Consider the following 57671-nt stretch of genomic DNA (forward strand, 5'->3'; position numbering starts at 1 on the left):
GTTTGCCCCAGCAGGAATGCCTGTTCTTCATAAATTTTATCTGTGCCGAAACTTGAGCCGCAGAATACTGTGATGCTTTTCATTATTTTTTATGTTTTGGATGCTTCGACAAGCTCAGCATGGCATCTCTAATACTAACTTTTTTAAAGATGAATTTTTAGCTGTGTCATGCTGAGCCTGTCGAAGCATTTTATTTCAATTAAAATTAAAAATATCCAAAATCATAAGACTTTGGATATTCAATATAGTAATTTAATGTTCTATTTCTGAGGAATATTGGCTAAAATATCTTTCAGGAAGCTCCAGAATTTCTGTGCTGAAGGGATATTAGCTCTTTCATCAGGCGAGTGAGCACCTCTGATCGTTGGCCCGAAGCTCACCATTTCCATTTCAGGATAGTTGGCTCCGATGATTCCGCATTCAAGACCTGCGTGACAAGCTACTACATGAGGTTTTTCACTAAACTTCTCTGTGTAAAGCTTTTCCATCAGCTGTACAATTTCCGAACCTGGTTTTGGTTTCCATCCCGGGTATGAGCCACTGAATTCAACGTTCATTCCAGCTAATTCTGCTACAGATTTCAATTGTTCTGCCACTGAATATTTAGAAGAATCTACAGAAGATCTTGTAAGGTTTAAGATCTTAAGTTCTCCACCTTTCAATTCTACTCTTGCTACATTATTGGAAGCTTCTACAAGATCAGTCACGTCAGGGCTCATTCTGTATACCCCGTTGTGAAGAGCTTTTAGGGTAAGGATCACCTTTTTAGAATCTCCTTCTGAAATTGCTTTGTCAGAAGATGTAGAATTCTCAATATTGATTTGAATTCCCGGTTCTACAGTGGCAAACTCTTCTAAAATATCTTTTTTAAGAACAGTTACATTTTCAATAAACTCCTGAGCATTTCTCACAGAAATAATGGCTACACCTTCTCTTGGAATTGCATTTCTCAGACCTCCGCTGTCGATAGAAACCAATTCAATATTCTGATTTTCCAATCCGGTGTAAAGAAGTCTTCCCAGAATAATATTGGCGTTTCCAAAACCTTTATGGATATCCATTCCGGAATGTCCTCCCTGAAGACCTTTTACTTCAATTCTTACAATTTGTCCTTTTGGAGCTTCAGCAGCATAATTTTGAGTAATGGTTACATCAACACCTCCAGCGCAGCCGATATCAATCTCATCATCTTCTTCAGTATCAAGATTCAATAGAATTTGTCCTGTCAGTTGTCCTGGTTTTAATCCTAAAGCACCTGTCATTCCAGTCTCTTCATCAATGGTGAAAAGGGCTTCCAATGCAGGGTGTGGAATATCTGAGCTTTCAAGGATAGACATGATAGTTGCTACTCCTAAGCCGTTGTCAGCTCCTAAAGTAGTTCCTTTTGCCTTTACCCAGTCACCGTCAATCTCCATTTTGATTCCTTCCGTTTCAAAATCAAAATTAACATCATTATTTTTCTGGCAAACCATATCAAGGTGCGATTGAAGCACGATAGATTTACGGTTTTCCATGCCAGCAGTGGCAGGTTTCTTAATAATAACGTTTCCTACTTCATCTACCGTAGTTTCCAGCCCTAAATTTTCACCAAATCCCTTGATAAAAGCTATTACTTTTTCCTCCTTTTTTGAAGGTCTTGGAACAGCATTTAGTTTGGAGAAATTTTTCCAGATAATCTGCGGTTCTATATTAGATAATTCCATTGAATTTTATTTTTCTCAAATTTACAAAATAAAAAATGCTTCCGTGAGATACAGAAGCATTTTTGTTGTATGATTTCGCTTTTATTAACATCCACACTCACCATAGATCGGAGTCGTAAATGTAGTTCCGTCTGGTTTCTCAATAGTCAGAGTCCCTTCAAACAGTAAAGCTTCTTCTCCTTTTATTTTTTTACCTTTCACAGAAATTTTATAATTATCATTTTCTATTTCCTTAGTCAGTAATTCATCGACTTCCATATCACTTGATGAGATAAGATTCAGAGCCAGTCTTTTACCGTCCAGCATCATATAAGCTGTTTTCCCGGCATCATCAGCGTAGATGTATCTTTCATTTTCAAAATCAGCTTTGCTGATGGCAAAATAACAGGAGCATTCTTTGATTTCTTTGGGAAACGGAATGGTTCCCACCAGAATATTGCCTGAAGATGTACCTGTTGAAGCAGAATCTTTAGCAATATGTGAAGAATCGGCAGAAGCAGAAGCTGAAACCGTTTCTTTTTCCTTTTTGCAGGCCGTCAATAAAAGTGCGGAAAATAAAATGATTAAATATTTCATGTGTTTGTGGTTTTATTATTTGTTACCCTCTTGCTCTTTCAAGAAGTGTCATCATTAATAAAGAAAGGATTACTAAACTTTCTTCCTCATCATCAATATCGATCAGTCTGTCCAGCTGGAATCTTCTTCCGAAGAATGAAGGCATTTTTTTAAGCTTAAAATAAGCTTTCCCGTCAATACCTGTTACCGTATAAGATGGATTAAGGAAATAGCCGGTGAACATTCCGATGATAGGAAGTTCTCCTACAAAGCTGTCCCAGAATCTTACCCATGCGCTGTCTTCCTGAACTTTAAACTTAGGCTGATCTTGGGCATCCAGAATATCATAGCTTGCTTTCCAGATAGAACGCATTCCTTTTCTTGCCAGTCTACCGAAGTTTTTGTTGTCAATAAGATCATTCAAAGAATACGAAGCATTGAAATCTATCCATTTATTTGCCCGGATTCTGAAAAGTTCCTTAGACTTGCTCTCATCGTTGAAAACAATAACATCTTCTTTCAACTTGAACATTTTCTGACGCACATACGCTACATAATTTCCGTTTTTGTCAGTAATGTTGAAGTCACTTGCTAAAGTAGTGATTTTGAATTTGAAATCCAGAGGATAGTTAAGATTGTTAAGTACCATGTCAGTTTATTTTTTTCATATTTAATTTAAGCCGCAAATATAAAGGTTTTTTTAGAGTTCTCAGGTATGGGAGAAAATTTAAAATATCATATTGAGACATTATGTTGGCGGAAATTTATAAGGTGATTTTTGTGAAAAATAAAACTAAACGCTGAGTTCGCAAGGTCTGTTTGCTGTTTTATATGTTTTGTTCGCAAAGGCACTTCGTTCAGCTGAGATACAAGTGATCATTTTTTTTAACCTTTAGACATCTTAGCGCGCTCAGCATTACTGTGTAAAAATTCACAAGCGAAGTGAACAGACGATTTATTATTCACTATTAATTATCAACTTTAATCCTTATTTTTGTACCTATGGATTATCCAAGTAAAGTATTGGCAAAGGCGGTAGACGAGATTTCGGGATTGCCTGGGATTGGAAGAAAAACGGCTTTGAGATTAGCACTGCATTTATTGAAGCAGCCCAATTCCAGAGCTGTGAGTCTTGGAAATTCCCTGATTAACCTTGTCAACGAAATAAAATACTGTAAGGAATGTCATAATTTTTCGGATTTTGACATCTGTGAAATATGCAGCAATGAAAAGAGAAATGGCGAGCTTATCTGCATCGTTGAAGATGTACGCGATGTGATTGCCATTGAAAATACAGGAAAATACACGGGAAAGTATCTGATTCTTGGAGGGAAAATTTCTCCAATGGAAGGAGTAGGGCCTGGGCAATTGAATATTCCAAGCATTGAAAAGAAACTGAATGACGGAAAGGTGAAGGAATTTATTTTCGCATTGAGCGCTACGATGGAAGGAGATACAACGGCTTATTATATTTACAAGAAATTTAAGAGCTTCAATGTGAATTTTTCCAGCATTGCAAGGGGAATTTCAGTAGGTGATGAACTGGAATATGCTGATGAAATTTCATTAGGAAGATCTATTATCAACAGGTTGCCCTATAATGAAAAGGATTAATATGAAGCTGTCTGTTATTATTGTTAATTATAATGTTACCCAATTACTCAGAAGCTGTCTCCTGTCACTTCAGAAATATATACAAGAGATAGAATATGAAGTGATTGTCATTGATAATGCATCTACAGACAGTTCCTGGAGCGATCTTATTCCCGAATTTCCAAACGTACACTTTATATCTTCTGAAATCAACGGTGGTTTTTCAAAAGCGAATAATCGGGCGATTCAGACGGCAAAAGGCGAATATATTTTACTTTTAAATCCTGATACGGAATTTGAGGGCTTTTACATGAAAGAACTTCTGGATTTTGCCGATTCTCAGCCTTCTTTCGGATGTTTGGGAGTAAGAATGCATGATGCAGAAGGAAGTTTTCTTCCGGAAAGTAAACGTTCAGTACCGGATATGTTTAATTCTTTTGAAAAGCTGTTTACGAATTTTAAAAAGAATGGTTCCAAGTCTTATTACAGAAACGATATTGAAGAAAATGCAGTTGCTGAAGTAGAAGTGATGACAGGTGCATTTTTATTGATTAAAAAAGAGGTCTACGAAAAAATAGGAGGGCTGGATGAAGCTTATTTTATGTATGGAGAAGATATTGATCTTTGCTATACCTTCTTAAGAAACGGGTACAAAAACTTCTATTATGGTAAAGTTTCTATTCTTCATCATAAGGGGGAGAGCACAATCAGGAATGATGTATATCTCAGGAGATTTTATGGGGCTATGCAGATCTTCATTGATAAATATTATAAAGAGTCGAAGCCCGTACAATATTCATTTTTAAAAGCAGGATTGAAACTACGCTATCAGATTGAAAAGATCAGGTTAAAATAAAAAAGCAACTCAAATTGAGTTGCTTTTGTTTTATATAAGATGGTATTCTTCTTATTTTGCCGGTGCTACAGGAGTTTGTGCCGGAGTTGTTGTAGAAGCAGGAGCTGACTGTTTTGCAGGAGCTTCTTTCTTCACGGGTTGCTTCAGTGCAGGAGCTACCTGAGATGGCTTACCTGTGATAACAACGCTTATAAGGATAAGAACAATGATAGTTCCGCCTAGAGTCCATGTTGCTTTTTCCATGAAATCATTGGTTCTCTGTACTCCAAACTGTGCAGATGATGCACCTCCGAATGTACTGGAAAGGCCTCCTCCTTTTGGATTTTGTGCCATAACGATGATTACCAATAAAACGCTGGCAACCATAACAAGAACCATCAATAGTGTAAATATAGTATCCATTAATTCTGATATCTTTTTGAATGGGCAAATTTAATCTTTTTTTACTGAATGACAAAAAAAGAAGTCGCCAAATGTTGATAAAAATAAAAACGGCAACAATTGTTGCCGTTTTTTCTATAAAAAATGGATGTTGTTATTTAAAATCAGCATCTGTAGCCTTATTGATCTCATAAGACTTTACATTCATGGTCATATCCATTCCCATCTGGCTTACAGAGATGGTGTATGGCATTTTTACCCCTTCTACCTCTTTGTAATTAGAGAATGTTGTCGGAATTGTCATTTCCTGACCTTTAGCTTTTATTTTCTTGGTTTCTCCGGTTTTTAATCCCGTTGCAACACTATAGTAATAAGTGGTATCTCCACCTTTAATTGCATAAGAATCTTCACCTCCGATTTTTTCAATTCCTCCTAATTTATAATCAGCAGATTTTGCAAAACCTAATTCTTCGAAAAGCTCCGGGTTCTTTTGTTTTTCAGCAATTTCTTCCGGTGTGATGTCAACTTTTTGTCCCATTTGCATAGAATAACCAGTCTTCCCATCAAATACCTGCTTCTGAACAACCTGCCCCATTGCTGTTACAGTAGTCAGCTCTTTTCCACCTTGTGCCTTAATGATTTTAAAATCGATGTTTTGTCCTTGCATAGACATTGAAGCATTGGTAGTATATGAAGTAATTTTAGCCAGATTAGCTTTTCCTCCGATAGCGTTGATGTATTTATCTGCGATAGAAGCAACCGTTACACTTGCATCTACTTTTTGTACAGTTGGTTTTGCAACAGGGTTGGCGTCCTTATCAAAATATTTTACTGGGTACCCTAATTTTTCCAGTCCTTCAGAAATGTCAGATGCTTTACCTGCAATGAAAATTCTGCTCTGGTTAGGTAAAATGGTAGCTTTTACAGCATTGGTAACATCTGCAGCAGTTACTTTATCAATAGATTTCAGATAATTGGTGTAGAAGTCAGCCGGTAAATCCTGAACTTTTTGGTTTAATGCAAATCTGGCAATAGTAGCAGGCTGCTCTAAAGACATGATGAAAGATCCTTTCAGTTTTGCTTTTGCATTTGCCAATTCCTCCGGTTTTACAGTAGAAATTGCATTAAGTTCATTCATGAATTCCTTAACGGCCTTGTCTGTAACCTCATTTCTTACGCTTGCGCTTGCAGAGAACTGTGGAGAATACTTGCTGGCAACCATACTTGAATATGCACCGTAAGTAAATCCGTTCTTCTCTCTAAGGTTCATGAAAAGTCTTGCTTCACCACCACCTCCAAGGATGTAGTTCGCGATTGTTGCAGGGAAATAGTTGGCATCTTTCATTTTCAGCGTGTTCAGGTTGTTTAGGGAAACAACAGACTGTACAGCAGAAGGAACGTCTACTACATTAATTTCTGTTTTGGCAACATTAGAAGCAGGCTCCAATTGTGCAACAGGAGTGTTTGCTTTTTTCCAGCTGCTGAAAGACTTTTCGATCAATGGTTTTACCTGGTCAAATTTTACGTCTCCAACGATTACTAAGTAAGCATTATCCGGAGCGTAGTATTTTTTGTAAGTATTTTGTACGTCAGCTAACTGAATTTTGTTGATAGATTCAACGGTTTCAAATTCACCTCTTGAAGTATTTTTTCCATACATCAAAGCGTTAGAAACTTTTGATGCGATAGAAGAAGCATTTTTTTCCTCAGATTTTAATCCTTCAACAGCTCTTTCTTTAGAGTTCTGAATTTCTTCAGCAGAGAATTTAGGATTAATAATTGCATCAGCCATCAAGCCTAATACTTCAGGGAAATATTTTGAGAGTGAGTTGGCAGAAGCACCATTGGAAGAGAAATTAAGATTTGCTCCCAGATAGTCTACTTTTTTGTTGAAATCATCTTTGGAGATATTTGTAGTTCCGTTTTCGAACTGTTCAGCCATAATTTCGCTTACTCCGGTTACAGCTCCTTCATTGTATGGAGGTCTGTCCATAGAAAGGCTTGCACTTACTCTTGGCAGTTTGTTGTTCTCAACCACCATTACCGTAAGACCGTTGCTTAGCTGGAAAGTTTTTGGCTTGGCAATGTTAATCGCAGGAGTAGGTCCCGGTTTCGGCATTGCATTAAGATCTATTTTTTGTGCTGAAACCATTCCTGTAAAGAAAAACGCTGCAGCTATATATGTTAATTGCTTTTTCATTTGTAAAAATTTAATTTTTAATAATCATAATATCACCTTAAAAGTTGAAATGATTACTTTTTCTCAGGTACGTAATTAATGATTATTCTTTGGTTAGAATTAAGATACTTTTTAGCCGCATTTTGAAGATCCTGTTTTGTGATAGATCTGTAAATGTCGATTTCTTTGTTGATCAAATTCGTGTCACCCATCAATACGTGGTTGGTTGCCAATGAAGCAGCAATTCCCTGAATGCTTGAGTTAGCGTTTACAAACTGGTTTTCGTATTGGTTTTGAAGTTTTTGATAATCTTCTTCAGAGATTAAAGTAGTCTGAAGTTTTTTGATTTCAGCATCAATGTCAGCCTGTAAAGCCTGCTTTGTAGTCTGTCCCATCGGGATCGCGAAGAATGCGAAAATACTGTAATCTTCAAGACCCTGATTGAAAGCAGCTACCTGAAGTGCTTTTTTATCCTGGTCTACTAATTTTTTATATAAAACTGAAGACTTACCATTGCTTAAATAAGAAGAAAGCATATCTAAAACATAAGCATCTTTCTCTTTGTTAGCCGGAGTTCTGTACGCGAAAACATAAGCAGGAAGCTGGATGTTCGGGTCAGTTGCTGTTACTTCTTTTTCCTGAGTGATAGGAGCATCTTTAGGGAAATCTTTTGGATATAAAGTTCCTTTTGGAATTCCTCCATAGTAAGTTTCAATCCACTTTTTAGTCTGTTCAGGTTTGATATCTCCTGCAACTACCAAAGTAGCATTATTCGGAACGTAATACTTTTTGTAGAACGCCTGGAATTCTTCTAATTTAGCGGAGTTCAGATCTTCCATAGAACCGATTGTAGGCCAGTTGTACGGGTGGTTTGTAAATAAATTTTTCTGAATTGTAGTGAAAAGGTTTCCATAAGGCTGGTTATCCATTCTTAATCTTTTCTCTTCTTTTACAACCTCTCTCTGTGTATCTACCCCAATCTGGTTGATCACTGCATGACGCATTCTTTCAGCCTCCATCCAAAGTCCAAGCTGTTCGTTGTTGGAAGGGAATGTTTCATAGTAATACGTTCTGTCATTGGTGGTGTTGGCATTGTTCTGTCCTCCGTTGGAAGAAACAATTTTGAACCAGTCTCCTCTTTTGATATTAGGAGTTCCCTCAAATAAAAGGTGTTCAAAGAAGTGAGCAAAACCTGTTCTGCCTTTTACTTCATCCTTTGCACCTACGTGGTACATTACACCTGTTGTTACAACCGGCGCCGAATTATCCTGATGAAGAATTACGTGAAGACCATTGGGAAGATCATACTCTTCGAATTTGATTTGCTGTGCATTCAGCATTAGCCCGAAGAAAGCTACGGCAGCAGCAGAAAGAAGACGCTTTTTCATAAAATTTAGAAATTGTTTACCAATTAGTACGAAAAGTGAATTAAATGTTACAAAGTTTATAGAAAAATATGATCAGTTGGGGGAATTTCCAGAAATTAAAAGTGAATATATAGGAGATAGATATTGATAAATTATCAATTTATATTTTAACGTAAGGTTCGCTATGAAATTTTATAATTTTTAAGCACGATCGCAAAGGCGTTTCACTCAGCCATAGTTAAAATTTGATATCCTGGCTGAACGAAGTGCCTTTGCGAACAAAAGATATAGTATAAAATTAATCATTAGCCTTGCGAACATTTGCGTTTAATTTAAAATTACAGTTAATATAAAGTGTTTAGGATTCAAAGTTGAATACTTCAAATCCCTAACTTCTATATGAAAGTTTGAATTCTCCTTCGAATACCTTAATTTTGTGTTCCCAAAATTTTTTTGCTGTATGGACTATTTGAAAGGACTCAATGAATCACAATATGAAGCCGTTACCTCTCTACAGGGACCTTTGATGGTGCTTGCAGGAGCAGGTTCCGGGAAAACGCGTGTACTTACCATGCGTATTGCCCATTTAATACACAATGGAATAGACCCTTTCAATATCCTGGCGCTTACCTTTACCAATAAGGCGGCCCGTGAAATGAAAGACCGTATTGCAAAAGTAGTGGGAGACAGCAATGCAAGAAGTCTGTGGATGGGAACTTTCCACTCTGTTTTTGCAAGAATTTTAAGAATTGAGGCTCATTATCTTGGATATCCTTCCAATTTTACCATTTATGATCAGCAGGACGCCCTGAATGTGATCAAAAAAGTACTGAAGGATATGAATATAGATGCCGATCTTTATAAACCTAAAAAAGTTCAGGCAAGAATTTCAACCTATAAGAATAATCTGATTACGGTAAAAGCTTACTTCAACAATCCGGAACTGATGGAAGCGGATGAAAAGGCGAACATGAAATTCATCGGGCAGATTTATCAGAAATATGTGGACCAATGTTTCAGAAACGGTTCCATGGATTTCGATGACCTGTTGTTGAAAACCAATGAATTATTGACTCGTTTTCCGGAAGTATTGGCAAAATATCAGGACAGATTCAGGTATATTATGGTAGATGAGTACCAGGATACCAACCACTCTCAGTATCTTATCGTAAAAGCATTAGCTTCAAAATTTGAGAATATCTGTGTGGTAGGGGATGATGCACAATCTATTTACTCTTTCCGTGGAGCTAACATTTACAATATCTTAAACTTTAAAAAGGATTATACTGATGCTAAAACAGTCTCCTTGGAACAGAATTACCGCTCTACACAGAATATTGTAAATGCAGCTAATGTAGTTATTGCTAAAAACTTACAGCAGTTTAAGAAAAATGTATTCAGTGACAATGAAGAAGGAGATAAGATCAAAATATACCGGTCTCTTTCCGATGCTGATGAAGCGAACTTTGTTGCCGGAAATATCTGGGAACTTCGTAACCGTGACCAGAGAAAATACAGCGATTTTGCCATTTTATACAGAACCAACTCTCAGACGCGTGCTTTTGAAGATGCGCTGAGACGTAAAAATATTCCATATAAAGTCTATGGAGGACTTTCTTTCTATCAAAGAAAAGAAGTAAAAGACCTTATCGGTTATCTGCGACTTCTGATCAATGAAAATGATTCTGAAGCATTGATGAGGATTATCAACTATCCTGCAAGAGGAATTGGTGAAACCACTCAGAATAAACTGATCGTTTTTGCAGATGCTCACAATATTGCAGTATCAAAAGTGTTGGAAAATCTTCCGATGTATGCACCTCAATTAGGGCTGAACAACGGAGTTTTGAACAAGCTGAACGATTTCTGGTCTATGATCAAAGCTTTTCAGGTATTGCTGAAGACAGAAACGGCTTACAGCGTTGCTATGGAAGTGGCAAAACGAAGCGGGTTGATTAAGTTTTTAAAAGATGATCAGACTCCTGAAGGAATTTCCAGAGTAGAAAACGTGCAGGAATTGATGAACTCTATGCAAGGGTTTATTGAAGAGCAGATGCAGCTGGAAGACGGAGATCCGAGTCTTTCCAATTTCCTTGAAAATATCGCCCTTTCAGCAGATACTCAGGATAAGAACCTGGAAGATGATATGGTTTCGTTGATGACCATTCACCTTTCAAAAGGATTGGAATTCCCGGTTGTTCATTTGGTAGGATTGGAAGAAAACCTGTTCCCAAGCTTTATGAGCTCTGCCACCAGAGAAGACCTTGAGGAAGAGAGAAGACTATTTTATGTAGCTTTGACCAGAGCTGAGAAACAGGTGTTTTTCTCATATGCTGTTTCCCGTTTTCAATGGGGAAAAATTACTGATGCAGAACCTTCAAGATTTTTAAGTGAAATTGATGACGAATATATTGAATTCCTGAATCCGGCTCTTGAAAAAAGGTTTATCAATAATTCAGGGGTAAAATCCAATATTTTTGATGAACATCCTTCTGAAATGAAATCTTTCAAAAAGGTTGAAAAGAAGACTATCGAGAGAGGTGATGCTTCAAAACCCGCTCAGGAAGTAAGAAAACTGAAACCGGTGAGTACGGCTAAAATTATCAATCCAAGCGGAGCTTCTTCCCAGGATATTGAAGTAGGAGATAAGGTGAGACATGACCGTTTCGGAATTGGAGAAGTGAGCTTCCTTGATGGAACAGATCCTCAGAATATCAAAGCAAAAGTTATTTTCATCCATGAAGGAGAGAAAAACTTGATTTTGAAATATGCAAAACTGACTAAGATTTAGTTTCAAAATAATACAAGATAAAGTAAACGGATTCAAAATTTGGATCCGTTTTTTTATTTTTTAAACACGAAGTTCGCAATGTAAATATCATGTTGTTTTTATTTTTTCGGTCGCAATGGCGTTCCACTCAGCGAAGGAAATTTTCTCTGCTAAACGAAGTGCTTTTGCGATCATAACATTTTATCAAGTTTTTTAACGCGATGTTCGCAATGTTTTTAAAGAGAACTGCTTCATTTTAACGTTCGCAATGGCGTTCCACTCAGCGAAGGAAATTTTCTCTGCTGAACGAAGTGCCTTTGCGATCGAAGAATAATAGAGAGTAACATATTTCCTTGCGATCATAGCGTTCTCTATATTTATTTTGAATTTAATCATCTGTTTTGTTGAGATCTCTATAATTAATATTAACTTTAAATAGGGATAGAAAGAAACAATAACCATTTTTTATAAAAACAAAGTCTATTGATTTTGTGGACTAATAAATATATTTTACATTTGCACCTTGTAAAAAACATAAATGTTCAATCAAATTAAACTATATGAGAAATAAAAAAACTATTCTTTCGGCCTCTGTTTTATTTTTTCTTGGCGTATTTACTTACGGACAGGAAAAAGACAGCATCAAAACAAATAAAGACAGCATAAAAACCAATAATGTAGAAGAAGTAGTGGTGCTGGGGTCAAGAGCCGGAGCCAGATCTAAAACAGACAGCCCGGTTCCTGTAGATGTTTTCAATGTAAAAGAATCCTCAATAATCCTTCCACAAACTAATATCGGACAAATCCTGAATGCGGTAGCCCCTTCATTTACTTCTACTATTCAAACCAACTCAGATGGAACAGACCATTTGGATCCTGCTCAACTTAGAGGTTTGGGACCAGATCAGGTATTGGTTTTGGTGAATGGAAAAAGAAGACATACTTCAGCATTAGTGAATGTAAACGGAACACCCGGAAGAGGTACTGTAGGAACGGATTTAAATGCTATTCCGTCTTTTGCATTAAACAGAATAGAAGTATTAAGAGACGGAGCATCGGCACAATATGGATCTGATGCCATTGCCGGAGTAATCAATCTTGATCTGAAAAGAGATACAGGAAAACTGGCTGGACAAATCAGCTACGGAGGAAATTTAACGCCAACAGCTAATGACCATACCGGCGATTTTGACGGACAGAATATTCAGCTGGATCTGAACTATGGTAATAAAATCGGAACTAAAGGAGGTTTCTTTAATATTACATGGTCTTCACAGTTCAGAAATCCTACTTATCGAGCAGGAACAGAAAGCGGTACACTTTATAATGCTTATAATGCTATTGAACAAAGAGCACTGAATGATGGTGTAAACCTTTCCTCTTTGTTTACTAATATCAATAATACTCCAAATTCACAACAGATTGTAAACTACATTCATCAATATGCCCAGGGAGTAAATTATTTTAACAACAGTCAGCTGGCAGCCATTCAGGGAGCTTCTACCATTCAGGATATTAAAGATTCTCAGGGAAATGTACTCCAAAAGGGTCTTCAATCCTTATTGAATTTCGATGTTACTGATCAGGAACTGGCTTACAGAGGGCAGACCAGAAAAGACTTCAATATGCAGGTAGGGCAGTCTAAGCTTAACAATCACCAGCTTTTTGTGAATGCTGAGATCCCTGTCAGTGACAACTGGAAAGTGTATACTTTTGGAGGTTACAGTTTAAGACACGGAACTTCCGGAGGATTTTACAGAAGACCCAGAGAGAGCAGGACCTTTACAGGATTATATCCCAGCGGTTACCTTCCGCAGATTGGAACGGATATTCAGGATATTTCGCTGGCTGTAGGAATCAAAGGGAAATGGGAGGGCTGGAATATTGATTTCAGTAATACTTACGGACAGAATTCATTTACCTATAATATTCAAAATACCGGAAATACTTCTTTGCGTTTTGCTTCACCAAGAGAATTTGATGCAGGAGGGCTGAGATTTTCCCAAAACACAATCAATTTAGATTTCTCTAAAAAATATGACGTATGGGAAGGGATTAATGTCGCTTTTGGAGCCGAGCACCGCTATGAGAATTTTAAAATTACTCAGGGAGAAGAAGCTTCTTATGCAATATATGACGCTTCCGGAAATGTATGGAACGGAAATTCTGTAAGACCTACTGATTTCTTTGGAGCAGCGCTTCCGGGAGGCTCACAGGTATTCAACGGATTTAAGCCTGAGAATGCGGTGGATAAAAACAGACAGTCGGTGGCAGCCTATGCAGATGTAGAATTTAACTTTACCAACTGGCTATTGGTAGATGCGGCAGCGAGATATGAAAATTATTCTGATTTCGGATCAACATTCAATTATAAATTAGCTTCAAGAATCAAGGTTGCCCCTAATTTCAATGTGAGATTTGCAGGTTCTACAGGGTTCAGAGCGCCATCTATCCACCAGATTTATTATAATGTAACCTCTACATTATTTACGAATAATCAACTTTTGGAGGTGGGAACTTTCAGTAATGATTCACAGCTGGCAGGATTGCTGGGTATGCCAAAGCTGAAGCAGGAAACTTCCAAATCAGCAAGTGTAGGATTTACCTATAAGATTCCTTCAGCAGGCCTTAGCTTTACAGCAGACGGATATTTTACGAGAATTGATAACCGTATCATTCTTACGGATCAGTTCTTAAGAAAAGATGTGCCTGCAGATGCACAAAAAGAATATGATAAATTAAATGTGAATGGTGCCCAGTTCTTCACAAATGCCATCGATACGGAAACAAAAGGTTTAGATGTTGTGATTTCACATAATGTAAGATTTTCAGGAATAAAACTTGATAATAACTTTGCGATTAACCTTAATAAAACCAAACAGGTAGGAGATATTCATTCTGCAGGACTTTTACAGTCACCACAGCTTGAAAAAGTATATTTTTCTGAAAAATCAAGAGTGTATCTTGAAGAAGCAGTACCCAGAGTGAAAGCCAGCCTTTCGCACACTCTTTCATGGAAGGATGCTACATTCTATCTGAGAAATACTTATTTCGGAAAAGTAACAGGGGCTGATATTATTGATGTAAACGGAGACGGGATTATAGATTTCAATGAACATCAGCAGATCGGAGATAAAATCATTACCGATATATCTGCTGCTTACCAATTTACTAAAAACGTAGGATTGACTTTAGGAGTGAACAATTTATTTGATATTTATCCAACGAAAAACCTTACTGCCTCTACCAATAACGATCAGTTTATTTATTCACGTTCCACTTCACAGTTTGGACAAAATGGTAGATATGTCTTTGCAAGACTTAATTTTAATTTTTAAATAAAAGAATACCAATAATGCTTAAAAAAAAACAGTTCAGAAATTCTGAACTGTTTTTTCTTTATGTAATATGAATTAAACTTTTATTTTTGAAACATTAAGATAATATTAAGGTGATAAGAGTATTAAGATAAGCTTCGCTTTAAGCTTAAAAATCAGAATGATTCATCTTAAATATACTTTATTTCTTAAATCCTTCTTAATGGTTTTAAATTTATAGAATGTGAATGTTATCTTTCCACAAGTTCCTTCACAGGTTCTCCATAATGATCAATCACTGTTTTGTTGATCTGAAGCAGTTGATACCATTTTCTGAAAGCTCCTATAAATACAATAAGCATCAGAATCATTGCTGTTGCCGCTAATGCAGCCAGTAAGTACTGTCCTTTTGGAATATATATAGCGGTAACCTGGATATACCCGGCCCAGAATGTAATTCCGGCCATGAAAACTCCCGGAACAGCAGAGCATAAAGCATATTTTCCCCTGTTCATCCTTATCAGCATCGTGGTACAGACGATGAGTCCGCAGGCAGCCAGCAGCTGATTACTGATTCCGAATAACGGCCAGATGCTGTTTACGTTTCCGGTATATACCAGATATCCCCATGCAAAAGTAAAAATAAGACTGCTGATAATAATTCCCGGAATCCAGTTTTTATCATTGAATTTTGGAACTACAGAGCCCAGCATTTCCTGTAAGAAAAAACGACCTACTCTTGTTCCTGCATCAATGGCAGTAAGAATAAATACCGCTTCAAACATAATTGCAAAATTATACCAGTAAGCCGTCAGCTGATCCATATAAGGGATTTTGTTGAAGATATGGGCCATTCCCACAGCAAGAGACACCGCACCTCCGGTTCTTCCATAAAGATCAATTCCTATTTTTTGTGAATAATAATCAATATCTACTCCGTGTAAAGAAGGGTGGGTTGCCAAAAATGAATCATAAGCTTCTTTTGGAGTATTGATCGCAAAATAGTCACCCGGCATCAGTGTACATGCTGCAATAAGCGCCATCAATGCTACGAAGCCTTCCACAAGCATTGCTCCATATCCTACAAAAAGAATTTCTCTTTCTTTATTAAGCATTTTCGGAGTTGTTCCCGTAGCAATCACCGCATGGAATCCGGAAATAGCACCACAGGCAATCACAATAAAAATAAATGGAAGTACAGGTCCGCCAATAATAGGTCCGCCACCATTTACAAAAGCTGTGATAGCCGGCATCTGTATGGTAGGGTGAATCACAATGACCCCGATAGCCAGCATGATAATAGTTCCAATTTTTAAATAAGTAGAAAGATAATCCCTTGGAACCAAAAGCAGCCATACCGGTAGTACAGAAGCAATAAAACCATACAGAGGAATCGCAATAGAAATTGTTTTAATATCCCAGGAAAATAAATTATTCATGGTTGGATTCTGCATTAGAGTATGACCTCCGATAATTCCGGCAATCAGAAGGATACCACCCAAAATACTTGCAAACAAAACACTGTTCTTTCTGTAGCGCATGATCAGTCCCATGATAATGGCAATAGGCATGGTAATGACTACTGTAAAAAGAGACCATGAAGCTTCATGCATCGCATTGATACAAGCCAGCGATAAGCCTGCCAGTGTAAGAATCAGGATGAATAGTATTGCAAAACCTGCTACCGTTCCGGTCGCTTTTCCTATTTCTTTAGAAGCGATGGTCGCAAGACTTTGCCCTTTGTGTCTCACAGAGGCAAAGAGTACAACCATATCATGAACTCCGCCTCCCAATACACAGCCAATCAGAATCCATAATGCGCCCGGAAGATATCCGAACTGAGCAGCGAGAACAGGCCCTACTAATGGCCCGGCAGCCGCAATGGCTGCAAAATGATGTCCGAAAAGTACATTTTTATTCGTAGCAACATAATCTTTACCATCTGCAAATTCTACAGCAGGAGTCATATTCTGGTCGTTAAGCTTGAGAACTTTATTGGCAATAAAAATACCATAAACACGGTAAGCTATCGCAAAAATAAGAACAGATGCAAATATGAGCGTAAGCGCATTGATATTATTCAGAGAATCCATATTATGTATTTTTTTTAATGAATGATTAATTTATTGGTTGTTTTATTAAATATAATTTAAACAATAGCCAAGGTAATTAATTTTCAATTAAAAAATAGTGATATGTATATCAATCTAGCATATTTATTGTTTTAATATAGTTTATTTAATTGATTTTTAATGTTTTAATATTATTTTACGTGAATGATGTATATTATCTTTTCTGTGCGATGATAAAATCCACCATTTGATCTGTCATCTGATCCAATACAGCTTTATCTGTAGTCCCAAAACCATGTACGCCGCCATCAATGACAACCAAAGAATTTTGCACTTTTGCACTTTTGAGCTTTCTATGAAGTTTTTTAGACTGGCTTAAAGGGACAATTTTATCTTTATTCCCCTGCATAATTAAAGTAGGAACCCCTCTTGAAACAAAATATACAGGAGAAAGGGTTTTAAGATACTCTATAGATCTGTCCTGATCTTTTCTGATATCATATCCGGAAATTCCTTTCACCAGATTTTCCTGTAAACCGACAATTTTTTTTGACATTAATCCGATCATTCCTACCGGAATTGTTCCTAATCTTGTATGGAAAAGCTTATTAAGATCAGCCGGACCATAATGATCGATCACGTAATTTACTTTCGCAGAATAAGATGAAAGTTCCGGACTTCCCAGATAAGTATTATCAGGGGTATAGGCTGCCAGCAGGGAAAGATGAGCCCCTGCTGAAGCTCCGAAAAGGCCAATATTATTCGTGTCAAGGTTATATTTCTCAGCATTCTTTCTGACCCATCTTACGGCATCTTTGGTGTCTTCTAAAGGCAAAGGAAAATGGATGCTGTCACTCAAAAGCGTATAATTGATGCTGATAACTGCATATTGTCTGGTCATCAGTTTTTGAATGGTTGTTTCAAGATAATTACCGGCATGAACCACTTTGTCTCCCTCTATCCAACCACCTCCGTGAACGTAGATCAGTACCGGAAGTTTTCCGGTAGCAGCATTTTTAGGAACATACAAATCCAAAGCAAGAGGTTTTCCTTTTCTATTGGTTTTGTAAACAATATTTTCAGAAACTGTTGCAATCTCTGGAAGTAAAGTACTTTTTACAGGAGGAGTCTTAACCGGGATTTGTGAGAAGTTTTGTGAAAAAAATAAATTTGATATACTTAAAAATAAAACAAAAAACAGGTTTGTGAAAAACCTGTAGATTGATATGTTGTATATGGATGATTTCATAATAAACTTTTTAGAGGGTGTTATTTTACTAACTCCTCAAAAAGTTTACCAAAAGTACTGTTTAAGTCCTTGGACTTTCCCGGATGAGGTCTGGAAGTCTGCACCACAGCACTCCTTACGGCCGTAAGCCAGCGGAAACGCTCAGGAATATCAAGCAGAGCAATAGGTCCGCCATCTTTATCGCCATTGGCAATTTTCTGAAAACTTTCAAGATTCTGGATAATATCTTCATAATCCAGCTTACTGTGCATGAGCTTAAATTTATCAGGACACAAATAAAATTCTACCCTGATGAATTTTTCCTTTTTGGAAAACATCACCAGCCCGATATTGAAAAATTCTTCTCTTTCAACTTTAGGCACCAGGCGTATTACCGCATATTCATATATTTTATCCTCTTGCATTTTTAGCTTCGTTTATAAAGATTTGAGAATTTTCTAATCTGGTTTTCAGAAACTGAAAATAGATCTCACGGATTTCGTCAGGGGTTTCATCAGCATCATTCCAGTGCAGCCAGTCTTCAGGAATTGTATTGACAATCTCCCTGAAAAGGGTATCATTCAGTACTTCATGGGCAAATTGATCCGCTTCGTCAAGCATTTTTGCTTTTGGAAGAAGTACATGGTCTTTCACATACTTGAAAGGTGTTTTTGCCGCTGTATCAAAATTCTGCCATGAATGGTGGAAGTAGAACGAAGCACCATTATCAATGATCCAAAGCTCTTTATTCCACATCAGCATATTGGTGTTCCTGAAAGTACGGTCAATATTGGTAATGAAGGCATCCAGCCATACTATTTTTGAAGCCAGAAGAGGATCAACGCTTACTCCCGGATCATAAGTGATAGAACCGGAAAGATAATGCAGCCCAAGGTTCAGACCTTCGGAAAATTTCAGAAGATCCTGTATTTCCTCATCGGCTTCCGTTCTTCCGAAATCGGCATCAACATTGATAAAAACAAGTTCAGGAATTTTTAGTCCCAACGCTTCGGTAATCTTTCCGCCCAAAAGTTCAGAGATCAGCATTTTTACCCCATGGCCCGCGCCACGGAATTTTAATACATATTTGAAATCATCATCAGCTTCTGCCAGAGCTGGAAGAGATCCTCCTTCTCTTAATGGCAGAATGTAACGCGTTACGGTTACAGTTCTTAAATTCTGCATGAAGCAAAAATAAGGTTATTTTTTATAAATTTTAGCTTGACTTTTAATAAAAGAAATAAGGATTTTAGGACTGGTAAACAGGTTTTTTTTCATAAATTTCAAATTGAATTAAAAGCGTAAGTATAAATTAATAAGAATCTATTTATGAATTTGATTAACGAGAAGAATTTAATTTTAGAAAATAGAGAAACAAAAGCTTTTCTTGCTGATGCTTTTTACAAAGATGATGGCCAAAAGCTTCCCTTAGTGATATTTGTTCATGGATATAAAGGTTATAAAGATTGGGGAGCATGGAATCTGATGGCGAAAAAGTTTGCGGAAGCAGGTTTTTTCTTCGTGAAGTTTAATTTTTCCCATAACGGAACTACTGTAGATGATCCCTATAACTTTGGAGATCTTGAAGCTTTTGGACATAATAATTATTCTAAAGAGCTTTCTGACCTTGGAGTGGTCATTGATCATTTTAGTAAAGATCCGCATGTAGATGAAGAAAAGATCGTTCTTGTAGGTCACAGCAGGGGAGGAGGGATTTCTATTATTAAAACTTTTGAAGATGAAAGAATTAATGGGCTGATCACTCTGGCCAGTGTGGATACTTTAGACCGCTTTCCCACAGGAGAAGCTTTTGAAAACTGGAAAAAGAACGGAGTTTATTATGCTCTGAATGGCCGTACCAAACAGGAAATGCCCCACTATTATCAGTTTTATAAGGATTATGAGCAGAATGTTCATCGTTTTGATGTAGAGCGGGCAACGGAAATGGCAAAAGCTCATATGCTGATTATTCATGGGACAAAAGATGAAGCAGTAGAGGTAAAACAAGCCGAACACCTTCATCTTCTTCACCCGAATTCTTCACTTTTCCTGATTGAAAATGCCAACCATACTTTCGGCGCAAAAGAGCCCTGGACAGACACAGATTTACCCAAAGATCTGAATACTGTAACCGAAAAATGTATTGATTTTATCAAAGAAAAATTGAAATAAAACGGTTAAAACTACGTTATTATAAATTAACCACCATATCAGTATCATTATGAAAAAAATTATTGCAGGGGCATTTGCGCTCTCATTATGTGTTATTTCGTGTAAAAAAGAAAATAAAACAGAATCTTCAGCAAGCACAGATACTTTGGCTACAGTAATGCCTAAAGATTCTGTCATTACAAAAAACGATTCTGTAGCATCACCACCTCCTTCTGCTCCGGCTCCGGACAATATTATTACCAAAAATGTTGGTAAGTACCCTCATGATATCAAATTCTTTGAGGATAAAAGCATCACAGATAGACTGAAAAAACTGGCAGGAGCTCAATACAATGAAATGGTGAAGAATTTCAATGTAGAAAGTCCTGTCACATCAGAAAACGGAATTTATAAACTGTCAGGATGTAAGCAGCATGACTGTCCGGGTTATGCAACACATATCTACTATGATGCCAAGAATGATAACCTGAATGTTTCTATTGATAAAAACGGAAAGGTAACAGACTTTGCTGAAAAAGGGAAAATAACGGTTTCCGAAACCTTGAAAGCGAAGTAAAATATAAGTTGGGAAGCTGGAAGCTATTAACGGTGCTCTATATCTATTGAAATCAAAATAGGACTATTTTCCAAAAGTTATTAATTGGGGCAACAGTTATTCATAAGACTTTATGTACTTCCTGCTCCGAGCCTCCAACTTCGAGTATAAAAAAAGAAGCCTGAAATTTCAGGCTTCTTTTTTATTTTACCGTGAGTAAAACCCAGGCTTCTTCCACTTTACTTTCCAGAAGCAGTTTCTGGGCATTAAGGTGGATATTTTCATCCGCATGGAAGTCACCGGCAGGTAATATTTCTGTATTAGCAAGCATTCCAAGGTCATTGCCTGTGAATACTGTACTGTACTTAATCGCATCAGGCAGCAGATCAAAGCCGATTCCTTTTGTGACCAAAGGTTTTGGAACTTCAAAAAGGCTGTTCTCATTACTTCTGGAATACCAGTTACTGCCTAAACGGGCTACCATGTCCAGTTTTTTCTGATCCAGATTTCCGGTTTCATTCAGGTATTCTTCTCTGATATGAATTTTCTGCACTTCACAGATCACAAGATTCCCGGCACCGCCCTGATCTCCCAATGACTTTACCTCTAAAACTTTACATTCAAAGTTGACGGGGCATTCTTCAATCAGTTTAGGCTGTACAAGATCAGCATCTTTCATGGTAAGTCCGGATTTAATAAACTCATTAACTCCGGTTTCATATTCTGTAGAAGCTAATGAAATCTGCTGTACAATCGGAAAATTGACTGTTCCAATAACGACTTCCGGTACTTCAAGAACATTTTCCAGTGTGTGCTTCGTCGTATTGTCGCGTACTCTCCTTGATGGTGAAAAAATCAAAATCGGAGGAACCGTACTGAACATATTAAAAAAACTGAACGGGGATAAGTTGATGGTACCATCTTTATCCACTGTGGATGCCAAAGCAATAGGGCGTGGTGAAACAGCCGTCTGCATGATGGTCTGAAGTTGTACTGAGGTTATCTCGGAGGGGATTACTGTTTTCATATTTTATTTAACCACAAAAGGCACAAAAGTTTTAAGCTAAAACAGCTTTAATTTTTAAAGTTCAAAAAAGCATATCATAATATTGGTTTACGAAGGTTTCCTGTCCTTCATGATATAAATTTTTCACATTAAAATTTACCAAAATGCCTTTTGGTTTCTTCATTAAGTTAATATAATTTAGAAGTTGAGCTCTATGAATCTCCGTTAGTTTTGATACTGATTTTAATTCTACCACAATCAAGTCTTCAATTAAAAAGTCACAAAAGAAATCACAATTAATTTCTTTTCCTTTATAATATACCGGAACTTTTAGCTCAGACTTATAATTAATATTTCTCAATCTAAATTCTTCTTCCAGACATTTATGATAGACACTTTCCAATAAACCAGGCCCCAGAACTTTGTGAACTTCTATACAAGCACCATTTATCTTATATGTCAGATCTGTTAAATAGGACTGTGTAATCATAATCCTTTTGTGACTTTTGTGGTAAAAAATTAAAGTGTCGGAATAATTTTACCGGAAACTTCACCGAAACCTACTCTCACACCATCTTTTTCAGCCCAGGCTTTCATGGTAACGGTATCATTATCTTCAATGAATTTTCTTTCTTCACCGTTGCTTAATGATAAAGGATTTTGTCCTCTCCATGTAAGCTCAAGCATAGAACCGAATGATTTTGGATCGCTTCCTGAAATGGTACCGCTGGCATATAGATCTCCCACTTCCACGTTACATCCGTTTACGGTGTGGTGTGCCAGCTGCTGGGTCATATTCCAGTACATGTGTTTGTAGTTGCTTTCGGAGATCAGGTTTTGTTCTCCGTTTTCTGGCTGAATATAGACTTCAAGGTTGATATCATAGTTTTGATCCCCTTCAAATTTTAAATACTCTAAAACCTCAGGATCCTGTACTGGTGATGCTGTTCTGAATGGTTCTAAAGCTTCAAGAGTAACTACCCATGGAGAAATAGAAGAACCAAAGTTTTTTGCAAGGAATGGCCCTAACGGAACATATTCCCAGGATTGAATATCTCTTGCTGACCAGTCGTTGAAAATAACCATTCCGAAGATGGCATCTTCTGCTTCTTTGGTAGAGATACTTTCTCCCATCTCTGTATTTTTATTGATGATGAAAGCCATTTCCAATTCAAAATCCAGTTGTTTACATGGTCCGAATACTGGTTTATCAGCATCAGCAGGTTTCATCTGACCTTTCGGGCGGTTGATTTCTGTTCCGGATACTACAATTGAAGAGGCTCTTCCATGGTAACCTACCGGTAAATGTTTCCAGTTGGGTAATAAAGCGTTCGCCGGGTCACGGAACATTTTTCCTACGTTGGTAGCATGTTCAATGCTGCTGTAAAAATCTGTATAATTGGGGATATGAACAGGCATCATCATTTTTACTTTATCAAGATCATAAAAAGCTTCTTCTATGGTTTTCTGATCCTTTGATAAGATTGATCCTTCCTGTAATAAGGTCTGAATTTTAGTACGAACTGCGTTGGTAACAGGTTTACCAAGCTCGATAAATTCGTTGATGGTATACGCTTCAAAAACATTGTCGTCTAATCCTTCAATATCTTCAAAATAGCCAAGATCATACAAAGTAGCAAGATCAACTACCTGATCTCCGATTCTTGTACAGCATCCGATATATTCTTTGTTAAAAACTGCGACTCCGAAAGGAATATTATGTATAGAAAAATCCGAGTTTGAGGAATAGTCTACAAATGATTTCATAAGTTTAGATTTTAGTTAGATTAAAATATTGCTGAGAGCATTTTCTCAGAACATTTATTTTGTCTTTTTTGAGTAAGATGCTTCATCTATCCATCGGTCTCTGGTATTGACATCGATGAGATATAAAATATTATCCTGCTGGGTCAACAATAATGTTTTTGTAACAGGCATTGGGATTTTTTTATTTTCAAGCATATCTGCTCTTAAAGAAATAATATTTTTTTTTCTGACGATATCCCCGGTGAAAACATTAGAACTGCTTTCTCCAGTAGCTTTATCATCGAAAACTTCTACATAAGTGGCATTGTTCCCTTTGATAATAATAAAGTCCCGTTCCGTATGATCAGCCTCATCTTTGATGAAAACAAATTTCTTGTTGTCAATATTTACATTTTCAAGATGCTGATTGATGCCTTTTCTTTGTTCAAGTCGGTTAAGGATTTCATTCAATGAACCATATTGAGCTTTAAGCCCCAGAGTCCCTAAAAGGGAAATCCCAATTAAAAGTTTTCTCATATACTGTGTTTTATAAAAAAGTTTTGCCAGAATACTGTATTCTGACAAAACCTATATTTTTAATGTAAAATTAAAGATTACCTCTTCTTTCCTGCTCTCTTTCTAATGCTTCGAATAAAGCTTTGAAATTTCCGGCACCAAAACTTTGTGCACCGTGTCTTTCAATGATTTCGAAGAATAGAGTAGGACGGTCTTCTACAGGCTTGGTAAAGATCTGTAATAAGTATCCTTCTTCATCATGATCAATAAGTATACCTAAATCCTGAAGTTTTTTAAGATCTTCATCAATATGGCCTACTCTTTCAGGAACCATATCGTAATAAGCTTCCGGTGGAGCAGAAAGAAACTCTACACCACGTTTTTTCAATTCCGTTACAGTGTGGATGATATCTTTCGTAGCAACAGCGATGTGCTGTACACCTTCTCCTTCGTAGAAATCAAGATATTCTTCTACCTGAGATTTCTTTTTACCTTCAGCGGGTTCGTTGATAGGGAATTTTGCATATCCGTTTCCATTAGACATTACTTTAGACATCAAAGCAGAATATTCTGTATTGATCTGTTTGTCGTCAAAAGAAAGGATGTTTACAAACCCCATTACTTTTTCATACCATTCTACAGTCGGGATCATTCTGTTCCAGTCAACATTTCCTACGCAGTGGTCTACATACAATAAACCTGCTTCTTCAGGCTTATAGTCACTTTCCCACTTTTCATAGCCAGGCATGAAAGCTCCGTTGTAATTTTTTCTTTCTACAAACATGTGAACGGTTTCTCCATAGGTGTAGATACCGGACATTCTTACCTCACCATGCTCATCAGTTAAAGTTACAGGCTCTAAATACGGTTTACCCCCTCTTTTAGTTGTTTCTTCAAAAGCTGCATAAGCGTCATCTACCCAAAGTGCCAAAATTTTTACTCCGTCACCATGTTTTTTTACGTGCTCACTGATAAGAGAGTCAGACTTAAGTCCGGTAGTTAATACCAATCTGATTTTTCCCTGTTGAAGCACATAAGATGCACGGTCTCTTACTCCTGTTTCAGGACCCGCATAAGCTACAGACTGAAAACCGAAAGCGGTTTTGTAATAATGGGCAGCCTGTTTTGCATTTCCTACATAAAACTCAATATAATCTGTACCGTTAATCGGTAAGAAATTTTCTGCTTGAGCTATTTTCTCGGCAAATGTAAGTGTTGACATATTTTCTCTTTTACTTTTATTTTATTGGTATGCAAATTACAAAAATCTTAGACATTGCGAAAATATTCCCCTGGATTCATTGAATATATTTAACATAAAGTTAAAGAAGAGTTTACTTAAGTATATTTAAGTTTCTTACGTTTAAAATCGGGTACTTACATTTGTAATACAAAAGACAAGTGAAAAAAAATATTTCGAAACATGAAAGCCGTAGAAATTTTCTGCGGCTTTCTTTTTATATTGTTTCTATCTTTCTGTTTAACATTCCGGCATCGGGATTATAATTATCCCATATCTTCCAGGTATTGTTTATTTTGCGGATGAAGTAGATCTGAGTGCTCAGCTGGTTGACAAAATGCTCTTCTCCTGTTTCTCCCACTTTGAACAGAAGGTTCCAGAACTCCTGAGATTCCAGTATTTTTTTGTCCGGTTCATCTGTAACGATATGAATGTCAAAAACTTCATAATTGGACCTGTTATTTTTAGTAACAAGATGAAAATCCTTATCACACAGTTCTTTACTAAATTGTGAAACCCGTTCTAAAAATGGAGAATCATTAAATACCAACTCTTTAAAAAGACTGGTATTATGATCAGGAAACTGTCTGCAGAATTCAAAAGCGGTAGCACAGTAGTCATAGACCATCTGCGTAAGATATGACTGATTATCAGATCCCTCATTTTCCTGTTTCTTATGTCTCACAGATAGAATATAATCGTTCAGGTCTTTGTAACCTAAGAAAATACAGATCTTATCCAATGTTTTTAAAAATCTTAGATCACTATGGGTTTTGTCCTGATAATCATTTTCAAAAAAACGTTGCAGGGTGACATGCGAAATGGTATTTCCAATTTCAAATTTTTTCCCCCCTTTCAGTTCTTCAGCTTCTGAGAGTTCATCTTTAATAATTTCGGAAAGAATAATATAATGGCTTCGCTTCCATTCATTCACATTCCCCAAAACAGAATTCCTTACCTTGGAATGCTTTATCACTTCTTCCCGTATCGAATTATATATAGTTTTCAATTTGCTTGTTTTTGAATGAGTTTTATCAAAAATACTGCCAAAAGATTAGTGCTTTTTTATGATTTTGCGGAGTTGGGTTCAAAATATGTTTTGAGATTTTAGATAAAAAATAATTTGGAAATGCTTACCTTTTGATTATCAGTGTTTAAATCTTTCGAAGGCTGCTCTCTCCAGCATTTCTCTGTCGTCCGGATGGGCAATGCTGATGAGCTCCTGTGCTCTCTGGCGAAGGTTTTTCCCGTACAGATAGGCTGTTCCGTATTCAGTAACAACATAATGGATATGTCCTCTTGTGGTTACTACACCAGCTCCCTGTTTAAGAAAAGGAACAATTCTGGAAACTCCTTTTTTCGTCCTTGCAGTAATGGCTATGATAGGTTTTCCGTCGTCACTTAATGCGGCACCACGCATAAAGTCCATTTGTCCTCCGATTCCGCTGTACTGCATAGTTCCGATAGAATCGGCACATACCTGTCCTGTAAGATCTATTTCGATGGCAGAGTTGATGGCAACCATTTTTTTGTTTCTCATGATATTGATCGGGAAGTTTACTTCGCTCACATCTCTGAAGGCAAATACGGTGTTGTCATCTACATAATCATACAGCTTTCTGGTTCCGAAGCAGAAGCTTGTAATGGTTTTGTTATCGTTGTAGCCTTTGTATTTATTATTGATCACATCATCCTGAATAAGGTCAATAACCCCGTCACTCAGCATTTCGGTATGAATTCCCAGATCTTTATGGTTGGTAAGGCATTTTAAAACTGCATCAGGAATGGTTCCGATGCCCATCTGAAGGGTAGATCTGTCTTCAATAAGTTCAGCTACATTTTTTCCGACAAGCATTTCTTCAGGACCTACTTTTGATCCATAATCTATGGTAGGAAGTTCTTCTTCATGCCACACCAGTTTATGAATTCTGCTGATGTGGATCATCCCGTCTCCATGGGTTCTTGGCATTCTGGGATTAACGATGGCAACAATGATTTTTGCAGTATCCACCGCTGCTCTTGCAATATCCACAGAAGTTCCCAGCGTACAGAAACCATGTTTGTCCGGAGGAGATACCGTAACAATTGCGACATCCAGAGGCAGGATATTTTTTCTGAATAAAATAGGGATTTCACTTAGAAAGACAGGCACAAAGTCTCCTCTGTCAGAATTCACTGCATCACGCACAGGAGTGGAAACAAATAACGAGTTGACGAAAAAGCTGTCTTTGTATTCCGGTTTTGCAATTTCCACATTGCCTTGTTGGGTAATGGAAACCATTTCTACATTTTGCAATCGGTGAGACTGTCTTGCCAGCTCATCAATCAGGTAGTTGGGAGTACATGCACTGCCGTGAAAGAATACACGGTTTCCGCTTTTTATAGTATATATTGCTTCTTCTGCGCTGATGTAATTATTCATATTTTGTCTTTTATTAAAGGGTGTTCAACGTATTTTACATCTCATAAAAATACTGCTCTTCTTTCAAAGATAATCTTTATAACTTTATATTCATATAAATATTTTTAGGATATTATACAGACTTTTGTCATATGAACCAACCAGATATGATGTAACAGAAAAAAGGACTAAATGCATTGGCATTCAGTCCTTTTTGTCTTATTTGTTTTTTGATGAAAATTTTAATTAGCGGCTTCTACAGCAGTTTTCTGCTTCATACTTCCGGTTTCTGCAAATCGTAAATGCCAGCTGAATGATTCTTCCAGCAAATGAGGAGTATGTCCTCCTCTTTCACAGGCTCTGTCAAAATAAGATTGCAATTCTTCTTTGTAATCCGGATGAACACAGTTGTCAATGATTTTCTGTGCTCTTTCTCTCGGCGCCAATCCTCTTAGATCGGCCAATCCTACATCCGTTACCAGAATGTCTACATCATGTTCTGTATGATCCGTGTGAGAAACCATTGGAAGAACATGGGAAATATTATTACCCTTTGATGCAGCCTGGGTCACGAAAATACTTAAGTAAGCATTTCTCGCAAAGTCGCCGGAACCACCAATTCCGTTCATGATTTTTGTTCCTCCGATATGGGTAGAATTTACGTTTCCGTAGATATCAAATTCAATAGCAGTATTGATGGCGATAACTCCCAATCTTCTGATCAGTCCGGGAGTATTGGAAATATTCTGAGGTCTTAAAACGAACTTGTCTTTATATTTTGAAAGGTTTCCTAAGACTCTTTCATAACATTCCTGAGAAACGGTAATGGATGATGCTGAAGCAAAACTCAATTTCCCGGAATCGATCAGATCAAATGTACTGTCCTGAAGTACTTCGGAAAACATGGTCAGGTCATAAAAATTACTGTCTTTGAATCCTGTAAGAACGGCATTCGCTACTTTACCAATTCCTGCCTGAAGGGGAAGTAATCTGTCTGTAAGACGTCCTAACAGAACTTCATTTTCGAAAAATGCAAGAAGATGTTTGGCGATAGCTGTTGTCTTTTCGTCCGGTTCTGCAATATCTGCCGGGCTGTCTTTACGGTTGGTAAACACAATGGCTTCAATTTTTTCGGGATCTACAGGAATGCTTTTTCTTCCGATTTTGTTCCATGGTGCTACAATAGGAATAACGTTTCTGTAAGGGTAATCTTCAGCCTGGTAGATGTCGTGGATTCCATAGACTTCTTCGGGAACTTCTGTATTGATTTCGATGATCACTTTTTTAGCTAAGGCAGCGAAAGTTACTGAATTACCCACAGAAGTGGTAGGAACTATGCTTCCATCTCTTTCAATATAAGCCGCTTCGATAATGGCTACATCAATGCTCTGAAGATTTTTGGTGTGGAGAAGTTCGGCACTTTCGCTCAAATGCTGGTCGATGAAGAGAATTTCACCGTTGTTGATCTTGTTTCTTAAAATAGGATCCACCTGGAAGGGCATTCTTTTCTTTAAAACATTAGCTTCTGCCAGTTTTCCGTCGGTACCATGCCCCAGTGAAGCTCCGGTCATTAAAGTGACTTTAAGGTCTTCTGTTTTTCCTCTTTCTGCCAGTGCCGGCAAAATAGCTTTGCTGTCACCTGCTTTTGTAAAGCCGCTGGACCCAATGGTCATGCCGTCTTTAATAATTTTTACAGCATTTTCTGCCGTGGTTACTTTTTGGTGTAGACTTTCTAATCTGATTCTTTCTAACATGTAATATTGATTTTGTTTTAAACCACCATTACTTAGGATGCGTCATGAAAAATAATGATGGCTAATATGTTAACCATACCTCACAAAATTACGAAAAAAGACGCTTTAAATAAAGGATTTAAAGCGTCTTTTGTATGTATTCAGCAATACTTTTTCAAATTAAAGAAAGTATTTCTTTTGTTTTATTCCAGCCATGAAGTTTTATAAGAAGGATCTTCTACTTTTAAAGCTTCTTCGGTAATTTTCAAAGGACGGAAAGGGTCAACCATAACGGCATATTCTTCCGTGAATTTTTTACCGATGCTTCTTTCCATCGCTCCCGGGTGAGGTCCGTGTACAATTCCTCCCGGGTGAAGGGTAAAGTCCATCAAATCAATATGATTACGGCTCATGAAATCACCTTCTGTATAGAACAATACCTCATCAGAATCAATATTGGAGTGGTTGTAAGGAGCAGGAATAGCCTGTGGATGGTAATCATACATTCTTGCACAGAATGAGCATACTACGAAATTGTGGCCTTCAAAATTCTGGTGAACCGGTGGCGGCTGGTGAATTCTTCCGGTAATGGGTTCAAAGTTTTTAATATTGAATTTATAAGGATAGAAATATCCGTCCCAGCCTACTACATCAAACGGATGTGTTGCATAGATGAAGTCCGTAATCTGGTTTTCTTTTTTAACTTTAATCAGGAATTCTCCTTTTTCATCCACTGGTTCTTTGAAAGCAGGAGCAATCATGTCTCTTTCGCAGAATGGAGAATGCTCTAAAAGCTGCCCGAATTCATTTCTGTATCTTTTCGGAGTATAAATAGGAGAGTGGCTTTCCAATACAAAAAAGACGGTATCATCAGACTTCAGTTCAACCTGATAAATTGTTCCTCTCGGAATAATAAGATAATCTCCGGTTACGAATTCAAGGTCTCCTACAAAAGTTTTTAATATTCCGGCTCCGTTATGAACGTATAAAAGCTCATCACATTCTGCGTTTTTGTAGAAATAATCCATTGATTTTCTTGGCTTGGCTAATCCCATTTTCAGATCATTGTTCATCAAAAGGATTTTTCTGCTGTCCATAAAATCGTCTTCAGGAGTTACATTCATTCCTTTAAACATTCTTGGAGCAACATTTTTTTCCACAGCGATTTTGGGAGTGACATCTTTCGGCTCACCGATAGATTTGATCTGCGTAGGGCGGTGGATATGATATAACAGAGAAGAAATACCATGGAAGCCTTCTGTACCGAAAAGCTGCTCATAGTAAAATTTATCTTCAGGAGACTTAAAGATTGTGTGTCTTTTTGGTGGGATATTTCCCGATTGATGATATCTCATTTTACTTTGATATGTAGTTTCTCAAATTTAATCATTTTTCATGAATTGACTCAACCTATATTTTTTGCATTAAGTTTTGTATTTGAAAAATAATTGTTAGATTTGTCTAACAATTATAATTTCATGAAGCGAATATTATTTTCTATTACTTTTTTATCATCATACTGTTTTGCGCAGGAAACAGACAGCTTAAGTTTGCAGGCCAATAAAACCCTGGATTCTGCCAGAGTTACCAGAAAAGAAATTAAGACCAGTAATATTGAAGATGTAGTGGTTACCGGAACCATAAAACCGATGAGTAGGTCAAAAAGTCCCGTGGCAGTAGAGATCTACAGCCAGAAATTTTTCCAGAAAAATCCCACTCCAAGTATTTTTGAAGCTATTGCTATGGTGAACGGAGTAAAACCTCAGCTGAACTGTTCCGTCTGTAATACAGGAGATATCCATATCAATGGATTGGAAGGACCTTACACGATGATTTTGATTGACGGAATGCCGATTGTAAGTTCACTTTCAACAGTATATGGATTAAGTGGAATCCCGAATAGTCTGGTAGATAGAATAGAAGTAGTAAAAGGTCCTGCATCATCAATCTATGGTTCTGAAGCAATGGGAGGGGTTATTAATATTATCACTAAAAATGCTTTGACAGCTCCTAAATTGAGTGTTGATATGATGACCAGCACATGGAGTGAAAATAATCTGGATCTTTCTACCAAATTTAATGTAGGAAAGAATGCCGCTTCATTATTAAGCTTAAATTATTTCAGTTTTCAGGAAAGAATAGATCAGAATAAAGATAATTTTACCGATGCCACTTTACAGAGCAGGATTTCAGTTTTTAACAAATGGAATTTTAAAAGAAAGGAAAACAGACAGGCAAGTTTTGCAATGAGATATCTGTATGAAGACCGCTTTGGAGGAGAAATGCAGTGGAACAAATCTTACCGTGGCAGTGATCAGGTGTACGGAGAAAGTATTTATACCAACCGGGCAGAGGTTTTTGGTTTGTATGAATGGCCTATGAAAGAGCATATTGTGACTCAGTTTTCCTACAACTACCATGATCAGAATTCATTTTATGGATCCAATCCTTTCAATGCCACGCAAAAGGTCGCTTTTGTACAAACGTATTGGGACAGAAGCTTCGGAAAACATGATATTACTGCCGGACTTACTTTTAAAAGGACTTTTTATGATGACAATACACCGGGAACATTAGCTGCAGACGGTATCACGAATGCTCCGATGAAATCTCCGATCTGGGGAGCTTTTGTCCAGGATCAGTGGGAAATTAATGATAAACATATTTTATTGCTGGGATACCGATATGATTATGATAAAGTACATCATTCCGTACATTCGCCGAGGTTCGCATGGAAATTTTCACCCAATCCGTATCATACGCTGCGTTTCAATTTTGGAACAGGTTTCAGAGTGGTGAATTTATTTACGGAAGATCACGCTGCATTGACAGGTTCAAGAGAAGTTGTGGTAAAATCAGATCTTAAGCCGGAAAGATCAGTGAATGGAAACCTGAATTATATCTGGAAAATTCCTGTAGGAAACCGAATGGTCAATCTTGATGCTTCTGCATTCTATACCTATTTCAGTAATAAAATTGTGGGAGATTTTGATTCTGATCCTGATAAAATTATTTATGATAATCTTCACGGATATGGAATTTCAAGAGGAGCTTCCCTGAACGTTGATTTTGCATTTCAGTTTCCGCTGAGTGTTAATCTAGGAGTAACTTATCTTGATGTATACCAGAAATTTGATAATGAAAATCAAAAAACACAGCAGCTGCATGCTCCAAAGTGGAGTGGAACTTATAACCTGACTTATAAATTTCCGAACAATCTGACGGTAGATTTTACCGGACAGTTTTATGGGCCGATGCGACTTCCTGTTTTAGTGAATGACTACCGCCCGGAATATTCACCATTCTATTCTTTGGCTAATATTCAGGTGTCCAAGAGTTTCAAATCAGGATTTGAGATGTACTGCGGAATTAAGAATTTATTCAATTTTGCCCCTAAAGATCCTTTGATGAGACCGTTTGATCCATTTGATAAACATGTTGATGATCCTGTCAATAATCCCAATCATTATACTTTTGATACGGCATACGGCTATGCCCCAATGCAGCGCATCAGAGGTTTTCTGGGAGTAAAATATACTTTGAAATGAAAAAAATAGCTTTATTTTTAATGTTAGTGCCCTGTTTTTATCTGTCTCAGATGAAGACAGGCACTTTTTCTGATCTCGAGGTACAGCAGAAAGAAGATCCGAAGCCGGTTGTTATTCACCTTTATACAGACTGGTGTGCGGTCTGTAAAATTGAATCTTACCGTTTGAGTAAAGATAAAGAGCTGGTGGGTATGATGAATGATCATTTCTATTTTGTGAATTTTGAGGCAGAGAAGACGAAGGAGAAAATTCATTTCCAGAATCAGGATTTTGAATACCTGCAGAATGGAAATTCAGGAATTCATGAATTGGCACTTGCTTTGTCAAAGAATAAAAATCAGCCTGTTTATCCTTTATGGGTATTCCTGGATAAGCATCAGAATCTGGTGTATTATCAGGAAGGACAGATGACGCCTGAAAAAATGAAGGAGAAACTATTGGAAATTTCTGCTTTGTAAATTGGGAGATTTTTGTTGGAAACGCAAGGCGCAAGTTTTTTCTTTGGTGATATTTTTAAGTCGCAAGGATTTTATCTGCGATAAAATTGTATAATTCTAATACTATATGCATTAAATCCTTGATGAAAATCTTTGATTTTCTTGTGCCTTAAAAAAACACATTATTTATTTTATTTGCACCTTAGCGTTTTCCAACAAAATAAATTTAAATATCAGCATCTATCAGCACGGCCAGCTGAATACAAGGTTCATCAGAACGGTTGCTCCACGCATGATTGGTTCCTCTTTGGATGACAATATCGCCCGCTTTCAGAAGTGTTTCACCTTCTTCCATGATCAGATAGAGTTCACCGAAAAGGATAATGATATAGTCCAGTGTTGCAGTTTGATGCATCATCGGATGAGGTTCATTCTTTTTCCACTCAACCCCTAAATCTTTATCCGGCGGAACCACTACATACCGGAAATAAGTACCATTTTTGGGAGTTTGCGGAAATCCGGTGTTAGGAATTCTGGTTTCAAATTCTAAGCTTGCTGGCATTGTCTGCGTATTCCACACGTCCGAAATGATCAGTCCAGGAAAATGTTCCACTGCATTTTCTACCTGTTGGTCTTCTACAATGATCGATTTCCCGTTTTTAATTCCTGTTACGATCCGTCTTGGTATTTTGTTCATAATTTAGTGTTTCATGATAAGTTTATGACCTTGTGTCTGATTATTTTTTAATAGAGAATGCGCCTGCAGAACAGTGTCCAGAGAAAGATTTCCTATGAGTTTATGCTGTGGAGGAAGAATCGTTTCGTTTTCAATGAGCTTTTTTATTTCAAGTAAGCTGTTCTTGTAATATTCATATTTTTTGATCATTCCGTAAGTGTAATTGGAGATATTCATAATCAAAGTTCCTTTGTTGAACAATGCTTCATGAGCATCTTTAGTGACTAAAGCTGTTACATCAACATAAGTTCCATTAATCTTTAAAACTTCTGCCGTCACTTCAGACATATAATTTCCTACGAGATCGATTCCATATTCAAAAGGTTGATCATTATTGGCTTTTAAAATATTTTCAATGAGATTTTCATCTCTGTAATTAACGATCTGATGACTTTTTAATCCTAAATTAAGAAGCATGTGCCGGTTTTCTTCACTGCCAACGGTTGCTGTGATCTGCCGGATATTATGGGCCAGTAAAAGTTTGATCAAAAATGAACCAACGCCTCCAGCTGCACCTGTTACAAGAACTGTATTTTCCGGATTTAACTTCAGACGGTTAAAGATCTGTAAAGAGGTAAGTCCTGCTGAAGGAATGGAAGCCGCCTGTTCAAACGAGATATTTTTTGGTTTAAAAGATACAATAGCTTCAGGTACGGCAATATATTCTGCGTAAGTACCGTTGCTTCCCATAGAGCCGCTGCCACAATAGACCTCATCACCAATATTGAACTGTGAAACTTCGGCCCCTTTGCCAGCAATGATTCCTGATAGTTCTCTTCCTAATATAGGTGAACTGATTAGCTTTCTTTCCAGTTCGTTTTCCAGCATCTGATAATCGATAGGATTGAAACCACTGGCTTTAATCTGGATTAAAACCTCATTATCTTTAGGTTTTGGCTGTTCGGTAAAGCCGTCTTCCAGTTTTCCGTTTTTATTTAAAATAACTGCTTTCATTATTGTTAATTTGATACACAAATGTAAAGAGGGAATAGTTTATATTTGCTACTAGTTAACTAATGGTAACTAGTTACCTTCATGAAACTATTATGGCAAAAATTACTGAAAACGGCATCGAAAGAGAAGCCAGCTGTACGGAAGAACTGTTCGCAATGCGGGACAGTCTGGATGTTTTAGGAGGAAAATGGAAACTGATGATTTTACGATATCTGACGAACAGACCGGATCAAATGATCCATTTTAAAAAACTGGAACGCGGTATTGAAGGAATATCCGCCAAAATGCTGAGCAAAGAATTAAAAGAACTGGAAACAAACCTTCTGATCACCAGAACCATTCAGGATACGAAACCTATCACTGTAACGTATGCGGTGACTGAATATGGAAAATCTGTATTTCCTGTGACAGAAACATTAGTCAATTGGGGAATAATCCATCGGGAGAAGATCAAAGAATCAATGGGATAGTTATGAGATATTGGAAAGCGCAAAGACGCAAGAATTTTCCTTTAAATATACTTTAAGGCGCAAGGATTTTATCTTTGATAAAATTTAATTCTGTTGAATTTTAACTGAAACAAACTTGCTGAAAATCTCCCATTGAGCGAAGTCGAAATGTTCTCGCGCCTTGAAGCAGTATGTTATTAAATTTCTTTGCGCCTTTGCGATTACTAATAATATTACTTCATAGAGAAAAAATCAATTAATCTATGTCGATAAAAAAATCCTCAGAACCGTGTGGAGCTGAGGATTTTTGATAATACCAAATTGTTTATTAATTTTTATCCAGCCAGGACTGTACAAGGTCCGAGTGATCTTTCACCCATTCTTTGGCGGTAGCTTCTTTATTTTTACTCTGTTCCATTTTCATTAAAAGGTCAGACATATTTTCATCATCAAAATGAAGTTTAGCAAAGAATCTGGCCAGTTCCGGATGGTCATTCCCAAAACTTTTTCTGGAATAGGTTTTAATCTGTTCTGCTTCTCCATATATTTTTTTTGGATCATCAAGAAACTTAAGCTTCATTTTTCCAAACATCCAGTGAGGCTGCCATCCCGTTACCACAATCCATTCTTTTCGTTGTATGGCATTCTGCAATTCGGTGATCATAGCAATGGTAGAGGAGTTGATCTGTTGATAATCCAGTTTATAATCAATAATTGTTTTGTCAGTTCCGGTGGTTAATCCTGCTCCTTTTTCGATTCCAATAATTCTGTGGCTGAATTGATCTTTATGTTGATTAAGTTCTTCAATAGAGCTAACAGGAACATACTCCGGTACGACCAATCCTATACGGCCGTTGTCATAATTGGTTCCAAGATGAGTCAGTCCCGGAAATTTAGCAAGCTTTTTGGCATGGGTGTAAGGAAGCCAGACTCCCATGAAAAGATCTGTATCTTCATTATTCATTGAAGCCAGAATCATATCTGTAGAGGCTTTTTGAATAATAACGTGATATCCTTGTTCGTCCAGAATAGCTTTAGCAATATGCGTCATGGCTACATCTTCCGCCCAGCCATCTACCATTCCGATGGTAATATATTTAGAGTTTTTTATGTTTTCACACGAACTTAATGCTGTAAATAGTAACATTAAAACGGGAAAAAACAGATATTTTAATTGTTTCATCTTATTGCTTTTTCTTTACAAATCCCTGGGTAATCCTGTCGAGGATAATGGCTAAAATCACAACGGATAATCCGCTTTCAAATCCTAATCCGATATCCAGGTTATTAATTCCTTCCAGTACTTTTTCACCTAAACCACCTGCAGCAATCATTCCTGCGATCACCACCATGGATAAGGATAACAGTATGGTCTGATTGATCCCTGTTAAGATCGTTTTCATTGCTAAAGGAAGCTCTACTTTAAACAGAATCTGTCGGTTGGTTGCCCCAAAAGCTCGTGCTGCTTCCACAATGTCTTTCGGAACGGCTTCAATTCCCAATGCTGTTAATCGTACCGCGGGCGGCATGGCAAAAATGATGGTTGCAAAAGCACCGGGCACTTTACCAATACTGAAAAACAGTACAGCAGGAATCAGGTAGACAAATGCGGGCATTGTCTGCATCAAATCCAGTAAAGGGCGAATGATTTTGTCGGCTATTTTGCTTTTAGCAGCCAAAATTCCCAGAGGGATAGAAAGGATAAGGGCAGTAATGGTGGACACAAAAATAAGTGCCAGCGTTTCCATGGTTTCTTTCCATAATCCCATTAAAAATATTAAGCTTAGTCCGGCTGCAGTTACCACAGCAATGCCTTTTCCGGCTTTCCATAATGCCAGCAGGGTAAAAAAGAGAATGATTACATAAAAAGGAGTGTTTGTTAATACCCATTCAATCCCCATGATAGAGGAGTTTCCTACATGTTTTATAACATCAAATACAGGTTTTCCATTTTCTGTGAGCCAATTGATTGCAGTTTCTACATATTGACCTATATCTATAGTTTTATTCATCTTATTGGTTGTTTGCGATTTCTTTTAATTCAATAATTTCTTCTTCGTTAAACTTGGTCGCTTCTATGACAAGAGATAACTGGGTAACAAGACCTAAAAATTTGTTGTCTTCATCAATTACTGCGATGGCTGATTTACTTCCGGAAATTAACGGTAACATTTCTTCTACCGTAACTTCAGGATAAACCGAAGGAACATTACTGTTGATAATTGATTCCACCGTTGGTTCTTTCTTTTTGGCTATGCGAACAACATCGTTAAGGGTTACAAAGCCCAGAAATTTATTTTGAAAATCTACCACCGGCAAGTTTTCTAATCCGGTAGCTCTCATTTTTCTTAAAGCTCCTTCCGGACCGTCTTTTCTGAAACGTACTACCGTAGCTTTGTCGAACATCAGAGATCTGGCAGTGATAATTGTTTTACGGTCTACTTTCTCCACGAATGCTTTCACATAATCGCTGGCAGGATTGGTTAAAATATCTTCTGCTGTGCCTATCTGTTCTATGACACCATCTTTCATAATGACGATACGGTCTCCGATTTTAATGGCCTCGTCCAGATCGTGCGTAATAAAGACAATGGTTTTTTGTAAAGTATTCTGCAGTTCAAGCATCTGATCCTGCATTTCAGATTTTATCAATGGGTCCAGTGCGGAGAAAGCCTCATCCATAAGCAGTACTTCAGGATCATTGGCCAAAGCTCTTGCCAGCCCAACTCTCTGCTGCATTCCTCCTGAAAGTTGAGAAGGGTATTGATTTTCAAAACCATTTAAGCCAACAATATCTAATGCTTTCTGTGCTTTTTCATCGCGGGAAGCTTTGCTTTCTCCTCTGATTTCCAGCCCGAAACCTGCATTGTCTAAAATCGTATGATGAGGCAGCAATCCGAATTTCTGAAAAACCATACTCATTTCCGTTCTTCTTACTTCCAGCAGTTCTTTGTTGTTTTTACCGGTAATATCATCGTCATTGATGTATACTTTTCCTGAGGTAGGCTCATTCAGTCTGTTTAAACAGCGCAGTAATGTGGATTTTCCACTTCCGGAAAGTCCCATGATCACAAAGAATTCTCCTTCATAGATCTCAAAACTGGCTTTATTGATTCCTATGGTGCAGCCTGTTTTTTCAAGAATTTCCTTTTTGGAAAAGCCTTTGTCTAAAAGTTCCTGAGCTTTTTCTTTGTTTTTGCCAAAAATAATAGTCAGATCTTCCACTTTAAGTTTTACTTTTCTACTGTTTTCATTTTTTTCCATATTCAGAATTTTTGAATTAATAAATGATATAAAAAACTGTACACCAATTCGTTATATGCGTTTAGCTTTAGTTGTCCTGCTGATGAGGATAGGATAAAATAATTTACTAAGCTTTTAATGATAAAAGCTTTTAACAAAAAAATAATGTATAAGAACCATGAGGCCTTATGTTTATTTTAAATATTTCAATAGATTATACTCTAGAAAAAGAGTGTATCATGTAAAAAAGAAATTAATCTCTTACATAGATTCTACAATTAAATTACTGATGAGGTAATTACAGATATGTGTACTGAACAACTTGAATGCCTACTTTGCATCAAAATGCAGGCCAGCATAAAAAAATGGGTATCAATTTTTTATGACGGTGCAAATTTACGAATTTTATATTAAATGGATTTTCATAACTGTAATGTGTTGATTTTCAATGGTGTTTTTAGGTTGGGATTTCATGAAAATTTTTCTCTTATCACAAAGCTAAGAGAAGATTGACATGGTCTGGATGATCCGGTAAATTACTTCAGTAATACTGCAATGATTGCCAGTATGGCAGGTAGTGCCTGTACGAAGAATATTTTTTTAGTGGCTGAAATGGCGCCGTAAATTCCTGCAATGGCTACACATCCTAAAAAGAATAAAGCTACATTGGTCTGCCATTGCGGATCTTTAATCAAAAACGACCAGATGAGTCCGGCAGCAAGGAAACCATTGTAAAGCCCCTGGTTGGCTGCAAGTCCTTTCGTTGGTTTAAACATTTCTGCAGGCAGAGCAGCTTTAAAAACTTCCTTTCCTTTTGTCTCCCAGGCAAACATTTCCATCCAAAGAATATACAGATGTTCCACTGCAACGATTGCGATCAGAATTTTAGCAACGATTTCCATAATAAATATTTTCTCATTGTAAAACTAAAAAAATAAAGTTAAGTTTGAGTATTAATTCTTACAATGGATTCATTCAAAGCGCATTTAAATAAATTTATTACCATCACCGATGAAGAATATATTTCTATTGTATCTTTTTTCCAGGTTATGGAGGTAAAAAAAAAGCAGCATCTGATGCTTGAAGGCGAGGTCTGCCGGAATATGTATTTTGTGGTCGAAGGCTGCCTGAGAAAATTTTTTATTAATGAAAAAGGAGTGGAGAATACCACTCAGTTTGCCATAGAAAACTGGTGGATTACAGATACATTTGCTTATGAAAGGCAACAGCAGACGGATTTTAACATTCAGTCGGTGGAGCATTCTACTATTCTGGTGATTGATTTTAAAAATCAGGAATTATTGTTTGTAAAACATCCTTCAATGGAGCGTTATTTCCGGATTATTTATCAAAGGGCTTATGCAGCTTCAGAAAGAAAACTCCGCTATCTGTCTGAGTTTTCAAGAGAAGAACTGTACATACATTTCAGCACAATGTACCCATGGTTTATTCAAAGGATTCCCCAATATCTTGTTGCTTCGTTTCTCGGATTTACACCGGAATATTTAAGTGAAATTAAAGCAAAATTACGTTCTTAAACCAGTTTAAGATTTTTACAGATCATAAACCGGAAATTTGTCATGTTATTAAAAGCCAATACAATGACAGATATCAAAAATCAATTTCCGCAGCTGTTTTTAAGACTTGCTCTTGCTGTAACCTGCTTTCTGCAGTGGCAGACCGATTTGGATTTTGGAGCAAAGAAAATTCGTCATGGGGAAACATGGAGAGTTTTAAAGAATATACAAGACAGCTGACATTTTTTCTGCCGGAAGCTTTAAGTACGGTTTCAGCCTATGCTGCTACCTTTTTAGAAATTCTTTTTCCTTTGATGCTGATCTTTGGATTTAAAACAAAGTTTGCAGCATATGGAAGCAGTATTCTGCTGTTGATTTTTGCCATATCCATGACCATTGCTTCAGGACCTAAAGCTCCACTCAACTATTCTGTATGGGTGGGAAGTGCAGCCGCTCTTTTACTGGCGGTACAGCAGCATTATTCTCTAAGTATAGATCAATTAACCAAAAAATAATACATATTATGAGCGCAAGATTAAATATTGCAACAGTAGATTCAGCAGCTTACAAAGCGATGATGGGATTAGAAGGATATTTACAGACAATTTCTTTAACTCACATTCAGAAGGAATTAATTAAAATCAGAGCTTCACAGATTAATAAATGTGCTTTCTGCCTTGATATGCACACCAAAGATGCCATCAAATATGGTGAAACACCTCAAAGAATCTTCATTCTGAACGGATGGACGGAAGCAAAAGACTTCTTTACGGAAGAAGAGCAGGTACTTTTGGCAATGACAGAGGAAATTACGCTGATCAGCCAAAACGGATTAACTGAAGAGACCTTCCAAAAGGCAAAAAAGTTCTTCGATGATAACCAGATCGCTCAGATCATTATGGCGATTGTAACCATCAATGCATGGAACAGAATTGCAATAAGTACTCATCTTCCGGTTGCAAAATAGTGAAGTCCGGGAGCGGAGAGATGAAGATGGAAGTTAATGAAGACTATATAATTTACGGATGTTCACTTTTTATAAAAACGGCCTTTCAGTTTTTGAAAGGCCGTTTTAATGTAAAATTCAAAGTAACAATGTAACACAGTTTGGGTATTAATTCTAAAATAAATTCTAAGGTTAGCTTTATTTTTTAACTGGAATTACTTTGTTACTCTGTTTTTTAATTAATAAATAGCTACAGGATTTACATTCACCTGAGTAGAACCTACGTATAATGGCTGTCCCAGTACGAATAGAAATTCCCATACTTTTTGTTTCACCAAAGGACGGCTGTCAATCAGTTCCAGGTTATAAATTCCTTTTTTAGCCAGCATAAACTGGTTAATGGGGAACTCTTCTTTACTTCTCGGGTTAGGATAGACTTCAGAAGCCCAGGTATCACCGCCAAAAGCTACGATTCCCTGATCGGCAAGCCATTTTGCGGCATCCATTCCGATACCCGGTTCAGTTTCTAAGAATTGTTGATTGTTTTTACCAATCAATTCAAGCCATCCGGTATTGAAAAGAATAATATCTCCTTTTCTTAGGGTAAGTCCCTGCTTCTTTAAAACAGATTTGATATCTTCTACCGTAAATTCTGTTCCGCCGGGTACTATTGATTTTCCATAATGAGCAGTCATATCAAGAACTACACCACGGGTAACAAATGGTGGTACTTTTTCAACACCCAGTTTTTTTACACCTTCTACGGTTACAAAATCTGTTGCTTTATTTCCGTTATAGTAAGTATTATCAATACCAATGTGTCCGATACCGTTGAGCTGTGTTCCCACTCCGGTCCATCCGTTTACAAGTTCATCATTGAAGGTAAATTTGTTCGGACCAATACTTTTTCCGCCCTGTTCTCCGGGTTGAATATTATATAAATTAAAACTTCTGTGTCTGAAAGCCGGAAGATTTTTATCAATAGGAACGGCAAGAGCTAAGGTTTTACCCTGTTTCACAAGTCCTAATGCCTGTTTTACAACTTCAGGAGTCAGTAAATTAGCGGCCCCGATTTCATCCTGTGCTCCGTAAGCAGAAGGATACCATGATTTATCTTCGGGATTGACAAGTGTCTGAGCATTTAATGTAATGCTGTTAATAGCCGATAGGGTTACTAACCCGAACATTTTGATCAGATTATTTTTCATTTTCTATGAAGTATTAGAGTTAAAGAAAGGAAGTGGGAAGCTGGAGGAGGGAAGTTCTATGAGTGTATTGATAATTAGGAGCTTCTATTGCACTATTCTGCATGTAACAAAGAGATTCCTCCTTCGTCGGAATGACAATTGAAGTTCAATTGTAACCCAATTTATTTATTATCCGACATCAATAACTTCCATCTTCCAGCCTCTTTCTTCCAGCTTTATATTATATCTCGCTTAAAGCCGAATTGATGAAGCTCAATTCTTCCTGGGAAAGGTCAATAGACATAGCTTTTGCATTTTCGATGGCTTGCTGGGCATTTCTTGCTCCTGCCAATACTATTGTGATTGCTGGCTGCAGCGTAGTCCATCTTAGTACCAGTTGAGAAAGGCTGGCTCCTTTTTCCTGCGCTATAGATTCAATTTTTTCTAAGAAAGTTTTCACTTTATTCAAATCAAACTGTGAAAAATATCCGTTTCTGTGGTCGTTATCTTTCAATTGGGTTTCTTTGAAATATTTACCGGTTAAAAGACCTCTTTCCATAGGGCTGTATACGATAATTCCTGAATTATTTTCCAAAGAATAGGGAACAAGGTCGCTTTCAATGCCACGGTTCAGCATGCTGTAAGAAACCTGGTTGCTGGCAAGTTGTAAAGTTCTGTTCGCTTCTTCTATTTGAGCTACACTATAGTTACTTACCCCTGCAGCTCGGATTTTTCCCTGTTGGATTAATAGTTCCATAGCTTCCATAGTCTCACAGATAGGAGTGGTGCTGTCTGGCCAGTGAAGTTGCAAAAGGTCGATATAATCTGTCCCTAATCTTTGTAAGCTTTCTTCAACTTCTTTGATGATGTTTTCTTTGGAAGCCAATTTATACACAGGAAGGGTCTTTCCTTCGTCTTCTGCATCAAAGAAAAATTCTCCTTTTCCGTTATTGCTTCCGTCCCATACCAACCCGAATTTAGTTAAAAGCTGGATTTTTGAACGGTCTTTTCCTTTGATCGCTTCACCAATCATTTCTTCACTTAATCCAAAACCATAAAAAGGTGCCGTATCGATAGAAGTTACTCCGTGATCTAATGATGCATGAATAGAGTTGATAGAATCCTGCTTTTCATTACCTCCCCACATATTTCCTCCGATAGCAAAGGCTCCGTGTGTGATTGTTGATAATTCTAAATCTGTATTTCCTAATTTTCTGTATTCCATTTTGTTTTAAAATTGTTATGTGTAAACCACCCCGTCAAAAATTCTTTGAATTTTCGCCACCCCTCCGGAGGAGGGGAATTATCGTCATTTCAATGGTGGCACTTTTTAAGAGCTTTTCTGATTTAAAGAACTTAAAATCTTTTGTGATTAGAAATTATTTGTTATTTATTTAATTCCTTTAAAATAGCTTCTCCAACGCTCTTTGCAGATTGAGGATTTTGTCCTGTGATCACTCTCTGATCTGTAACTACGTGGTTCTGCCAAAGGCCTGATTTTTCAAATTGTGCGCCTCTTTCTTTCAGTTTGTTTTCTAATAAGAAAGGAACAACATCTGTTAATTTTACTTCAGCTTCCTCTTCATTGGTAAAAGCATTGATTTTCTTTCCATCTACAAGGTATTTCCCGTTATTCAGCTTGATATTCACCAATCCTGCAGGTCCGTGGCATACTCCTGCTACAATACCTCCGTTTTCGTAGATTTCCGAAGCAATATCAGACAGCTCTTTATTGTCTGCAAAATCCCACATTGCTCCGTGTCCTCCTGCATAAAAGATGGTTGAATACTCTTTCGGATTCACCTGTGACGGGGTCATAGAATGATCAATCTTGTTCTTGTATTCTTTGTTTTCCCAGAATTCTTTGTTTACCGGATCTTTCAAATCGAAACCATCTACCGGAGGAGTTCCGCCTTTCGGGCTTACAAAGTCAATTTCATAACCTGCTTTGTGAAGAACTTCCCATGGGTGAGAAACTTCTCCCAAATAATACCCTGTATCTTCACCAGTACTTCCTTTTTTATCGTGGCTGGTTACAACAAATAAGATTTTCTTTTTCATATTTTTTGATTTTTTAGTTTGTGCCTGCGCGAATCCTATTGTAAAGATTGCCAGTATTAAAAATGCTAATTTTTTCATGATTAAATAATATTAGTGGTATAAATCTGTGGTTTTTCCTGAAGCTTTTCATCCACCAAAGCCCCGAAAGCCTGAATGTAAGGTTGCTGGTTGTGCTGATCCAGACCTTCTTTACTTTTCCAGATTTCATAGAAAACAAATTCGTTTTTGTCTTCAATTCCCTGATGAAGGCTGTAAAGCTCACATGCTTCTTCTTTTCTTGTTTCTTTTACCATATTCTGAAGAACTTCCAATACTTCTGCCTGATGTTCTTCTTTGGCTTTTATAATGGCTGTAAGATAAATTTTCATATTAAATAAAATTTTCAATTGAGTTATAGATGGGTTTCCATTCCAGTTCTGCTCTGGCTTTGTCTGCGCTGCATATACTGTTGGATGCAAAACCGAAATAGCCGCCCGCAGGACCGAAATTATCAACGGCTTCCTGTATACTTAAAGACTGCGCCGGTTCCAGATTATATTTTTTACTGATGATTTCTGCAATGTTCCTTAAAGATGAAGCCCCGTTTTCTGCATAATAGATAGACCCTTCTTTTGCTTTTTCCAAGGCGAGTACATACAGATCTGCCAAATCTTCGATATGTAAATTGGACCAGATATTTTCACCTTCTCCAAAATAAACACCATGCCCTTTTTTCTGAGAAAAATTGAGCAAGGCCGGAATCTGGATACTGTCTTTTTTTATTCCAAGGCCTTCCCCGTAAACCATGGTAGGAACAATAACGATACTTCTTATATCTTTTTGAACAGACTGAAGAACATAATTGTTGATAAGAACCCTTGATGCCATTTCCAGTCTTGGAGTCAGAGGGAAATCTTCAGTATACACAAAATCACTTCTTTTACCATTTTCTTTACCTCCGAAAATAGCAGATCCTGAAGTAAATATGAATGTCTTATGACTTCCTTCCATTGCTTTGATGAAATTATCCACGGCGTAAGCGTCATCCGCAGAATCAGCATTATGGATGACTGCATCAACGCTATCAACAGCTGTTTTTATTACATCTTCATTGTGAATATTCCCTACAATGGTTTTGATTCCCAATGATTCTAATTCCTGTACGTGAGCTTCGTTACGAACTAACCCGGTTACTTCATAATTTCTGTCAAGCAGTTTTTTTGCGATAGTTCCGCCAATATAGCCGGTAATACCTGTGATCAGTATTTTTTTCATGATACCAATTCTGGTTTTAATTCTTTTTCAAATACGTTTCTTACATGTTCTCTGTAAAGCTTCATATCACGCTCTACATTGGCATTTTTCTCCACATCATGGAAATGGAAACTTTCCATTTTCTCTAGTGAGACAAAGGCATTCATTCTATGGAAACCAAATAACGGTCCATCATCTACACTTTTTTCACTGAAAAATTCTCCGGGAAGTGTGAAAGCTGTTGCAGGAGCGTTCCAGCTGGTAGTCAGCATATATTTTCTGCCGCCAAGCATCCCTCCCGTACCATAGTTGATTTCAGGATTCTCAGCCTTTCTTCCGTCGCTCATATAAATTCCTTTTGCATGACCTGCTGTGAAAACTTCATCAATATATCTTTTTAATCCGTTCGGAAGCTGGAACCACCAGATCGGAGTATGGTAAATAATGTAATCTGCCCAGACAAATTTTTGCACCTCTTCATGTTTATCATAATTTTCACTTACATTAGTGATCTTTACTTCTACATTGTCAAATTCTTTAAGAGCGGCTACTGTATTTTCTGCAATAGTCTGATTATATTTTCCTCCGGAATGTCCGAAATTCTGTCCTCCGTTGATGATTAGTACTTTTTTCATTTTTTTATGATTGTTTAAATTTTACTCTGCAAAGTTAGGATGGATATTTGTATAATAAAAATAATATAAATCATAGTAAAGTATTATTTAAATTATAGTTTTATGATTCAAGGTTTTGGGTTTAAAGTTTAAAGTTGGGAGTGAATGGTCAATTCGCTTCGCTTGTGAGTTTTTAGGGTTACGGGATTCGGGTTGCATGATTCGGGATCCTGAACAATTGATGCTATGTGGAAGTTTCTAATCGGAAGTTAATTATTCATTATTGACTTTGCGTAGCGAAAATTCAACCATTCACCATTTCCCTTTTCATGGTAAAATGTCATATCATATCTGACCTGAAATTCCCTTCCGTCGTGTAAATTTGTTTAATAAATTGAAGGACAATGATACAGATAGCCGTTTTTAGTGATGTGCACGGAAATCTTCCTGCTCTGGAAGTAGTGTTGAAGGATATTGAGAAAAGAGGAATCAGGCAGAGATTTTGTTTAGGAGATCTTGTGGACTTTGCCCCCTGGGGAAACGAGGTGATTGAGAAGATCAGAAGTTTAAACATTCCTTGTCTCATGGGAAATCACGATGAAAGAGTTGCTTTTGATATTCCTGTTGTTCCTTTGTCCAAACATTCAGTAGAAGAGACGAATGCCAGATTCATAGCGATTGATCATTCTAAAAAAAATATTACAGAAGAGAACAAAAAGTTTTTATCAGAGCTGCCTTTTCATTTAAAATTAAACTATAAAGTAGGGAAGAAGCATTGGGATATTCAATTGGTTCATTCCAGTTTATCAAACAATGATACCTATTTGTACGAATCAGAAAAGGATGAGATTTTTACTACTATGCTGAAAAACTCTCAATCTGACGTTATTGTGATGGGACATACCCATTTATCTTTTAAAAAGCAGTTTGAAAATAAGACATGGGCAATCAATTGTGGCTCTGTAGGCCGCTCTAAAGAAGAAAACAGACTGGCTTCTTATGTCGTATTCACTTTAGATGAAGAAAAAATTACTCCGGAAATTATTCAAATACCCTATCCGATTGATGAAACTGTCCGTCAGATAAAGGACAGTGGGATTCCGGATTATTATGCATCATTTCTAAAGAACGAAAATGTATTAATATTATAATTATTTTGTAAATTTGCATCAGAATATTAATAATTAAATCATGGTCAATTTAGAATGGTATCGTACTTTTAAAGCGATATATAAAACCGGGACATTGACGGGTGCTGCTGATGCTTTATTCATATCACAGCCGGGCGTGAGTCTGCATTTAAGTTCTCTGGAAGCTTATGTAGGATACAAACTATTCGACAGAACCGGTAGAAAAATGATCCCTACAGAACGCGGGAAAGTATTATTTAATGCCGTTGCTGAGCCAATTACCAAACTGGAAGATGTAGAAAAAAACTTTCAGAAATCTACAGAGAAACATACGCCTACCATTAGTGTCGGAATGTGTTTTGAAACTTTTCAGACGACGTTGGAGCAATATGTTTCTTCACTGCCTTTTAATCTGATTATCAGTTTTGGAGAATATCCGGAAATGCTGGATCAGCTGGATAAAGGAATTCTTGATCTTATCATCACTCCGAAAAAAGGGTCTTCACCCAATATAGAACATGAAGCTTTCTCTTCAGAACAGATCATTCTGGTGGGTGGAAAAGATGTAGATGCCGCTGCTTTCAATAAAGTGTTGAAAACAAAAGATGCAGAGCAGATTGAAGAATGGCTGAAGAATGAAAAATGGTACGGAACTACCGGAGATATGGAACACCTTTTCCAGTTCTGGACCTTGAACTTTGGTCATAAACCTAATTTCCGTCCGAATTATATTGTTCCTAATCTGAACTCAATTATCCGTTGTCTTAAAGGTGGAACAGGACTAGCTGTCATCCCTGATTTTTTATGTAAAAAAGACCTTGAAAGTGGCGAAGTTCAGCTGATTTGGGAAGGGAAAAAGAAGCTGGAGAACACGTTGTATTTCGGATGTCGTAAGAAAACCAATTATCAGACAGAAATAGAACATATCAAAGGCTTATTCCGTCAGGTGATGGCTTAATACAACCATATCACGCATTTGTAAACCGTTTTCATATATCGGATCTGAATAATTTTCAACAAAAAAATCTTTCAGTATCCCGCTTTTAATAAAACCGTTTTTCTCATAAAATCTGATCTGTTGGAATCCGGTATCCGACGTTCCAACAGTCAGTGTTTTATAATGATTTTCTTTGGCAATTTCCTTCGCTTTATTCATCAGAATACTTCCGATTCCTTTGCTTCTGTAGCTTTCAATTACTGCAATATTTTTAATTTCCAGTTCTGTATTGTTGCTTTTATACAACGCCATCACCGCAATATTTTCTGTGCCGTCATGTAAAAGATAAATGTCGGAATTGAAAATATACCGATCAATAGCTTCTTGGGTTTCATCCGCTAACAGCAATAGTTGATAAGGAATTTCCGCATCCGGCTTTAATAAACTGAACGTAAAATTTTCCATTTAAAGACTCATGTGAATAAGTGGATAATCTTTTCCTGAACCATCTTTTTCTGATCGCCCGATCTTTCTGAACCCCATTTTTTCATAAAATCCAATCGCTTGTGGATTCTGTTCATTCACATCTACTTTGGTCAATCCGGTCTTTTCTTTCATAAATTGATAAAGGGTTTTTCCATATCCTTTCCCACGGGCATCATCATGAATGAAGAGCATTTCCAGGTTACCTTCTGCTACGGAAGCAAAGCCTTTAACTTGATTATCCTCACTCATTAAATAAACTTCCAGGTTAGGAAGATAATCTCTTGGAATAGCTTCTTTAAAATAATTGAAATCCTCTTCTGCCAGAAAATCGTGGGTTGCCCTTACGGCTGACTCCCAGATTTCCATAATTCTCGGATAATCCTCTGCTGTAGCCAATCTGATGTTTTGTGACATGATTTTTAAATTTTAAGCAAAAATAGAGAAAATAGCGATGGAATGCCAGCTGGAGCCATAAATTTACAACTAGCAACTAGCAACTAGCAACTAGCAACTAGCAACTAGCAACTAGCAACTGGCAAATGGCAACTGGTAACTCAAAGCTGCAATTACATAACAATTTTTTGAAGAGAAACAGTAAAATTGGTAGGCAGAATTTTCAATTTTTTGTTGCAAATTTGTTTATCACTTTATATTAATAACTAAAATAAAGACTTATGCAAAAGAAAACCTATACAGGGCAGCCTGTGGTAACCTTAAATAACGGAGTGGATATTCCTGCTTTAGGCTTTGGAGTATGGCAGATGGAAGACCTGAAAGAATGTGAGAATGCAGTAATCAAAGCTATTCAGACTGGATATAGAATGATTGACACTGCTGCTATTTATCAGAATGAAACCGCTGTAGGTGCCGGGGTGAAAAATAGCGGAGTAAACAGGGATGAACTGTTTATCACTTCAAAAGTATGGGTTCAGGATCATGGATATGAAAAAGCTAAAAGTGCTTTTCAGAGAACCTTGGACAGATTGCAGATGGATTACCTTGATATGTATTTGATCCACTGGCCTTATGGAGATTTCCTGGGAACATGGAAGGCTTTGGAAGAATTATATAAGGAAGGAAAGATCAAAGCTATTGGGGTATGTAATTTTACCGTTGAGAAGCTTGAAGAATTAAAAGCTAATTCAACAGTGTTGCCGGTGATTAATCAGATTGAGCTGCATCCGGTATTCCAGCAAAAAGAATTGCAGGTTTACGACAGGGAAAATAATATTGTAACACAGCCCTGGAGCCCGCTTGGAAATGGTAATGCTAACCTTTTAAGCAATCCTGATCTGAAAGCGATTGCTGATAAATATGGTAAAACTGTAGCTCAGGTAATCTTAAGATGGCACCTTCAGGAAGGATTCGTAGTGATCCCGAAATCTGTGACACCGTCGAGAATTGAAGAAAACTTTAATGTATTTGATTTTGAATTAACAGAAGATGAAATGAATGTCGTTCGTTCTTTGGATACAGGAAAAAGATTATTCTTTGATCCTAAAGATCCGGAATGGGAACAGAAAATGCTCAATTCCGTTGCGGATATTTAATAAAAATAAAGAATAGAATATTCCCACATATTTCGCAGAAAGCACAGATTTAATCCGCTGTATTTGTGAAATTTGTGGGAATACTATTTTTATTCAGGTGAGGAATATCATAATCCTGTAGGAAATGAAGTCTTCCTATTTTTTGTACCTTTTTAATTAAAATAGTTCTTATGTTTTGGCCCGATACAATCAGTAAAAAACTAGGGATACAATATCCTGTGATTCAGGCTCCGATGTTTGGAGTGAGTACGGTACAAATGGTAGCCGCAGCAGCTAAGGCAGGCTGTCTGGGATCATTGGCAGTGGCTGATCTTTCAGCAGATCAGTCTGTTCAATTGATCAGGGAAACGAAAAAACTGACAGATAAACCTTTTGCAGCAAATATATTCGTCCATCACATTCCTGAAGTGACGGATGGTTTAAAAGAAAAGTATATTAAAACCAAACAGTTTCTTGAGCAGCTGGCCAGAGAAAATGATATTGAAGCAGAGCTTCCGGAACTTGAAGCCATCAGTATAAATTGCTACCATGAACAGATAGATGCTATTATTGAAGAAAACTGTAAAATCCTGAGTTTCACATTCGGAAATCTGGATGATCAGAGTATTCAGAAATTAAAAGAAAACGGAGTTACCCTCATCGGAACCTGTACGTCTGTGAATGAAGCTTTGCAGCTTGAAAAATCAGGTATTGATATGATCAGTGTTCAGGGAATAGAGGCGGGAGGTCACAGAGGAAGTTTTGAGGCGGAGAATATTCTGCAGATTGGAGGGTTGTCTTTGCTGTCACAGGTGTATGATCATGTGAGTGTTCCGTTGATCTATGCAGGGGGAATCTATGAAGCCAGGACATTAAAAGCTGTTAAAGACTTAGGAGCGCAGGGCTTCCAGGTGGGAAATCTTTTATTGGCTTCTCAGGAAAGTGCTTTACAGCCTTTTGAAAAGGAAAGACTGAAAAAAGTAAGAGAAGAAGAAATTGTTTTAACGAAGAGCTTTTCCGGACGATATGCCAGAGGAATAAAAAATCAATTTATAGAAGCGGTTGAAAACTCAGAATATATTTTACCATATCCTTATCAGAATAAACTGACCAATGCGTTGCGTAAAGCAGCAAAATCTCTGCAAAATCCTGAATTTGTAGGAATCTGGATAGGGCAGTCTATTCACCAGTATAGTGAACTTTCCACTGAGGAAATTTTGCGAAATCTGATTAAAGAATGTGAAAGATAGATCAAGATAGTTTCAATTTGCTGTTAATTGTCTATTTTCGTGAAAGATAAAAACTAAAATCAACGAAAATAAATGAAATTTTCAGAGGGAATTCAGAGATCACTTCCGTTCGGCTACCTGTTTCTTGTCGTAATGGGAATATTAAAAGAAAGTGTCTTCTATTACCAGATAGGCATTAATATTTTAAAATACTCAACAATTATGGACATCCTGATCAGCCCGATTGCTACCTTAACGGCTCATCCTGTGATATTGATTATCCTTATTGGTATCATTATATTTTCATTTGCTTTTCCCTCTTTTTTATCAAAACAGGCCAGTAAAAATAAACGTTGGGCATTCCAGATGGCATCTCTCAAAGGACATGAAAATATGAGCAAAGAGGCTATTGAAAATCATTTTACCAATATGTTTGTGAAGTTTCTGGCCATGATGCTGCTGTCTTTCTTCGTAGGAATAGGCTTGGGAGAAGGATTTGGGCTTACCAGAAAGATAAGGGAGAATAAACTTAAATATGACTATAAATTAAACTATGGCGATGATAAGTTTGAACAGGTTCATCTCATAGGATCAAACAGTATGTATTACATCTATCTGGCAAAAGGAAACAAAACGATAAAAATCTCACCGGTAGGATCAATAAAAAGTATTGAGCTGGTCAACAACAAAAGATTGAATAACTAGAAATAATGCTAATAAAAAAGCTTCAGATAAGATTCTGAAGCTTTTTTTACTTATTTTGTTAAATCAAGACCGCCAAAATTTCCGGAACTCATCATGAGATAAACACCATCCGTTTTATCCAATGTATTCCAGTAGGCATGAAGATCTTCAGCGTTTGTGAAAACCTTTAAATTTTCATTCTTGAATTTTTCTTTAATAAACTCTGGAGATATAGGTTCCATTCTCTTGATCTTCAAAGCGTCTTCAGAGTAGAAAACGATGGCTTCATTCAAGCCGTCCATTGCATGATCATATTGCTCAAGGAAGGCCGGATTTAAACTGGAATAGGTGTGCAGTTCCAGAAATCCGTATTTCTTATCATTTTTAAATTGTTCCGTGAATGCTTTTACAGCTGCCTTCACCTTGCTTGGTGCATGGGCAAAATCTTTATAAAGCGTTCCCTTATCTTCTCTTTCTACTTTTTCAAGACGTTTGGATGCTCCTTTAAAGCTCATGATAGCCTCATAGAAGTCTTCATCCATAATACCCAGCTGTCTGCAGATATGTCTTGCGCCTTCCATATTCAACAGGTTGTGGGCTCCAAAAACAGAAAGCGGAACATCTCCCATTTCGGTTTTTAAATACACTTTACCGTTGCTGATTTCGTATTCAGGAGTTCTATATGGGATTTTTCTGAAATAGTTTTCAGCATTTTCCACTACTTTCACTACTTCCGGATCTTCTTCGTTATATACCAGAACGCCTCCTGCTGTAATGCTCGCCACAAATTTTCTGAACTGATCTATATAGTCGTCAAATGTTTTGAAAACATTGATATGATCCCATGCAATACCACTCATTAAAGCAATATTCGGCTGATACAGTAAAAATTTAGAACGAAGGTCAATAGGAGAAGAAAGGTATTCATCACCTTCCAGAACCATGAAATCATTATCCTGAGTCAGTTTCACCATACAGTCGAAACCTTCAAGCTGAGCGCCTACCATGAAATCCACATCTTTCTGGTGGAAATTCAAAACATGAAGAATCATTGATGTGATGGTAGTTTTACCATGTGATCCGGCAATGACAACTCTTGTTTTATTTTTGGACTGTTCGTAAAGGAATTCAGGATAAGAATATATTTTCAGACCCAGTTCCTTTGCTCTTGCCAATTCAGGATTATCCTGATGGGCATGCATTCCAAGAATAACAGCATCAATATCCGGAGTGATCTTTTCCGGGAACCAGCCCATTTCCTGAGGCATAATTCCTTTCTTTTCCAAACGGGATTTTGAAGGCTCAAAAATGGCATCATCAGACCCTGTCACCTGATATCCTTTGTCTTTTAACGCAATCGCAAGATTATGCATGGCGCTTCCGCCAATGGCAATGAAGTGGGTTTTCAATTGTATTTACTGTTTTTTAACATTAGTATTAATGACCTGCTGGAAAGCTTCAAGAATGTTGTTCCAGTTGGTCTGATAATTTGGGATGATCATGCTGGCATCTGATTTACTTCCTTCATTCGGACCTTTCTTGATATTGATGGAAGTTGAAATATTGTCGTATAATTTTTTACGGTCTTCCTGTATTCTTCTGAAATTATTCTGAGAAAGTACCTGATCCAGTTTCTTTAAATCTTCATCAGAAATTTTAAAATCCTGTTTATATTTTTTACCCTGCCCTTCAAAAGAGTAGTGTACATTATTCCCTTTTATAAGCATATTTTCATATACAGGAGCGTAGCCTCCACTTTTCGAATAACTGATATCAAAATCCGAATATACCTTCTGGCTGTTGCATGAAACTAATACTATGATTGCGAATAAGATTCCAAGTATTTTGTTCATAATTTTTGTCATTACTTTAATTATTTGAGTCCTTTTGTTCTAATTTTTTAGCTTTAAGTTCTTCATCATAACTGTGTAATAGGTTGAAATCTTCTGTCTGCTCAATGGCAGTCATGATTTTCAATAAAATTTCCGGTGCTTTTTCATTATCATAATCAATATCCAAAGGAGCTTTAAATTCCATCGTAGGTTTTACACCGGTTACCTTTACGCGGAGTCCTTTTTTATCAAAAGCTCTTCTGAATCCGTTTATTTTGATCGGAATTACAATAGGGCGCTGATTTTTTACCAATTTGGCCGTTCCTCTTCGTCCCTGTGCAAAAGCGGAAGTAGTTCCTTGAGGGAAAGTCGCTACCCAGCCGTTGTCCAATGCTTTCATGATGTTGTCTACCTCGCTCATGTCTACCATTCTGTTGACATTCTTTCCTTCGGCTCTCCAAGTTCTTTTTACCGTGACAGCACCTGCAATTTTGAAAATTTTGGGAAGAATACCTTTATTCATGGTTTCTTCTGCTGCTACATAGTAAAAATCGATCTTTGGGTTCAATAGGTAGATCGGGTTTTTTATCGTGTTCAGATATCCGTTATTTACAGCACAGAAAGCATGGTACATTGCTGCCACATCTGCAAAATAGGTCTGATGGTTGGATACAAAAAGTACGTTAGAGTCCGGAAGATCCACAAGGTGTTCTGTTCCGGTTATCTTTAACTTATTAAAGCCGTTGAATCTTCTGTATGATACAACTCCTAAAATAAAAATAATAAACCTTTTCAAAAAATAAGGTGTTCCGAATGCATCGGTGAAAATATTTTTCTTCGCCATCTCTGAATTAAACACGGTAGTGCAAAGTTACATTTTTTTCAGCAACTGGCTGAATTCACTTAATATCATCGCTGTAGCCCCCCAGATAATGTATCCGTTGAAATTGATCACGGGAACCTCATATCCGTTTGCATTAGGCAGCGCCATGATTTCCGGGGTGTCAGAAAGGTTCAGAAAGGAAGTGATGGGAAATTCTATGGTTTCCACAGCTTCCGTCTGTTGAAGAACAAAGGCGGGATTCTTTTTAGTATAAGAAATGTAGGGATATACATAAAAATTGCTCGGTGGAATATAAATAGGAGACATTTCTCTGATAATCCTTACATAATGTTTGTCTATTCCGATCTCTTCGGAAGTCTCCCGAATTGCGGTTTCAGCAAAATCTCTGTCCATCTCTTCACGCTTTCCTCCAGGCAGTGAAATCTGCCCACTGTGTCTGTCGTGCTCGTTAATTGTTCTTTGAATCAATGGAAAATACCACTCGTTGTCTTTTAAATATAAAACAATATTTACAGCTGCAAACTTAGGGTTCTTTGCCAATACTTCATCATAAGTAAAGACCGGGCGTGAGGGAGGTGAGAAAACTCCATGCGCGTGTTCACCGGGAAGTTCTACACTTTTTATTTTTCGTAATAAATCTTTTCCAAAATTTTCCATACCTCAAATTTAACAATATATCTTGAAGAAATAAGGGCCTTAACATTAATTAACCATGTAAGATCAGGATGAAAAGATTAGTGACTTTGGATTTTCTTTGACAAATGAAAGATGGATAATTGGTGATCGTAATATTTTAAAACCCAGCGTTGTGAACTGTTATTACCCATGATGAATTAAAAAAATGAGTGAAAATAACGTCAGGAGATTATTCAATATTCACCACTGAATGAGATGGTTATGATTCTTAAAATGACTCCCGTATTTTTCCGTAACTGAAAACAATGACTTTCCTGCAACGGCAAATGGTGACCCTTACAACTATAAACAGTGACTTTTGAAATTTACACTTTGATGGTGGTTTTTCATTTTGACCCAGAGGCTACCTTTGCCTTACTATTAACCAATTAATTTTTACTAAGATGAAAAATTTACTTACAGGTGTATTTACACTATTCGCCATGAGTTTCGGATTTGCACAATTCAATATTGATGTAACTACCCAAACTGGAAACTTAAATGTTGCTACTGTGGATCAGACTGGCCTTTTGAACATCAACTCTTTGACACAGACAGGGAATCGTAATACTGCAGACATTGATCAGGTAGGTATTTTGAACGCTAATACTGCAAAAAGTATCGGAAACAGAAACTCTATAGACGTAGATCAGGTGGGTATCGGAAACTCAAACGAAGTCATGCAGATGGGAAACAGAAACTCTGCTTCAACATGGCAGCTTGGAGTTCTTAACTCTACAGAACAAACTCAGATCGGAAGAAGAAATGATGCTTCTTCGGTACAGGTAGGATTAGGTAACTCTGTTGTTCAATATCAGGACGGAAGAAGAAATGATGCTTCAGCTATTCAGTTAGGTAGCGGTAATCAGGCATTTCAGGTTCAGCTGGGAAGAAGAAATGATGCCAGCGGACTTCAGATAGGAGCTAACAATGTCCTTGTTCAGTATCAGGATGGTGATGATAACAGTGCTAATCATGTACAGGCAGGAACAGGTAATATCGCAGCTTCAGTTCAGGTAGGAGATGATAATACTTCTGTGGGAGTACAGGCAGGTAATGCCAACCAGCTTTATCAGTTCCAGATCGGAAATTCCAATACAGCTATTGACCTTCAGATGGGTAATGGTAACTTTACCTGGGTAGCTCAAAGCGGTACTGGCCATGTCCACTTAGGAGCTCAGATGGGTAACGGAAACTCAATGATTGTGAATCAATCCAATTAAGCCCTATAACACATACTGTAAATCTTAGAAATTGTAAAGGAGAAGCTACAGGGTTTCTCCTTTTTTACCTCCGGTTTTTTCGATTTGCATTAATATCTTTAAAACGTAGAGGCCATGTTTACTTTAAGATGGAGTATTCTTGCTCTTTTCATAGTATTGCCATTGCAGGCACAGGAAATAGACTGGGATAAGATCAACAGCAATACAATCTTTAATCTTATAGCCAGGCAGCAGACTGATCATACTTCATTCGGTTCCAATATCATTCAGATAGGAGAGTATAACAATGCCGAGCTTTCTCTGAATGCCAGAACTCATATTGCTGTAAAACAACTGGGAGACTTTAATACGCTTTATTTTATCAACTCATTTACAGATAAAGAAACTAAAGCTGCAGTTACCGCACAAGGAAACAACAATATTATTGATGTCACGGGAAGCAACAGTATTTCGAATGGAATTCAGATCAATGTAAAGGGAGACAATAAAACAGTTTTCATGAGAAACTATTAAAATACAAATGATGAAAATTTTATATTCCCTTAGCCTGAACACATTTTTTAGCTTCCTGTCTGTATGGACGTATGGGCAGGAAGATAAAAAAGTAAATGCCAGGATAGAGAGCAGTCTCCTTGAAAATCAGATTATCCTGAAAGCAATTGTAATGAACAATACCACCGTTTATAAGGAACTGAATTACCTTTTGGTTTCTATTAAAAAAGGAAACAGTGGGAACCTTTCAAACAATCAGCAGAGTGGTAAATTTTCTGTGAATCCCAATGAAGTTAAAATACTATCGGAGATCAG

At 37.1% G+C, this 57671-nt stretch carries 59 protein-coding genes (2 of these 59 cut by a window edge); 21 read left to right on the forward strand and 38 right to left on the reverse strand.

The genetic code is table 11. The annotated features are described in order from the left end of the window. The 4 genes from FN817_RS18840 to FN817_RS18855 all read right to left on the reverse strand — a co-directional run. On the reverse strand, positions 1–83 hold the beginning of the coding sequence (locus FN817_RS18840) for an LOG family protein (RefSeq protein WP_142719276.1). The gene continues 499 nt to the left of window position 1, outside the view; 83 of the gene's 582 nt are visible here — the first part of the coding sequence; it begins with the start codon at positions 81–83; its stop codon lies beyond the left edge, outside the window. A gap of 177 nt (positions 84–260) precedes the next feature. Next, positions 261–1703 (reverse strand): aminoacyl-histidine dipeptidase, encoded by a 1443-nt coding sequence (locus FN817_RS18845; protein WP_142719277.1) that lies wholly within the window; start codon positions 1701–1703, stop codon positions 261–263. An 84-nt stretch (positions 1704–1787) separates the two neighbouring features. Next, on the reverse strand, positions 1788–2279 hold the full coding sequence (locus tag FN817_RS18850) for a hypothetical protein (RefSeq protein WP_142719278.1): 492 nt from the start codon (positions 2277–2279) through the stop codon (positions 1788–1790). 22 nt (positions 2280–2301) lie between these two features. After that, complete coding sequence (locus FN817_RS18855; protein WP_142719279.1) at positions 2302–2907, reverse strand: LURP-one-related/scramblase family protein; 606 nt, start codon at positions 2905–2907, stop codon at positions 2302–2304. Between the two features lie 353 nt (positions 2908–3260). On the opposite strand from FN817_RS18855, the gene recR reads away from it, so the two are divergent. Together recR and FN817_RS18865 are read left to right on the forward strand one after the other, a co-directional pair. Beyond that, complete coding sequence (gene recR / locus FN817_RS18860) at positions 3261–3872, forward strand: recombination mediator RecR (protein WP_034697032.1); 612 nt, start codon at positions 3261–3263, stop codon at positions 3870–3872. After that, positions 3868–4707, forward strand: a complete 840-nt coding sequence (locus FN817_RS18865) for a glycosyltransferase family 2 protein (RefSeq protein ID WP_142719351.1) — start codon at positions 3868–3870, stop codon at positions 4705–4707. Before recR ends, FN817_RS18865 begins: the two co-directional genes overlap by 5 nt. Positions 4708–4758: 51 nt before the next feature. On the opposite strand, the gene secG is transcribed toward FN817_RS18865, so the two are convergent. The 3 genes from secG to FN817_RS18880 all read right to left on the reverse strand — a co-directional run bounded on the left by secG (position 4759) and on the right by FN817_RS18880 (position 8655). Further along, on the reverse strand, positions 4759–5109 hold the full coding sequence (gene secG, locus FN817_RS18870; RefSeq protein ID WP_142719280.1) for a preprotein translocase subunit SecG: 351 nt from the start codon (positions 5107–5109) through the stop codon (positions 4759–4761). A 133-nt stretch (positions 5110–5242) separates the two neighbouring features. After that, complete coding sequence (locus tag FN817_RS18875) at positions 5243–7288, reverse strand: M16 family metallopeptidase (RefSeq protein WP_142719281.1); 2046 nt, start codon at positions 7286–7288, stop codon at positions 5243–5245. Positions 7289–7341: 53 nt separating this feature from the next. Further along, positions 7342–8655, reverse strand: coding sequence for a M16 family metallopeptidase (locus FN817_RS18880; RefSeq protein ID WP_142719282.1), 1314 nt, complete (start codon positions 8653–8655; stop codon positions 7342–7344). A 439-nt stretch (positions 8656–9094) separates the two neighbouring features. On the opposite strand from FN817_RS18880, the gene FN817_RS18885 reads away from it, so the two are divergent. Together FN817_RS18885 and FN817_RS18890 are read left to right on the forward strand one after the other, a co-directional pair. Continuing rightward, positions 9095–11425: an ATP-dependent helicase gene (locus FN817_RS18885; RefSeq protein ID WP_142719283.1), complete on the forward strand. Its 2331-nt coding sequence runs from the start codon at positions 9095–9097 to the stop codon at positions 11423–11425. A gap of 539 nt (positions 11426–11964) precedes the next feature. Continuing rightward, a complete protein-coding gene (locus tag FN817_RS18890) occupies positions 11965–14742 on the forward strand; it encodes a TonB-dependent receptor plug domain-containing protein (protein ID WP_142719284.1) in 2778 nt (925 codons plus the stop codon). A gap of 230 nt (positions 14743–14972) precedes the next feature. On the opposite strand, the gene FN817_RS18895 is transcribed toward FN817_RS18890, so the two are convergent. From FN817_RS18895 to FN817_RS18910, 4 genes are all read right to left on the reverse strand, one after another. Next, the gene (locus tag FN817_RS18895) at positions 14973–16814 is read right to left on the reverse strand and encodes a carbon starvation CstA family protein (protein ID WP_185149923.1); all 1842 of its coding nucleotides are present in this window, start codon (positions 16812–16814) and stop codon (positions 14973–14975) included. 193 nt (positions 16815–17007) lie between these two features. Further along, positions 17008–18042 (reverse strand): alpha/beta hydrolase, encoded by a 1035-nt coding sequence (locus FN817_RS18900; RefSeq protein WP_142719285.1) that lies wholly within the window; start codon positions 18040–18042, stop codon positions 17008–17010. Between the two features lie 20 nt (positions 18043–18062). Beyond that, a complete protein-coding gene (locus FN817_RS18905) occupies positions 18063–18446 on the reverse strand; it encodes a DUF3037 domain-containing protein (protein ID WP_047424345.1) in 384 nt (127 codons plus the stop codon). Beyond that, entirely contained in the window at positions 18433–19206 is a 774-nt protein-coding gene (locus FN817_RS18910) for a HipA family kinase (protein ID WP_142719286.1), read from the reverse strand. Before FN817_RS18910 ends, FN817_RS18905 begins: the two co-directional genes overlap by 14 nt. A gap of 144 nt (positions 19207–19350) precedes the next feature. Here FN817_RS18910 and FN817_RS18915 point away from each other — a divergent pair, with 144 nt between their 5' ends. Further along, positions 19351–20193: an alpha/beta hydrolase family protein gene (locus FN817_RS18915; RefSeq protein ID WP_142719287.1), complete on the forward strand. Its 843-nt coding sequence runs from the start codon at positions 19351–19353 to the stop codon at positions 20191–20193. 49 nt (positions 20194–20242) lie between these two features. Further along, positions 20243–20749, forward strand: a complete 507-nt coding sequence (locus FN817_RS18920) for a hypothetical protein (protein ID WP_142719288.1) — start codon at positions 20243–20245, stop codon at positions 20747–20749. 181 nt (positions 20750–20930) lie between these two features. On the opposite strand, the gene FN817_RS18925 is transcribed toward FN817_RS18920, so the two are convergent. From FN817_RS18925 to FN817_RS18965, 9 genes are all read right to left on the reverse strand, one after another. Next, a complete protein-coding gene (locus FN817_RS18925) occupies positions 20931–21755 on the reverse strand; it encodes a flavin reductase family protein (protein ID WP_142719289.1) in 825 nt (274 codons plus the stop codon). Between the two features lie 61 nt (positions 21756–21816). Further along, entirely contained in the window at positions 21817–22224 is a 408-nt protein-coding gene (locus FN817_RS18930) for a GxxExxY protein (RefSeq protein WP_142719290.1), read from the reverse strand. 29 nt (positions 22225–22253) lie between these two features. After that, a complete protein-coding gene (gene fahA, locus FN817_RS18935; protein ID WP_142719291.1) occupies positions 22254–23501 on the reverse strand; it encodes a fumarylacetoacetase in 1248 nt (415 codons plus the stop codon). Positions 23502–23555: 54 nt separating this feature from the next. Next, positions 23556–24017 carry a hypothetical protein gene (locus FN817_RS18940; RefSeq protein ID WP_142719292.1) on the reverse strand — a complete coding sequence of 154 codons (462 nt, stop codon included), beginning with the start codon at positions 24015–24017 and terminating at the stop codon, positions 23556–23558. 70 nt (positions 24018–24087) lie between these two features. Then, positions 24088–25218 carry a 4-hydroxyphenylpyruvate dioxygenase gene (gene hppD, locus FN817_RS18945; RefSeq protein WP_105684476.1) on the reverse strand — a complete coding sequence of 377 codons (1131 nt, stop codon included), beginning with the start codon at positions 25216–25218 and terminating at the stop codon, positions 24088–24090. Positions 25219–25453: 235 nt separating this feature from the next. Continuing rightward, positions 25454–26245 carry a hypothetical protein gene (locus FN817_RS18950; RefSeq protein WP_142719293.1) on the reverse strand — a complete coding sequence of 264 codons (792 nt, stop codon included), beginning with the start codon at positions 26243–26245 and terminating at the stop codon, positions 25454–25456. 138 nt (positions 26246–26383) lie between these two features. Continuing rightward, complete coding sequence (locus FN817_RS18955; protein ID WP_142719294.1) at positions 26384–27658, reverse strand: acetyl-CoA hydrolase/transferase family protein; 1275 nt, start codon at positions 27656–27658, stop codon at positions 26384–26386. A gap of 221 nt (positions 27659–27879) precedes the next feature. Next, entirely contained in the window at positions 27880–29391 is a 1512-nt protein-coding gene (locus FN817_RS18960) for a succinate CoA transferase (RefSeq protein ID WP_142719295.1), read from the reverse strand. A gap of 182 nt (positions 29392–29573) precedes the next feature. Then, on the reverse strand, positions 29574–30725 hold the full coding sequence (locus FN817_RS18965; protein WP_142719296.1) for a homogentisate 1,2-dioxygenase: 1152 nt from the start codon (positions 30723–30725) through the stop codon (positions 29574–29576). Positions 30726–30848: 123 nt separating this feature from the next. Here FN817_RS18965 and FN817_RS18970 point away from each other — a divergent pair, with 123 nt between their 5' ends. Then, positions 30849–32918: a TonB-dependent receptor plug domain-containing protein gene (locus FN817_RS18970; protein WP_185149924.1), complete on the forward strand. Its 2070-nt coding sequence runs from the start codon at positions 30849–30851 to the stop codon at positions 32916–32918. Next, positions 32915–33376 (forward strand): thioredoxin fold domain-containing protein, encoded by a 462-nt coding sequence (locus tag FN817_RS18975; RefSeq protein ID WP_142719297.1) that lies wholly within the window; start codon positions 32915–32917, stop codon positions 33374–33376. Before FN817_RS18970 ends, FN817_RS18975 begins: the two co-directional genes overlap by 4 nt. Before the next feature lie 205 nt (positions 33377–33581). Here FN817_RS18975 and FN817_RS18980 read toward each other — a convergent pair whose 3' ends face one another. Beyond that, entirely contained in the window at positions 33582–34052 is a 471-nt protein-coding gene (locus FN817_RS18980) for a cupin domain-containing protein (RefSeq protein WP_142719298.1), read from the reverse strand. A gap of 3 nt (positions 34053–34055) precedes the next feature. Next, entirely contained in the window at positions 34056–35045 is a 990-nt protein-coding gene (locus tag FN817_RS18985) for an NADP-dependent oxidoreductase (RefSeq protein WP_142719299.1), read from the reverse strand. A gap of 92 nt (positions 35046–35137) precedes the next feature. Between FN817_RS18985 and FN817_RS18990 the strand changes: the two genes are divergently transcribed. Then, positions 35138–35515, forward strand: coding sequence for a winged helix-turn-helix transcriptional regulator (locus tag FN817_RS18990; RefSeq protein WP_142719300.1), 378 nt, complete (start codon positions 35138–35140; stop codon positions 35513–35515). A gap of 307 nt (positions 35516–35822) precedes the next feature. Here the strand turns inward: FN817_RS18990 and FN817_RS18995 are convergent, their stop codons facing one another. The 4 genes from FN817_RS18995 to FN817_RS19010 form a co-directional block, all read right to left on the reverse strand. Beyond that, positions 35823–36677, reverse strand: a complete 855-nt coding sequence (locus FN817_RS18995) for a glycine betaine ABC transporter substrate-binding protein (protein ID WP_142719301.1) — start codon at positions 36675–36677, stop codon at positions 35823–35825. A 1-nt stretch (position 36678) separates the two neighbouring features. Continuing rightward, the gene (locus FN817_RS19000; RefSeq protein WP_047424380.1) at positions 36679–37506 is read right to left on the reverse strand and encodes an ABC transporter permease; all 828 of its coding nucleotides are present in this window, start codon (positions 37504–37506) and stop codon (positions 36679–36681) included. A gap of 1 nt (position 37507) precedes the next feature. Next, positions 37508–38758 (reverse strand): quaternary amine ABC transporter ATP-binding protein, encoded by a 1251-nt coding sequence (locus FN817_RS19005; protein WP_142719302.1) that lies wholly within the window; start codon positions 38756–38758, stop codon positions 37508–37510. Between the two features lie 515 nt (positions 38759–39273). Further along, positions 39274–39639, reverse strand: a complete 366-nt coding sequence (locus tag FN817_RS19010; RefSeq protein ID WP_142719303.1) for a DUF1304 domain-containing protein — start codon at positions 39637–39639, stop codon at positions 39274–39276. A gap of 63 nt (positions 39640–39702) precedes the next feature. Here FN817_RS19010 and FN817_RS19015 point away from each other — a divergent pair, with 63 nt between their 5' ends. The 4 genes from FN817_RS19015 to FN817_RS19025 all read left to right on the forward strand — a co-directional run bounded on the left by FN817_RS19015 (position 39703) and on the right by FN817_RS19025 (position 41221). Further along, entirely contained in the window at positions 39703–40275 is a 573-nt protein-coding gene (locus FN817_RS19015) for a Crp/Fnr family transcriptional regulator (RefSeq protein ID WP_142719304.1), read from the forward strand. A gap of 63 nt (positions 40276–40338) precedes the next feature. Next, complete coding sequence (locus FN817_RS23430) at positions 40339–40494, forward strand: hypothetical protein (protein ID WP_228451604.1); 156 nt, start codon at positions 40339–40341, stop codon at positions 40492–40494. Next, positions 40461–40769, forward strand: coding sequence for a DoxX family protein (locus tag FN817_RS19020; RefSeq protein ID WP_228451605.1), 309 nt, complete (start codon positions 40461–40463; stop codon positions 40767–40769). The genes FN817_RS23430 and FN817_RS19020 overlap by 34 nt, the downstream gene beginning before the upstream one ends. Before the next feature lie 8 nt (positions 40770–40777). Continuing rightward, positions 40778–41221 (forward strand): carboxymuconolactone decarboxylase family protein, encoded by a 444-nt coding sequence (locus tag FN817_RS19025; RefSeq protein WP_142719305.1) that lies wholly within the window; start codon positions 40778–40780, stop codon positions 41219–41221. 218 nt (positions 41222–41439) lie between these two features. Here the strand turns inward: FN817_RS19025 and FN817_RS19030 are convergent, their stop codons facing one another. The 6 genes from FN817_RS19030 to FN817_RS19055 all read right to left on the reverse strand — a co-directional run bounded on the left by FN817_RS19030 (position 41440) and on the right by FN817_RS19055 (position 46316). Continuing rightward, positions 41440–42408, reverse strand: coding sequence for a cyclase family protein (locus tag FN817_RS19030; protein WP_142719306.1), 969 nt, complete (start codon positions 42406–42408; stop codon positions 41440–41442). A gap of 220 nt (positions 42409–42628) precedes the next feature. Then, entirely contained in the window at positions 42629–43612 is a 984-nt protein-coding gene (locus FN817_RS19035) for an aldo/keto reductase (protein WP_142719307.1), read from the reverse strand. Positions 43613–43773: 161 nt separating this feature from the next. Next, positions 43774–44526: a type 1 glutamine amidotransferase domain-containing protein gene (locus FN817_RS19040; protein ID WP_228451606.1), complete on the reverse strand. Its 753-nt coding sequence runs from the start codon at positions 44524–44526 to the stop codon at positions 43774–43776. Between the two features lie 2 nt (positions 44527–44528). Then, positions 44529–44816 carry a putative quinol monooxygenase gene (locus tag FN817_RS19045; protein ID WP_142719308.1) on the reverse strand — a complete coding sequence of 96 codons (288 nt, stop codon included), beginning with the start codon at positions 44814–44816 and terminating at the stop codon, positions 44529–44531. A 1-nt stretch (position 44817) separates the two neighbouring features. Then, on the reverse strand, positions 44818–45702 hold the full coding sequence (locus tag FN817_RS19050; RefSeq protein WP_142719309.1) for an NAD-dependent epimerase/dehydratase family protein: 885 nt from the start codon (positions 45700–45702) through the stop codon (positions 44818–44820). Then, entirely contained in the window at positions 45699–46316 is a 618-nt protein-coding gene (locus tag FN817_RS19055) for an NAD(P)H-dependent oxidoreductase (RefSeq protein WP_142719310.1), read from the reverse strand. Before FN817_RS19055 ends, FN817_RS19050 begins: the two co-directional genes overlap by 4 nt. A 383-nt stretch (positions 46317–46699) precedes the next feature. Here FN817_RS19055 and FN817_RS19060 point away from each other — a divergent pair, with 383 nt between their 5' ends. Together FN817_RS19060 and FN817_RS19065 are read left to right on the forward strand one after the other, a co-directional pair. Then, positions 46700–47446, forward strand: coding sequence for a metallophosphoesterase family protein (locus FN817_RS19060; RefSeq protein WP_142719311.1), 747 nt, complete (start codon positions 46700–46702; stop codon positions 47444–47446). 40 nt (positions 47447–47486) lie between these two features. Further along, a complete protein-coding gene (locus tag FN817_RS19065) occupies positions 47487–48383 on the forward strand; it encodes a LysR family transcriptional regulator (protein ID WP_047429409.1) in 897 nt (298 codons plus the stop codon). Here the strand turns inward: FN817_RS19065 and FN817_RS19070 are convergent. Both FN817_RS19070 and FN817_RS19075 read right to left on the reverse strand, forming a co-directional pair. Continuing rightward, on the reverse strand, positions 48360–48827 hold the full coding sequence (locus FN817_RS19070) for a GNAT family N-acetyltransferase (RefSeq protein WP_142719312.1): 468 nt from the start codon (positions 48825–48827) through the stop codon (positions 48360–48362). The two genes, FN817_RS19065 and FN817_RS19070, sit on opposite strands and share 24 nt — an antisense overlap. Further along, on the reverse strand, positions 48828–49262 hold the full coding sequence (locus FN817_RS19075) for a GNAT family N-acetyltransferase (protein ID WP_142719313.1): 435 nt from the start codon (positions 49260–49262) through the stop codon (positions 48828–48830). It lies immediately after the preceding gene. Between the two features lie 260 nt (positions 49263–49522). Here FN817_RS19075 and FN817_RS19080 point away from each other — a divergent pair, with 260 nt between their 5' ends. The 3 genes from FN817_RS19080 to FN817_RS19090 all read left to right on the forward strand — a co-directional run bounded on the left by FN817_RS19080 (position 49523) and on the right by FN817_RS19090 (position 52311). Next, positions 49523–50398 carry an aldo/keto reductase gene (locus FN817_RS19080; protein ID WP_142719314.1) on the forward strand — a complete coding sequence of 292 codons (876 nt, stop codon included), beginning with the start codon at positions 49523–49525 and terminating at the stop codon, positions 50396–50398. A gap of 170 nt (positions 50399–50568) precedes the next feature. Beyond that, the gene (locus FN817_RS19085; RefSeq protein ID WP_142719315.1) at positions 50569–51627 is read left to right on the forward strand and encodes an NAD(P)H-dependent flavin oxidoreductase; all 1059 of its coding nucleotides are present in this window, start codon (positions 50569–50571) and stop codon (positions 51625–51627) included. Positions 51628–51699: 72 nt separating this feature from the next. Next, entirely contained in the window at positions 51700–52311 is a 612-nt protein-coding gene (locus tag FN817_RS19090; protein ID WP_142719316.1) for a hypothetical protein, read from the forward strand. A 50-nt stretch (positions 52312–52361) separates the two neighbouring features. Here the strand turns inward: FN817_RS19090 and FN817_RS19095 are convergent, their stop codons facing one another. The 4 genes from FN817_RS19095 to FN817_RS19110 are packed head-to-tail and all read right to left on the reverse strand — an operon-like array spanning position 52362 to position 55623. Next, on the reverse strand, positions 52362–53699 hold the full coding sequence (locus FN817_RS19095) for a UDP-N-acetylmuramate--L-alanine ligase (protein WP_142719317.1): 1338 nt from the start codon (positions 53697–53699) through the stop codon (positions 52362–52364). A 6-nt stretch (positions 53700–53705) separates the two neighbouring features. Further along, positions 53706–54143 (reverse strand): hypothetical protein, encoded by a 438-nt coding sequence (locus tag FN817_RS19100; RefSeq protein WP_142719318.1) that lies wholly within the window; start codon positions 54141–54143, stop codon positions 53706–53708. A gap of 16 nt (positions 54144–54159) precedes the next feature. Next, positions 54160–54966 carry a lysophospholipid acyltransferase family protein gene (locus FN817_RS19105; RefSeq protein WP_047373745.1) on the reverse strand — a complete coding sequence of 269 codons (807 nt, stop codon included), beginning with the start codon at positions 54964–54966 and terminating at the stop codon, positions 54160–54162. A 27-nt stretch (positions 54967–54993) separates the two neighbouring features. Continuing rightward, entirely contained in the window at positions 54994–55623 is a 630-nt protein-coding gene (locus tag FN817_RS19110; protein WP_047424417.1) for an NUDIX hydrolase, read from the reverse strand. Positions 55624–56045: 422 nt separating this feature from the next. Here FN817_RS19110 and FN817_RS19115 point away from each other — a divergent pair, with 422 nt between their 5' ends. The 3 genes from FN817_RS19115 to FN817_RS19125 all read left to right on the forward strand — a co-directional run. Beyond that, positions 56046–56864, forward strand: coding sequence for a hypothetical protein (locus FN817_RS19115; protein WP_142719319.1), 819 nt, complete (start codon positions 56046–56048; stop codon positions 56862–56864). Positions 56865–56978: 114 nt separating this feature from the next. Then, positions 56979–57377 carry a hypothetical protein gene (locus tag FN817_RS19120; RefSeq protein ID WP_142719320.1) on the forward strand — a complete coding sequence of 133 codons (399 nt, stop codon included), beginning with the start codon at positions 56979–56981 and terminating at the stop codon, positions 57375–57377. 7 nt (positions 57378–57384) lie between these two features. Then, positions 57385–57671 carry the beginning of a curli production assembly/transport protein CsgE gene (locus FN817_RS19125; RefSeq protein WP_228451607.1) on the forward strand. It continues 448 nt past the right edge of the window, so only the first 287 of its 735 coding nucleotides appear in the window; it begins with the start codon at positions 57385–57387; the stop codon falls past the right edge of the window.

The organism is Chryseobacterium rhizoplanae (assembly GCF_900182655.1).
GTDB classification, from domain to species: domain Bacteria; phylum Bacteroidota; class Bacteroidia; order Flavobacteriales; family Weeksellaceae; genus Chryseobacterium; species Chryseobacterium rhizoplanae.

Bases quoted from the DNA above. Each gene is read 5' to 3' on its own strand.
- FN817_RS18850 (WP_142719278.1), bottom strand. From the start codon at position 2,279: ATGAAATATTTAATCATTTTATTTTCCGCACTTTTATTGACGGCCTGC.
- FN817_RS18990 (WP_142719300.1), top strand. From the start codon at position 35,138: ATGGCAAAAATTACTGAAAACGGCATCGAAAGAGAAGCCAGCTGTACG.
- FN817_RS19025 (WP_142719305.1), top strand. From the start codon at position 40,778: ATGAGCGCAAGATTAAATATTGCAACAGTAGATTCAGCAGCTTACAAA.
- FN817_RS19115 (WP_142719319.1), top strand. From the start codon at position 56,046: ATGAAAAATTTACTTACAGGTGTATTTACACTATTCGCCATGAGTTTC.
- FN817_RS18910 (WP_142719286.1), bottom strand. From the start codon at position 19,206: ATGCAGAATTTAAGAACTGTAACCGTAACGCGTTACATTCTGCCATTA.
- FN817_RS18985 (WP_142719299.1), bottom strand. From the start codon at position 35,045: ATGAAAGCAGTTATTTTAAATAAAAACGGAAAACTGGAAGACGGCTTT.
- FN817_RS18880 (WP_142719282.1), bottom strand. From the start codon at position 8,655: ATGAAAAAGCGTCTTCTTTCTGCTGCTGCCGTAGCTTTCTTCGGGCTA.
- FN817_RS19040 (WP_228451606.1), bottom strand. From the start codon at position 44,526: ATGAAAAAATTAGCATTTTTAATACTGGCAATCTTTACAATAGGATTC.
- FN817_RS19110 (WP_047424417.1), bottom strand. From the start codon at position 55,623: ATGGAAAATTTTGGAAAAGATTTATTACGAAAAATAAAAAGTGTAGAA.
- FN817_RS18885 (WP_142719283.1), top strand. From the start codon at position 9,095: ATGGACTATTTGAAAGGACTCAATGAATCACAATATGAAGCCGTTACC.
- FN817_RS18955 (WP_142719294.1), bottom strand. From the start codon at position 27,658: ATGAATAATTACATCAGCGCAGAAGAAGCAATATATACTATAAAAAGC.
- FN817_RS19100 (WP_142719318.1), bottom strand. From the start codon at position 54,143: ATGAACAAAATACTTGGAATCTTATTCGCAATCATAGTATTAGTTTCA.
- FN817_RS19070 (WP_142719312.1), bottom strand. From the start codon at position 48,827: ATGGAAAATTTTACGTTCAGTTTATTAAAGCCGGATGCGGAAATTCCT.
- FN817_RS19065 (WP_047429409.1), top strand. From the start codon at position 47,487: ATGGTCAATTTAGAATGGTATCGTACTTTTAAAGCGATATATAAAACC.
- FN817_RS18915 (WP_142719287.1), top strand. From the start codon at position 19,351: ATGAATTTGATTAACGAGAAGAATTTAATTTTAGAAAATAGAGAAACA.
- FN817_RS18925 (WP_142719289.1), bottom strand. From the start codon at position 21,755: ATGAAAACAGTAATCCCCTCCGAGATAACCTCAGTACAACTTCAGACC.
- FN817_RS18890 (WP_142719284.1), top strand. From the start codon at position 11,965: ATGAGAAATAAAAAAACTATTCTTTCGGCCTCTGTTTTATTTTTTCTT.
- FN817_RS19080 (WP_142719314.1), top strand. From the start codon at position 49,523: ATGCAAAAGAAAACCTATACAGGGCAGCCTGTGGTAACCTTAAATAAC.
- FN817_RS18905 (WP_047424345.1), bottom strand. From the start codon at position 18,446: ATGCAAGAGGATAAAATATATGAATATGCGGTAATACGCCTGGTGCCT.
- secG (WP_142719280.1), bottom strand. From the start codon at position 5,109: ATGGATACTATATTTACACTATTGATGGTTCTTGTTATGGTTGCCAGC.
- FN817_RS19085 (WP_142719315.1), top strand. From the start codon at position 50,569: ATGTTTTGGCCCGATACAATCAGTAAAAAACTAGGGATACAATATCCT.
- FN817_RS19015 (WP_142719304.1), top strand. From the start codon at position 39,703: ATGGATTCATTCAAAGCGCATTTAAATAAATTTATTACCATCACCGAT.
- FN817_RS19105 (WP_047373745.1), bottom strand. From the start codon at position 54,966: ATGGCGAAGAAAAATATTTTCACCGATGCATTCGGAACACCTTATTTT.
- FN817_RS19120 (WP_142719320.1), top strand. From the start codon at position 56,979: ATGTTTACTTTAAGATGGAGTATTCTTGCTCTTTTCATAGTATTGCCA.
- FN817_RS19055 (WP_142719310.1), bottom strand. From the start codon at position 46,316: ATGAAAAAAGTACTAATCATCAACGGAGGACAGAATTTCGGACATTCC.
- FN817_RS19020 (WP_228451605.1), top strand. From the start codon at position 40,461: ATGGAGAGTTTTAAAGAATATACAAGACAGCTGACATTTTTTCTGCCG.
- FN817_RS18920 (WP_142719288.1), top strand. From the start codon at position 20,243: ATGAAAAAAATTATTGCAGGGGCATTTGCGCTCTCATTATGTGTTATT.
- FN817_RS18970 (WP_185149924.1), top strand. From the start codon at position 30,849: ATGAAGCGAATATTATTTTCTATTACTTTTTTATCATCATACTGTTTT.
- FN817_RS18900 (WP_142719285.1), bottom strand. From the start codon at position 18,042: ATGAAATCATCCATATACAACATATCAATCTACAGGTTTTTCACAAAC.
- FN817_RS19090 (WP_142719316.1), top strand. From the start codon at position 51,700: ATGAAATTTTCAGAGGGAATTCAGAGATCACTTCCGTTCGGCTACCTG.
- FN817_RS19000 (WP_047424380.1), bottom strand. From the start codon at position 37,506: ATGAATAAAACTATAGATATAGGTCAATATGTAGAAACTGCAATCAAT.
- FN817_RS18875 (WP_142719281.1), bottom strand. From the start codon at position 7,288: ATGAAAAAGCAATTAACATATATAGCTGCAGCGTTTTTCTTTACAGGA.
- FN817_RS19060 (WP_142719311.1), top strand. From the start codon at position 46,700: ATGATACAGATAGCCGTTTTTAGTGATGTGCACGGAAATCTTCCTGCT.
- FN817_RS23430 (WP_228451604.1), top strand. From the start codon at position 40,339: ATGACAGATATCAAAAATCAATTTCCGCAGCTGTTTTTAAGACTTGCT.
- hppD (WP_105684476.1), bottom strand. From the start codon at position 25,218: ATGTCAACACTTACATTTGCCGAGAAAATAGCTCAAGCAGAAAATTTC.
- recR (WP_034697032.1), top strand. From the start codon at position 3,261: ATGGATTATCCAAGTAAAGTATTGGCAAAGGCGGTAGACGAGATTTCG.
- FN817_RS18960 (WP_142719295.1), bottom strand. From the start codon at position 29,391: ATGTTAGAAAGAATCAGATTAGAAAGTCTACACCAAAAAGTAACCACG.
- FN817_RS18855 (WP_142719279.1), bottom strand. From the start codon at position 2,907: ATGGTACTTAACAATCTTAACTATCCTCTGGATTTCAAATTCAAAATC.
- FN817_RS19010 (WP_142719303.1), bottom strand. From the start codon at position 39,639: ATGGAAATCGTTGCTAAAATTCTGATCGCAATCGTTGCAGTGGAACAT.
- FN817_RS18965 (WP_142719296.1), bottom strand. From the start codon at position 30,725: ATGAGATATCATCAATCGGGAAATATCCCACCAAAAAGACACACAATC.
- FN817_RS19075 (WP_142719313.1), bottom strand. From the start codon at position 49,262: ATGTCACAAAACATCAGATTGGCTACAGCAGAGGATTATCCGAGAATT.
- FN817_RS19045 (WP_142719308.1), bottom strand. From the start codon at position 44,816: ATGAAAATTTATCTTACAGCCATTATAAAAGCCAAAGAAGAACATCAG.
- FN817_RS18995 (WP_142719301.1), bottom strand. From the start codon at position 36,677: ATGAAACAATTAAAATATCTGTTTTTTCCCGTTTTAATGTTACTATTT.
- FN817_RS18975 (WP_142719297.1), top strand. From the start codon at position 32,915: ATGAAAAAAATAGCTTTATTTTTAATGTTAGTGCCCTGTTTTTATCTG.
- FN817_RS18895 (WP_185149923.1), bottom strand. From the start codon at position 16,814: ATGGATTCTCTGAATAATATCAATGCGCTTACGCTCATATTTGCATCT.
- FN817_RS19030 (WP_142719306.1), bottom strand. From the start codon at position 42,408: ATGAAAAATAATCTGATCAAAATGTTCGGGTTAGTAACCCTATCGGCT.
- FN817_RS18980 (WP_142719298.1), bottom strand. From the start codon at position 34,052: ATGAACAAAATACCAAGACGGATCGTAACAGGAATTAAAAACGGGAAA.
- FN817_RS18940 (WP_142719292.1), bottom strand. From the start codon at position 24,017: ATGAGAAAACTTTTAATTGGGATTTCCCTTTTAGGGACTCTGGGGCTT.
- FN817_RS19005 (WP_142719302.1), bottom strand. From the start codon at position 38,758: ATGGAAAAAAATGAAAACAGTAGAAAAGTAAAACTTAAAGTGGAAGAT.
- FN817_RS19035 (WP_142719307.1), bottom strand. From the start codon at position 43,612: ATGGAATACAGAAAATTAGGAAATACAGATTTAGAATTATCAACAATC.
- fahA (WP_142719291.1), bottom strand. From the start codon at position 23,501: ATGAAATCATTTGTAGACTATTCCTCAAACTCGGATTTTTCTATACAT.
- FN817_RS19050 (WP_142719309.1), bottom strand. From the start codon at position 45,702: ATGAAAAAAATACTGATCACAGGTATTACCGGCTATATTGGCGGAACT.
- FN817_RS18930 (WP_142719290.1), bottom strand. From the start codon at position 22,224: ATGATTACACAGTCCTATTTAACAGATCTGACATATAAGATAAATGGT.
- FN817_RS18845 (WP_142719277.1), bottom strand. From the start codon at position 1,703: ATGGAATTATCTAATATAGAACCGCAGATTATCTGGAAAAATTTCTCC.